Genomic DNA, 57,671 nt, shown 5'->3' with positions numbered 1-57,671 from the left:
CCGGCTGGAAAACAGCGATGGCATAACCAGTACCGGGTCGGGCATTCAGCCAGGTATTGTGTTGCCTGCCACCGTGATGAATGCTACGACAGCATCCACGGGGGACCTTACTGGTAGCCCTGCTGAAGATACGCCAGAGAGTGCAGTGAAGTGGGTTTACGTTGCGCAACCGGAACAACAGCCGAACGTGGAGGTGCTGGCAGCTATGCCCGCTCCGGTAAAAAAATGGAAATCCTTCGTTGCCGGCATGTGTACCATGCTGGTGATAAGCATAGTCTCAGCGTGGAGCTGGCATTTTCTACACCGTCCAGACCCTCTACAGACTCAGCTTGCTGCTTCACTGGCTCCGTTCCCTGCACCTCTCACGGCTGAACAGCTGGGATTGTTGCGTCAGCAAACTCCGTTATCTCAGGACCTTATCGCACAGACACAGCAGCAGCTTGCCCGACTGGATAAGTTGCCTCCTGACTGGAATATCACTTACGCCAGAAAACTTATCGAACAGGTTCAGGTATTGTGGCCGGAACAGGCTAAGACCCTGGTACAGCAGTGGCAGCAACAGATGAATATCTCAATTCTTCCTGTCGATAAAACGAACGGCTGGCATGAAGGTACGACGCAGCTTCAGGCTCTTGCCGATAAACTGAATGCACTTGATGGTCAGAAGGGAAAATACATCACCGTCAGTGAACTTAAATCGCAGGTCTTTGGCATGCTGACAAGCTTCCGGCAGACCGTGCCGGTGGAAGAACAGCTTCGGCAGTTGAAACTGCTCCCTGAAGACTCTCCGCAGCGTCAGCAGCAGATTCAGCAGGCTGAGCAGCACCTCCGGGCTCAAGTCTATATGCTGGTGCAGGAAAAACATCGTGAGTGATGTAAAAGGAACTGATGGGGTGGGTAAAACACAGCGACACCGTAATCACCGGACACAGTGGACGGCCACCGAGATCACTGACCTGCCCCTCCTGTGCCTGTGTTCTTTATGTACAGCCCGGGAAACCATGGTTCTGGCATGACCAGAGTACGATGCCTGACAGCACGCTGAAGGACTGCGTTCATTCTGATCCGGAAATTAAAGCAGAAGCCAGGCTCAGAAAGTTACGTAATTCCATTGGTGAGATGATAGTCCCCTTGCCGGTGCTGTCCTGGTACTGCGTCTGGTATGGGCAACACTACCAGGGGGAGAAGGTGCGCATTCCATGTAAGCGTCCAGCGAGAACCGTATTGACGGGGATGTGTTATTCAGTTGGCAGTGCGACGCGCCAGGGGAGTAGTTCGCTGACCCGGTTTATCGGCCAGTCAGCAATGACGTCAAGGACATAACGGAGGTAGCTTTCTGGCTCCACGCCGTTCAGTTTGCACGTTCCGATCAGGCTGTACAGCAGCGCTCCCCGCTCACCACCATGGTCAGAGCCGAAGAACAGGAAGTTTTTACGACCCAGACTGACCGTCCGCAGGGCATTTTCAGCGATGTTGTTGTCTGCTTCGGCCCAGCCATCGTCCGCATAGTACGTCAGTGCCGGCCACTGGTTAAGTGCGTACGCGAACGCTTTTGTCAGTTCTGAGTGTCGCGACAGAGTCTTCATCTTTTCACGCAACCAGCTTTCCAGGGATCTCAACAGCGGTTTCGTTTTTCGCTGACGTTCAGCAAGCCGCTGCTCTGACGGCATTCCCCTTATATCCGCCTCTATGGCGTACAACTGACCGATCTGCCTCAGGGCTTCTTCCGTCAGGGCTGACGGGGTGCGGATGTGCACATCGTGGATCTTTCGGCGGGCATGAGCCCAGCAGGCGGCTTCCGTTATCCGGCCATTGCGGTACAGCTCGTTGAACCCGGCGTACGCATCTGCCTGCAACACACCGCTGAAGCCGGCAAGATGGGTCTGCGGATGGATGCCTTTTCTGTCCGGGCTGTAAGCGAACCACGCGGCAGGTGCCAGCTCTGACCCGGCATTGCGGTCATCACGAACATACGTCCACAACCGCCCGGTCTTCGTCTTCTTATTGCCCGGCAACAGCACCGGGACGGGCGTGTCATCGGCGTGGAGCTTGCCGTCAGTCAGCACATAGTTCCGAAGTGCCTCTTCCAGCGGTGACAGCAGCCGGCAACATGCATCCACCCAGCCCGACAGCAGTGAGCGACTCAGCTCCACACCCTGGCGGCCGTATATTTCAGACTGGCGATACAGCGGGGTGTGCTCTGCATACTTAGAGGTTAGTACGCGGGCCAGCAACCCCGGTCCTGCTATACCCCGTTCGATGGGCCGCGAAGGCGCGGGGGCCTGCACAATGGCATCGCACTGAGTACAGGCGTGTTTTTCGCGTACAGTCCGGATAACCCGGAAGGCACTGCGCATCATCTCCAGCTGTTCGGCGGCATCCTCACCCAGATAACTCAGCAAGCCACCACACTCCGGGCAGCAGGGTTCTGCGGGTAATAGCCGTTTTTCATCGCGGGGAAGTGATTCGGGGAACGGTCTGCGGGTGCGGGTCTGACGCAGCGGGCGCTGCACGGCCGGATCATCCACCCGCCCCGTCAGCGTATCGCTTTCTTTCTGAAGCCGGTTCAAGTCAGCTTCCATCTGTGCGATACGGCGGGATACCTTTTCGGAACGACTGCCGAAGTTCATTCGGCGGAGTTTATCCAGCTGCGCCTGCAGATGGTCTATTTCACGCTCCCGGTTGCTCAGCTTTTCCTGAAGGGCGTGGATCAACGCTTCCTGTTCGGCCAGGCGCTGTTTTAGCAGAAGGATATCGTCAGAAGAGGTGTCATTCATAGGCCCGTATTTTACCAGGCTTATTCTGCGACAACCAGGATAAAGAGGCCTACAGCATGGTCAGGGATGTCAGCAGCCGCTTTGGCTGTCTCCAGTCGATACCTTCCATCAGCATTGCCAGCTGCGCCGGTGTCAGGAACACTTTGCCATCGCGAGCTGACGGCCAGGCGAAGCGCCCGCGCTCCAGCCGTTTGGTCAGCAGGCACAGCCCGTCACCGGTAGACCACAGCAGTTTGATCTGACTGCCGCTTCGGCCCCGGAAGATGAAGACATGCCCGGACATCGGATCGTCTTTCAGCGTCATCTGCACCTTTGCGGCGAGGCCATTGAAGCCGTTACGCATGTCGGTGATACCGGCAACCAGCCAGATTTTGGTGCCTGTTGGTAACGGGATCACCGTTTGAGCTCCTGTATCAGCACGGTCAGGAGCTTTTCGCTGACAGTACCGTTGAGGCGGAGCGTTCCGTGCCGGAACGTTACCTCACAGCTGATACTGAGGGTTTCCGGGTCCTCTGCGAGTGGCTCTGACTGTACGGCAGCTGCATCGAGAGTCACAGGAAGTAGCTGAGGACTCTCTGAAGAAGGTAATAGCAGCTTTCCCTCACGCCATTGTTGACGCCATTTGAACAACAGATTGGCGTTAATGCCATTTTGAAGCGCCAGCTTTGAGATGGATATCCCGGGTTCGCAGGAGGCAGCAACGAGCTGCTGTTTAAACTCAGGAGAATAATTAGGGCAGCCTTTACGCCTGCCGGGAGTCATATTTTTCTGCATATCTGACACTTTGGTTCCCACTACTTATTTGGTGGACACCACTTTGTCGGATGCTTCAGATTATGACCAGACGGTTCACGCTGTACGCTTACCATTCCATGTGGCACAGGGATCTACAGTATCGAAGATATGCCACTAGATACTGGGCCGCATTAAAGTGTTCACGTAAATTTAAGCCAAAACCGTGGTTGAGATTTATTGAGAGTGCCAGGTCTCAAGGCGTGTCAATCCCACCTTTTCCTCTCTCTGTGTTGATGGAAATAAGGTGAAGTAACTGCCCGATAATCTTGTCTTCATCGAGAACCAGATCCACAGTCGCCACCTGTAATTGTTCCTCGCCTGCTAGAATTCTGTAGCCTGCATTCAGAGGTTGAGTTCCCAGGCCTGCATGATGTGGATAGAGAAGCATAACTTGTGGGCAGTGATAAAGCCGGGCATAGGCCATCATCTGGTAGACATCAGCCTGCGATACGCCATGCCTGGCATCTTCGTGATGACGCCCAATACGCTTCCATTTAGTGTCTATGATCATAATAGTCTGTTGGTCCCGCTCGATAAGCAGATCCGGCCGGGTCTGGAAGCGGGGTTTGCCTTCTTTTCCGTCCTCGATCAAACAGTATAATCTGCCTGCCTGTGCACGAACCGTCCATTCCGTACCACGTACAGCGCGCTTCGCCAGTGCCGCAATATATGCCTCGAACAGGTCGTTCATCGGGAAAAGCAGTGTAATCCCGTTCTGAGCTCGTTTATCGTGGTGTGTAGCCTGCCAGTCGCGTCTAAGGAGGAGGCGCGCCAGATTGTGGAGGGCTTCCCAGCGATGATTGGTTCGGTCGATACGCACCTGTGACCACGGCAGGTGACTCAAGGGGACGTCGCTAACCCCTGCCAGTAGGATGCGCAATTCATTCAGACGGCGGAGCGTATCAGCAGCTCGGGCATAATGGTGAAGCAGAACTACACACGCCTTCATAATTCGAAGTAGAGCTGTATCAGCCGACAGTTCGTCGTAATGACAGGCGAGACGGTCGGGGCGGACAGCAAGCGTAGTGAATTGTCGTTTGATATTGAGCCTTCCGCGCAATGAGGACAAATCGTCTTCCTGTGCCAAATATGCACGCGGTAATCCCCGATGTACTTCAGATAAGAGTCGCTCGACGAACAAGCGGATAAGTATTTCTAGCAAGTTTTCAGCTTGTCTCGCCATTGTTGCAGCCTGTCCATTGCCGAGTTTAAGGCTGAGGGCGACATCAAGCATACATATCAGGCGATTGCGGATTGTGGCGTCCGGTTCTGTCGTCTCGTCGTCGAATTTGGGCAGGATCTCAAGGCTACATCCCGGAGCGGCAATGATCCCAACCATTTGCCCGGCAATAATTTTGTTATGGCGATCGATTAAGATATTTGTACCGTGCTGATTTGCCAGCGGATGCGCGCGCGCCGCCGCAAGCAACGCGTTAGCCTGAGGCCGGGTAAAAGCATGAGGAGCATTTATGCTGCTTTCCGTGCTCACACAAACAGCACCCCATTCGCGAACCGTGAGATGCGTCATTCTTTCGATTCAACAGCCACCTCGAGAGCGGTGGCATTAAACGTTCTGGCTTTGCCTACCAGTCGATCAAAGGCGTCATTTTTGAACGGTGCACGTACCGACCAGCTTGATAACGGTTCACCCTCTATTCCTGGCGGCGGTAAGATCTGCTCTTCCTGCATAAAACCATCTCCCAACACTGCCGCGATTCGGCTCCAGTCCTCAAAGAAATACTCTTGTAACAGCGGTATGACCTTATTACGCACTGCATCTTCAACTTGTGCCCTGGATTCACAATTGATAAAGAAAGCGTGTCCAATGCGATATTCCCGGCCTATAAGATATTCAATTCGCTGGTTAATGGTGGTAAGAACGGCTTTGAGATCGATCCCCTCGACTTCACTTAGCAGAGTCGAGTCGGGAGCCATTTCCCGAAAGTTGAATCGCCGCCTTAATGCAGTGTCGAGCAAGGCGATGGATCGATCGGCGGTATTCATTGTTCCTATGATATGAAGGTTGGCGGGGATGCCAAAATCTTTCTTTTTCGAATAAGGCAGAGTTACTGTGAGTGCATCAGGCATTCCCAGACGTTTATCCGGCTCAATTAACGTAATCAGTTCACCGAACACTTTCGAGATATTTGCCCGGTTGATCTCATCAATAATGAGGACGAACTGCTCTGGTTGCCCTTTAACATCAGAACTATTATCTGGGTCTTCTGTACTCGAGAGCAGTCTGCCTAGCGCCGGGATATTCACTCGATTGGTGGCAATCGAATAGAGCGTCCGCATAGTGAAGTTACCATCGATAATGGTATCGAGTGGCAGTGGTTCATCGAGAGTCAATAGCCAGCGCACAGGGCGGCGATGGGCATAGTAACCTTCGGCTTCAGGAACGAAATAGTAATCACCCGTGATCTCAGCGATAGCGCGGAACGCAGTGTTACCGTAAGGGACTATCACGATATCGCCAGGCTTCATTTCGCAACGGAAGGGATGGGTTTGCGTCCAGTTACTTGGCGTCTTGTTCTCCGGATTTTGCTTGATCCATTCATCATGAATCGCCTTGAACGATGAAAATCTATCCGCGCTCCAGTCTATGCTCCCACCCCAACCAAGAGCAATATACCCGTTGTCGCGGGCATCTTCATACACATCGTCTTCTGTGCCAATTGTCCCTTGCCCCATTTTCCAAAAGCGTTTTTGGGACAGTTGCAGTGCTGAGGCATTCGTCTGTGCACGGGGTTGTGTTCTGGCCTGATCGGCAAGGGCGCAAATTTCCCTGAAGAGCCCCGGCGTGGGCATGAGTCTGAATCCTGCAGATGACGACTCATCTTCACCGATTTCTGGACGAAGACCCTCAACGAAGGTTTCGTAGTCATAGCTCTGGTGGAATGTGACGAAAGAGATCCTCTTTTCTGCCATCAGTTCGTTATAGCGAGCCATCAGGGCTACACGCCCATCTTTTGAGTTCGGATAGGCGTCTTTGCCATCGCAGAGCGCTACAGCTTCCCTCGCCGTATGAAAGGTTTTTCCGGTACCAGGAGGACCGTAAAAAATAAGGTTAGTCGGAGTAATGTTATTCTGGGCCACCGGTTCACTTCCTTCCGTAAGTATGAACGTATATTTCCGGGTTGTGCTCTTTTTAGGTCCTTCCGTCACCGGAGGAGGAACATCCGCTAGTTCCTGAAATTTTTGACCATCAAGAGCCTGACAGATGTTCGGCCATCCCTTGTCGAGACCCATTTCAGTATTCAGAGGGCCAACTACCACTGTGACACTGGCGTCACCTCGATCTCTGGCTGGGATGATGTAGTTTTCAAGGACATAATCCCGAATTTCGTCGGCCTGAGAGTCATCACCGCTCAGGAAGCGTCCATATTGTCCGAGCCAGCTATTCCAGCTGGACAATCGGTTAAGCGGTTGCTCTGATTCCGGCATTAACAACCGATACTCATCGCCGTTGTCTTTAGCATCACAGCGAATCTCTTTGATCCGTTGTCGCAATTGCGTAAATCCGTCCGCCTTGTAGGCTGCATCCAGATCTGCATGAGGAGAACCAAGCGCTGCGAGTTTTTTTTCGATAGTTTTGACAGCATAAATACGAGAGTTGAGGCCCGCTGGTGTTTTAGCTCCTCGGCTCTCCAGCCATTCCCGAAATTCAAATTCGAGCATTCCCTATGTCCTCTCATTCAACATTATCTCGCTGATTGTTATCATCATAGATGATGGAAGAACCAGCAAAGATAACCACCATATGCCTTCCGGCTCATTGATAATCTTGATCATGTTCTGCTGTTGAAGGCTGTGGATCATTTGCATCCTGCCCCATGGGTCAGACTCTGCATTGTGCGATGGCTGAAAGCTGAGATATCATGCGGGTCCTTGAGGCTTTCTTCTTTCTCGACATTCAAATACTCCAGATGTTTTTAAGTAACATTGGGAATATATGACGTTTAGGAAGTGTTCGCCTCACACCGTAATCGGTGTTCGCCTCATACCGTAATGGGTGTTCGCCTCAGCCCGTAATATGCACATGGAGCGCCAGTGAAGAGCGTTTTCTAGGGGAACACTATGTAACAGTGTCCACCAGAATGCCGGGTTGGGAGAGGCGCTGCTCCGCTGGCTAACTTCTTCTGTGCCTACTTTCAAAAAACTTCAGTCCGCCCACATTGCAGCAATCAACATTCTTCTTAACACGGTTCAATATATCAAGGAGATACAGATAAATATAAGGTCTACATCGAAAATGTGAAACTCTGTGTCAGTAGTGGCTGTATATTTGCCTCCCGAGGTATTCGCTCCCTATTGAAAATCCTCCTCGGGTTGACAGTCACAAATCCCCAAAACTGTAAAAATCGCACAACAAACCGCAATTCAATGAGCATCACTATCTGATCCTGTGGTGAGAAATACTCACTGTGCGGAACCTGCTGTAATAAATCAGGAAAAGCTACACTTACCTCTTTAATCATTTTATCGATAGACGAATGACTTTGCAGACGCCAAAACATAAACAGCCACAAGGTTCGAAGATCGACGTTATCATCCCAACCATCCAAGTAGCCCCAGTTATACTTGGTCACCGCAGTTTCCAGCATAGGGAGAAAGAAAGCTCTGATGCCATGACTTTGATATTGCTTTAGTGCGGCCTTTTTCACATAAAATCGTCCGCTTTTTAAATACAGGATCCCAGAAAGAACAGCCAACACGCGGGTATAGTGCAGCGCTGTGAATTTTTCTTCAGTGCTTCCAGAGAAATCACTCATGCTGGTTTCTGTTTCAAACTGCGCCACTGCGAATTCGGGCAGCTTTTTGCTGGCTTTTTTCACCAGTTTGGTGGGGAGATTGCCTCTGACGGTCGCTTTGAACGAACCTTGTTGCATTATGGCTTCATCAAGTATCAACGATAAGTAGAGCATCACTGGGCTACTGGATAAGTCATCCGGCGTATTTATTTCGACTCCGGCCAATTCGCTAAACGGTGCATACAGCCAGTTGGCCATTTGTGTTGGCGTAAGACCGCAAAAGTCGGCATGAGGACGGTTGTTTCGCTCTTGCATTTTGTGCTGGACGACAAGATTCAATTCCTCAATGCTGAGGTTCCCGCTCATGGCAACTGTTTGAGCAATGTCATCGCATATTTCGGCATATTGCTTTGTTGTCGCGTCCATGCAGCACTGTTTGTACTTTTTACCGCTGCCACAAGGGCAATGATCATTTCGACCAATTTTCATTTTATCTTTCTCTGTACCATTTCAATAGTGGAGGCACACCGCAATCTCAGGATTCCGAAAGAGAAAATTGCCAGTCCAAAAAAACAACATGTTATTTGAACTCTCTGGAAACTCCAGAGAGTTCACAGATTAAGTGCCTATTTCGCCAATTAACATAGTGCAAGCCGACGATAAAGGTGGTTTCGTTCATCTATCACACTTTCCCTCCCACACCTTTGAACTTCTCGACAAACACCGCGATTTTCTGGAATACACTTTGCTTTTTAGTGAGATACTGTGGGTTTAGCGGGCTCATCTTGGGCAGGATGGAATTAAGCTCGGTGCCGTTTTCGCTTGCGAATTCACGCTTGAGCGAGGCGGTAATATAGCGCCTGGCTGCCTCATCATTCAAACTTTCAGAGCTGATCAACTCATCAGCTTCACGTTGTTGCTCAATCTGGGCAAAGGCAAAGAAGGCCTCGATCACGCTGGCTTTATCGCCTATCTGATCCAGATCGGTTTGATTGATAAAATCAACCAGCAGGCTCTCTTTAGCGCGGTTACCTAGGCTTGCACGGATCAACCGGCGCACTTCATCAACCAGCTCGGCTTTGCTTCTGGTTTTTTTGTTGTGCTCAAAGATCAGCTCCAGAATGTAATCGAGGTTGATCTCCTGGGATTTCAGCAGATCTACTTCGAACACTACATCATCCCAGTCGATGGTGGATTTGTCTTTGTCCTCTGCCGATCTTTGCCGACGCTGCCAATCGCGGATGTCATTGTAAGTCGAACGGTAATCCTGGATCGTGCGCTCGGCGGGCAGGCGTATGGCCTGCAACTCGGTCAGCTTTGCATCATCCAGATAGTGTTCGGCTTTAAACGCCTCAATCGCTTCTGGATCGTTCATATCTACGTTTTGCAGGGCTTTCAGGCTGGCAAACTCATCATAGTTTTGTAGCACATTCTCAACGCGCAAGTATTCACTAAAGAGTTTAACAAAGGCTTTTTTGTCGGCTTCTTTTTCAATGGCGGCGGGATCAGCAAAACGCTGCTCCAATTCGCTGACAACATCCATAAAACCGCGTCGTGCCTGCCCCGTCACCACATCGGTAAAGCCTTCCATGTATTCCTGGTAGCTCTTTTCCAACACCACGTTCTTGGTGTTTTTGTCACCAAACAAGGTAATGGCATCCACCGTTGCTTGTTCCAAATCACGGAAGGTAACAATATTGCCAAAGGTCTTGGTGGCGTCGTAAATACGGTTAGTGCGCGAATAGGCTTGCATCAGACCGTGATAACGCAAGTTCTTATCCACAAACAGGGTGTTCAGCGTCGGGGCATCAAAGCCGGTAAGGAACATGCCCACTACAATCAGCAGGTCAATCTCCTTGGCTTTAACCTGTTTGGCCAGATCACGGTAATAGTTTTGAAAGCCATTGCTGTCCACGCTGAAGTTAGTTTTGAACAGTGCATTGTAGTCGGCGATAGCCGCGCTTAAAAACTCTTTAGCGCTGCTATTCATCGCTGAAACATCAAAGCTCTCATCCTGAATATCACCCACGGCATCCTGTTCTTCATTAGCAGTGAACGAGAAAATGGTGGCCACTTTCAGTGGTTTACTGCTGTGCTTTTGCAACGCCTTGGACGACTCATAATAAAGCTTGGCCGCATCCACGCTGCTCACCGCAAACATGGCATTAAAACCCTTGGCGTTGGCTTGTAGGCGATGCGTCTTTTGCCGGAAGTTGTTCAGGATATACTGGGTAATTTCGCGTATACGGTCAGGGTGTAATAAGGCTTGTTGGTTTTCAGCAGCACTGATTTTTTTCTCATCCTTCTCGGTTTCGATAGCTTTGAACTGTGGGCGGACATCGTTGTAGTCCACTTTAAACTTCAGCACTTTTTCATCACGAATCGCATCAGTAATGACGTAAGAATGTAATTCACGCCCGAAGACGCTGGCGGTGGTTTCTGCTCCCAGTGCGTTTTCCGGGAAAATAGGCGTACCGGTAAAACCAAACTGATAAAAGCGTCTGAATTTCTTTTTGAGGTTTTTCTGGGCCTCACCAAACTGGCTGCGGTGACACTCATCAAAGATAAACACCACCTGCTGTTGGTAGACGGGCAGGTCAGCTTCAGATTTCATCAGGTTATTGAGTTTCTGAATGGTTGTGACGATGATTTTGTTATCGTCTTTATCCAGGTTTCTTCTGAGGCCTGCTGTATTATCCGAACCATTGACACTGTCCGGAGAGAAGCGCTGATACTCCTTCATGGTCTGGTAATCGAGGTCTTTCCTGTCGACCACGAAGAAGACTTTATCGATAAAGTCCAGCTCAGTAGCCAGACGTGCGGCCTTAAAGCTGGTCAGGGTTTTTCCTGACCCTGTGGTATGCCAGATAAACCCACCGCTTTCGGGTTTTGACCAGTTCTTCGCTTTAAAAGAGCTGTTGATTTTCCATAAGATTCGCTCGGTGGCAGCAATCTGATAGGGGCGCATCACCAGCAGCGTCTGGCTACTGTCAAACACGCTGTAGTTAAACAGCACATTGAGAAGGGTATGCTTCTGGAAAAACGTGGCGGTGAAGTCCTTCAGGTCTTTAATCAACGTGTTGTCGGACTTCGCCCAGTTCATGGAGAAATCAAAACTGTTTTTATCCCGCTTGGTGGTATTGGCAAAGTAACGAGTATCGGTGCCGTTGGATATAACAAACAGTTGCAGGTATTTAAACAGAGAATTGTCACTGTTAAAGCTTTCCTTGCTGTAACGGTGTATCTGATTGAAGGCTTCACGTATAGCGACACCGCGTTTTTTCAATTCAATTTGTACCAGCGGCAGGCCATTGACCAGAATGGTGACATCGTAGCGATTGGCGTGCGTGCCTGCTTGTTCAAACTGCTTGATGACCTGCACTTTATTGCGAAGGACGTTTTTTCTATCCAGCAGATAGATATTCTGAATACGGCCATCGTCGAAGACGAAATCATGAACATAATCATCATGAATTTTGCGGGCCTTTTCGACAACGCCATCGCTGGGCTTGTCCATCCAGGTTTCTACAAAGCGACGCCATTCAGCCTCCAGGAACTCCACATTGTTAAGGCTTTGCAACTGTTCCCTGACATTGGCGAGCATAGCCTTGGTGTTGTTCAGGGTTGGCAGGTATTCATAGCCCTGGTTAACTAAATCCTGAATCAGCTCACGCTCCAGATCACCTTCGCTCTGGTAGCTCTCGGTAATCTTCCAGTCCGGGTTGTATTTGTCCAAAATGATAAAATTATTGGACTCAGCAATTGGCTTGGTGCAATCAACCATTTTTTTGTTCCTGCTGCCAGAAGTTATAGTTATCTTTCAAGTGTTCGAGCAACAGTTTGACCGTTGCTTTCTCCGCTGGCGTTGGTTCTGCAACGGCTTCATTCGATAGCGTACAGTGGCTTGTGAACTGCATAATTCTATTCAAATAGAGTTCTTTGTCGTCAGGTAAAAGTAGGGACCATCTAGGGTAGCCCAAAAAACTGGCCGTTTTCTCATACAGATTGCGCAGTAACGTGAAGTGATATCTTTCCACGTTGTTGTTAACAATAGCCTGTTCGATGGTTTGCTTTAGGTGGAGATGATAGGAAAAACTCTTGTTAGAGTCGCCATGTTTTTCTGTGAGGGCAAATGTACCATCCTCAAAACTCTCCAACATGTAACAAGCTTTTCCGTTCAGCTCATTGAAAAGCACATTATAAAATAGTGGATTATGAGTCGTGATAATGAACTTCAAATCGGATTCACTGGATTTGATCAGCCCTGCAAGATTGACTGCTAATTCAATCAAATGGTTATCATCAAGGGAGCTAACGGGATCATCAATGAATACATATTCCAGTTGATCAAATTCTCGGTTCTCACGTACATCCGGATCGGCGACATTGAGAAGTGTGACGACTTGATCCAGCAAGGTGTAAAAAACACTCCAGATGAAGTTGCTCTCTTCGCCTTTAGATAACTTGATATGGGCGGAACGTTCATCGTTGCCGCGCTCCATGGAAAAAGTAACTTCGGTAAAATCTGGATTGAAGTGTGGCGTTAGCTTGTCGTTCGCATAGCGCTGGAAATAACGGACGATATTGCCATCCTGCCCCAAATCTTTTAGCAATGTCAGCAACCAGTTTGTATAGGAATTAGGCTGCACCTTCAGCTTCGGCTCGGCGTCTTCTTGCAGATCGTTATCCCAATAGAACAAGTCTTCAGTGAAAGCATTGTAATAAAGCATTTTTTTGCGCGACAACTCCGACTGTTCAGCTTCGTCATCACCTTCTCCGTCAATGACTTTGGACGCAATCCATTGCTTGAAATCCCGGGAAAGACGTGTCTTGCCTGTGCCATTGAAAGCGTAGATTAACTGCACCTTTGGCACGGGCCTGGTCTCTTCAACTTCCTTCGTTTTTTCAGAGACAGTTTTCCTGACTTTCTTAGGCGTACTCAGCTGTTGGGCTATTTCCAGGAGTGTCTTGCTCATGTCACGCCTCTGCCACTTCCGGCTTCGGGAAACTAAATAGCATGTCCCGATAATATTCGTACTGCTTCTGGCGCAACTCTATTTCGCGGGGCAGACCTTCGGTGATGGAAGTGCTTAGGGTATAGAATTTATCGAGAATTCGAACTATTTTAGCTTGTTCGGCAAGCGATTTTTCAGGGTTTCCTGAAAATGGTACAGGTATCTCAAGTTTTCTAAGGTTCTCGTTGTATAGTCTTTGGATGGTCCCACCTTCAGATACCCCCCATTTGGCAATTTGATAAAAATAGTACAAGTATTTGTTCAAAATAATTTTCTCGTCATTTTCAATCCAGACAATATTACTATCCTGAAAATATGATTCTTTACCATTAAATATAACTGCCCGACCAATGGTTCCACTTGCTGAAATTAATACCTCACCAGCTTTAGGATAACTGTATTTTCCTTTAAATTCATTAAATAAATCTCTGGAAATAAAGGCGTCAGGTCTTTTTCCAAACGTTCCTATTTTATAGAATGGAATATCACCTTCAGAAGTGGTTTGTGATTTTAATATACGTTTACACATACGTACTTCACCTATTTTTCCCAGTGCCTTCCATTCAAATTCTCCCTCTTTAAAACTCAGCAACTGGTCGCGATAGTAGTTGTACTGCTTTTTACGCATGGTAAGCTCAGCGGTAAGCTCAGCGGTAAGCTCAGTAAATTTATCAAGAATCCGGACGATTTCAGACTGGATGGCCAGAGATTTTTCTGTATTATCCGGGCATGGGATGGGGACTGATATTTCAATTAATTGTCCTTTAGTTAATTTGGCCCTTACTCCACCAGTAAGAAATGGAATGAAGTTAACAATGTGCAAATAGTGAAACAGGAATCTGGAATTAACTCTAGTTTTACCTCGTACTACATGAACGTGGTTGTTTGCCCAGAATTTACCCGTTACATATTGTATTGAGTAGCGCTCTAAGCTGGCAGAACCATCTTCTGCAATTAGTACATACTCACCATCATGGGTATGCCCATCAACATAGTCCTGAATGTTGTTTGCACCATAATAGGGCGTTTTGCCAGCAATGCGCAAAGAAGACTTTACTGGTTTTCTTCCGTTGTTTGCTATTTCGAAAAACGAAGCATCGCCAAGAAGTTTCCACTCAACATCAACCCCATCCAGCAGTTTTTCCAGATAATTCAACTCACTCATCCCTGAACCTCGTCACCTTCAATCTCTGCCACAATTGAGTCGATGTCCTTGCGTAACCGATCGATTTTGCCGACAGTGATTTGCAGTTCGGCGTTAAGTTCTGTGATATCTATAATTTCGCGGGTATCCATGGCTTCGACATAGCTGCTGACTGACAGGTTATAGTCATTGGCGGATACTGTTTCATAAGGGATTGTTTTCGCGAGGTGGTCAATATCTGCTTTGCTGGCAAAGGCCTGCATAATCTTTTCGATATGACCATCAGTCAGGATATTGTTATTGGTTTCTTTCTTAAACAACCCGCTGGCGTCAATAAACTGAACGCGGGTATCTGTTTTGTGCTTTGATATTACCAGAATGTTAACGGCAATAGTGGTGCCGAAGAACAGGTTTGGCGCGAGTGAAATCACCGTTTCAACATAGTTGTTGTCGACCAGGTACTGGCGAATTTTCTGCTCCGCACCGCCACGGTAGAAAATTCCGGGGAAGCAAACTATTGCTGCACGCCCTTTAGCAGACAGGTAGTTCAGCGCATGTAGGACAAATGCAAAGTCAGCTTTTGATTTCGGGGCCAGTACGCCAGCAGGAGCAAAACGCTCATCGTTAATCAGGGTCGGGTCATCACTACCAATCCACTTAACCGAGTACGGTGGGTTAGAGACAATAGCATCAAACGGTTTTTCATCGCCAAAGTGAGGCTCAGTCAGGGTATTCCCCAGTCTGATATCAAATTTGTCGTAGTTGATGTTGTGCAGGAACATGTTCATACGCGCCAGGTTAAAGGTTGTATGATTTATCTCCTGACCATAAAAACCGTTTTCAATGATATGGTTATCAAAGTGCTTCTTCGCCTGAAGCAGCAGTGAGCCAGAGCCTGCAGCAGGGTCATAGATTTTGTTGACATGAGTCTGACCGTGCATCGCAAGCTGAGCAATCAGCTTAGAGATGTGCTGAGGTGTGAAGAACTCCCCTCCAGACTTACCGGCATTCGCCGCATAGTTTGAAATCAGGAACTCGTAGGCATCACCGAAAAGGTCAATCTGGTGCTCGTTAAAATTCCCCAGCTTAAGCCCTTCAACGCCTTTCAGAACGGCGGCAAGACGGCTGTTTTTGTCTTTAACTGTGTTACCCAGTCGATTGCTGGTCGTATCGAAATCGGCAAACAGGCCTTTGATGTCGGCCTCGGACGGATAGCCGTAGGCAGAGCTTTCTATAGCGACGAAGATACTGTTTAAATCAGCATTCAGCCTGTCGTTGGTGTTCGCTTTAGCGGCAACGTTGCAGAACAACTGGCTCGGGTAGATGAAATAGCCTTTAGTCCTGATGGCATCGTCTTTGATGTCATCGGTAATGATGCTGTCATCAAGTGCTGCATAATGTATGCTCTCATCCCCTGCTTCCATGTAGCTTGAAAAATTCTCACTGATGAAGCGGTAGAAAAGGGCACCGAGTACATACTGTTTAAAATCCCATCCATCTACTGAGCCCCTGACATCATTGGCAATGGCCCAGATTTGACGGTGTAGCTCTGCACGCTGCTGAAGGCTTGTCATTTTGTATCCTGTTGTATGATTCTTAAGTACTGTTATTGGTCCGATTTTATCGCAATTTCATATTGATGACAGGCTTTGTATGTCTGTAACGAACTACACGCCATTGCCCTGAAGCCGTGGCCGCAAACCTCAACCTTAGTATCATACCCACAACCCGTAGCGCACTGTTTACGGTGTTCTCGCCCATGGGTTTGAAGGGTAAATGATCGCCAGTAAATATCAGTTTATGCCCTCCGTTGATCACCTGTATTTCTTTGAGAAGTTCGACAGGCTATCGGTAAGAGGGATAATATACGGTGTGTGAATTTTTGAGCTCTTCAGTGAAATGTTTCCCCCTGGATCGCTTCACGCTAAAGTCCATGCAGCGCGGTAAATATGCCAGAAGGCAATAGAACAAACAAAAAATTAAAGAATGGCGTTCTCCACACCTTCAGGTGCGGAGAACAACAACTAACTGTTTGTCGATGAACTGAGGAGCTTGTCAATATAATCAGCGTACCACTGCATCATTTCCCGTCTGCCATCAAGGTACTGCGCATGGTTGTAGGTACCCCGCACCGCGTTCTTGTCCACATGTGCGAGCTGAAGCTCAATCCATGCCGAACTGAAATCATGGTCGTGGGTGAGGGTGCTGAACGCATGGCGAAAGCCGTGGGCGGTAGTGAAGGTATGCCAGCCAGCCTGCTGAAGAAACTCATTGATGCACTTCCGGCTGCGCGGCTGGTCACTGCGGCGCGCGCCCGGCAGAACGAAAGGAGACTGACGTGCAGCGGTACGTAATTTTATCTCTGCCAGCAATGCCAGCGTCTGTTGTGAAAGGGGCACGATATGCGGCCGGCGCATTTTCATTCTCTCCTTCGGAATTTCCCACAGGGCACGGGTGAAATCAAATTCGTCCCAGGTGGCCAGCCGAAGCTCCCCCGTGCGCACGGCCGTCAGCGCCAGAAGCCGCGTTGCCAGCGCCATCAGGTTTTCTGAGGCTTCCATCTCGCGCATGCAGTCTCCCAGCTGTTCCCCGGTCAGCGTCCGGTGGTGCTGGCGTTCCGGAGGAAGCAGCACGCTGCTGAGTGCCGAGGCCGGATTAACGGTGGCCCGGCCTGTTGCGATGGCATAATCAAATACCTGAACACAGGCCTGACGGGTTTTGCGCAGGGCTTCCAGCTTGCCCTGCGTTTCAATAACCCGCAGGGCGTTCAGTATCTCCAGAGGACGGATGTCCGTCACCGGGCGCTCACCTATTGCAGGAAAAAGATGGTTTTCGATTCTTGCCCGCTGGTCTTCCAGATAGCGTGGCGTCCATCGGCGTGCCATATGCGTGAACCATTCTCCAGCAAGCGTGCGGAAGGTACTGGCAACGCTTTCCCGGAACGCCTGCTTACGGGCCTGTTTTTCATATGAAGGATCTTTACCTCCGGCCAGGAGTCTGCGGGCCTCATCACGTTGCTGACGGGCCTGAGCCAGGGTAACGGTGGGGTAGACGCCAATGGTCAGTTTCTTTTCCTTACCAGCAAAACGGTACTTAAGATTCCAGTAACGGGCCCCGGATGTTTTGACAAGCAGGTAGAGTCCCTGAGCGTCGAAAAGCTTATAGTCTTTATCAGTAGGTTTTGCCGATTCGATTTGCCTGACGGTAAGTGCCATGATGAATAACCTGAAAAGTAGCCCCTAAAATAGCCCCCAAAAGTAAACCGATGTCGGTAGAGTTGAATTGACTTTCAGAGAGATGAAAAATGCGATGGTGCCTTATGATAAAGGCATTACGAAAATAAAGGGAGAGGTCTGTTGATTCTGGTTGAATTCGACAGACCTGATTGGATCCTCCCTGTGGGAGAGGGCCGGGGTGAGGGCACCAGACCGCTCTGCGTTTATTCCGGCAGCGTCCAGTCACCATCGTTGAGCGGACGCTGCATAATCACCGTATCCCGCCAGTCACCTTTCTTATAGCCTACGCTGCGCAGCTGACCGACAATCTCGAAGCCGTGCTTTTTATGCAGCCGCAACGAGCCGGCATTATTATTGCCATCTCCCACCACGGCAATCATTTGCCGCCACGGCCCTTGCTCGCAGCGTTCAATCAGCGCATCCATCAGTGCCGAGCCAAAACCGCGCCCGGTGATGCTGGCATCAACGTAAATCGACTCTTCCAGGGTATAGCGGTAGGCGTGCCGTGGACGGTAAGGCGTCGCGTAGCAGTAGCCCACCACGATGCCGCGATACAGCGCGATAAGCCACGGTAAACCGTTCTCAGCCACGCTTTTCATGCGATGTCGCATTTCGTCGATGGTGGGGGGGACTTCTTCAAACGACGCGCGCCCGTGAAGCACATGCCATGCATAGATCGCGGCAATAGCATGCACATCATCGGGAAGGGCGTCGCGCACTTCCAGTTCGGTCTCGGATAAAACATCAACAGCCGACATGATGTGCCTGCTCCTCGTTATAGAAAGCCGGAGAAACGTTTCTCCGGCGATAAGCAGTTACTCTATTACGATTAAGGAGCGCTTAACAATCTCTCAAATTTGGCTGTAGGAATTAATCAGACGTTTGCGTTATGCGCTGCTCCGCGTCTGCGCTCTCTTTCCAGTATTTCTTCCGCGTTGTTTTACCAATGCCGGGATTCATGCTGTTTGTAGGGTCATTCTCGCGATAAAACTGCTTAAGTGCGTCAGGGGCTTCATAAAGATGTCCGACGTTATGTTCCGCAGGATATTGTGCGCCGCGTTCACTCAGAAGGGCGAGCATCTGCTCCTTCAGTTCGTGTGCGTCGACCCCTTTTTTGACAATGTAATCCTGATGGAAGACATAACACATAAAGTGGCCGTAATAGAGCTTGTGCACCAGCTTGCTGTCGATTTCCGGCGGGAGATGCTCGAACCAGTCGGTGTCGTTACGTCGCAGGGCGATATCCAGCGCCAGAATATCTTCCACTTCTTCGGAATGCACCGCCTGGTAACGGATGGCTGCGCCTGCGGCGGCAAAACGGTGCAGGAAGGCTTTGCTGCCCTCTTCAGGCGTACAGGCAAAGAAATCCCCTTCGGCGGTTTTGAAGTATTCGGTCAGCCAGGACTGCGCTTCGGCAATCCCGTCCCCGGCCATTTTCAGCAGCAGGTGATGTTCGTACTTGTCGCGCCAGGTTTTCATTCTCTCCGGTAAATGCGCCGGGAAAACGTTGCCCAGCTTCTGCATAAAGCGGTCGGTGAAGTGGGGTTTAAACAGCGACACTTTCTCCAGCATCGCATCGGTGCGGCCCTTCATGGTGAAGAAGAACGGCATTTTGTCGGTGCCGAGCTTGTCGATCATCAGGAAGGTATCTTTGCCGTAACGTTCGGCGATGTCGTAAATGTCCCGGTGCATGTACTCGCCCGCCACCGGAAGATTGCTGAATTCGCCCAGAATATGACGGCGGATTTCCGTCAGAACCTCAGGCTGATTGGTACCGATGTAAAATACCTGCTGCTTTTTCTCTGCCGGGAAGGTATCCAGACGCACAGCAAAAACGGCAAGCTTTCCGGCGCACCCGGAGGATTCAAACAGGCGGTCCGGATCGGCGTTGTAGCGCGCCGGCGTATCGGCGTCGATATCCCGGACGCGGGTCACGTAGTCGTGATCGTGCGCATGACGACCGTCGTGCTGCACGTCTTCGTCCTTCACGCGATCGTCGTCAAGCTTGCTGAGGATCTGTTCTGGCGTCACGCCGAGATCGATTCCCAGATGGTTCACCAGCGTCAGCTTGCCGTTTTCGTCAATACGGGCAAACAGCGACATCTCGGTATACGCCGGGCCGCGCTGCACCAGCGAGCCGCCGGAGTTATTGCAGATCCCGCCGACCACCGAGGCGCCAATGCAGGAGGAGCCAATCACCGAGTGCGGTTCGCGGCCCAGCGGCTTAAGCGCTTTTTCGAGGGAGTAAAGCGTGGTTCCGGGAAACGCGAGCACCTGCTCGCCCTTGTCCAGCAGGTGCAGCTTGTCGAGACGCAGGGTACTGATAATCACGATGTCACGATCGTAATCGTTGCCGTTCGGCGTGGAGCCTTCGGTCAGGCCGGTGTTGGCCGCCTGCATTAAAATAATCTTGTCGGCCGCGACGCAGGCGCTCAGCACGCGCCACAGTTCCAGCAGCGTGCCGGGGAAAACCACCGCCAGCGCCTCGCCCTGACCGGAGCGGAAGCCCTTGCGGTAGCGGGCGGTTTTAGCCGGGTCGGTAAGCAGGTGAGAGGAGCCAACCAGGCGCGACAGTTCGTTAATAAATGCTTTGTTATCGTCAGTTCGAACAGAAGACATCTTCCACTCCTTGTGGTGGGGCAAATTTCTCGCTGTAAAGCATAGCGCGATTAACTGTTAAGCGGTCGAGTATTCACGAGAAAAATCAGAGAATAACCCTGCAACGTTCAGAGGGTTTGTGGCACACTGCGCTTTTCGCACGGTATGGCCGAGATCGTCCGGCGGTTATTGATGAGAGAGTAAAACGACATGAAATGGCTATGTTCTGTAGGTGTCGCCGTCAGCCTGGCGCTGCAACCTGCGCTGGCAGAGGATTTGTTTGGCAATCACCCGCTCACGCCTGAAGCGCGGGATGCGTTTGTCACGGAATTGCTCAAGAAAATGACGGTCGATGAGAAAATCGGCCAGCTGCGTCTGATCAGCGTCGGCCCGGATAACCCGAAAGAGGCCATCCGCGAGATGATCAAAGACGGGCAGGTAGGGGCCATCTTTAATACCGTCACCCGCCAGGATATCCGCAAGATGCAGGACCAGGTGATGGATCTCAGCCGCCTGAAGATTCCGCTGTTCTTTGCCTATGACGTTGTGCACGGCCAGCGTACCGTCTTCCCGATTAGCCTCGGCTTAGCGTCTTCCTTTAACCTCGACGCGGTGAAAACCGTCGGGCGCGTGTCGGCGTATGAAGCGGCGGACGACGGCCTGAACATGACCTGGGCGCCTATGGTGGACGTCTCGCGCGATCCGCGCTGGGGCCGCGGCTCGGAAGGCTTTGGTGAAGATACGTACTTAACCTCCACGATGGGTAAAACCATGGTGGAAGCGATGCAGGGTAAAAGCCCGGCGGACCGCTACTCGGTGATGACCAGCGTCAAACACTTTGCGGCCTATGGCGCGGTTGAAGGCGGTAAAGAGTACAACACCGTCGACATGAGCCCGCAGCGCCTGTTCAACGACTACATGCCGCCGTACAAGGCAGGGCTTGATGCGGGCAGCGGCGCGGTGATGGTAGCGTTGAACTCGCTGAACGGCACGCCTGCGACGTCCGATTCCTGGCTGCTGAAAGACGTGCTGCGCGACCAGTGGGGCTTTAAGGGCATCACCGTTTCCGACCACGGCGCGATTAAAGAGCTGATCAAACACGGTACCGCCTCCGATCCGGAAGACGCGGTGCGCGTCGCGCTCAAGTCCGGCATCAACATGAGCATGAGCGACGAGTACTACAGCAAATACCTGCCTGGGCTTGTGAAGAGCGGCAAGGTAACGATGGCGGAGCTGGACGATGCGGCGCGCCACGTGCTGAACGTGAAATACGACATGGGGCTGTTTAACGATCCGTACAGCCACCTGGGCCCGAAAGACTCTGACCCGGCAGATACCAACGCTGAAAGCCGCCTGCATCGCAAAGAAGCGCGTGACGTGGCGCGCGAAAGCCTGGTGCTGCTGAAAAACCGCCTCGACACGTTGCCGTTGAAAAAATCCGGCACCATTGCCGTTGTGGGGCCGCTGGCCGACAGCAAGCGCGACGTGATGGGCAGCTGGTCTGCCGCGGGCGTGGCTGACCAGTCCGTGACCGTGCTGACCGGTATCAAGAGTGCCGTCGGTGAAAACGCCAAAGTGGTCTATGCCAAAGGGGCGAACGTCACCAACGATAAAGACATCGTGACCTTCCTCAACCAGTACGAGGAAGCGGTGAAGGTCGATCCGCGCACGCCGAAGGAGATGATTGACGAGGCGGTGAACGCCGCGAAGCAGTCTGACGTCGTGGTCGCGGTCGTGGGAGAAGCGCAGGGTATGGCGCACGAAGCCTCCAGCCGTACCGATATCACGATTCCACAGAGCCAGCGCGATCTGATCGCAGCCCTGAAAGCGACCGGCAAGCCGCTGGTGCTGGTGCTGATGAACGGTCGCCCGCTGGCGCTGGTGAATGAAGACCAGCAGGCTGACGCCATTCTGGAAACGTGGTTCGCCGGTACCGAAGGCGGTAACGCCATCGCCGACGTGCTGTTTGGGGATTACAACCCGTCGGGCAAGCTGCCGATGTCCTTCCCGCGCTCCGTCGGGCAGATCCCGGTTTACTACAGCCACCTGAACACCGGTCGTCCGTACAATGCTGACAAGCCGAACAAGTACACGTCTCGTTACTTCGACGAAGCTAACGGCCCGCTGTATCCGTTTGGTTACGGCCTGAGCTACACCACCTTCAAAGTCTCTGACGTGAAAATGTCGGCGCCGACCCTGAAGCGTGACGGCAACGTTACCGCCAGCGTCGAGGTAACCAACACCGGCAAGCGCGAGGGGGCTACGGTGATTCAGATGTACGTTCAGGATGTTACCGCGTCGATGAGCCGTCCGGTGAAGCAGCTGCGCGGCTTCGAGAAGGTCAACCTCAAGCCAGGGGAAACCAAAACCATCAGCTTCCCGATCGACGTGGATGCGCTGAAGTTCTGGAACCAGCAGATGAAATATGATGCGGAACCGGGCAAATTTAACGTCTTTATCGGCGTGGACTCCGCCCGCGTGAATAAAGGCGAGTTCGAGCTGCTGTAACCTTTTCCTCCTTTGCCTCCCCCCGTCCTGCGGGGGAGGCGTCTTACCTTATGCTAAAAAGGCATTTTGACGGTTAATTCCGCCGTTTTAAGCTACGCTTTTCTCTCAAGCCTCTGAAAAAGGCAGCAAAAAAATGAGGATAGCGGAATGACGATTGCAAAGGGGATGTTGGGATCTGCGGTGTTACTGGCGGCGCTGAGCCTGCCGTTACAGGCGGCGGAGCCGGTAAAAGTGGGCTCAAAGATCGATACCGAAGGCGCGCTGCTCGGCAATATTATTTTGCAGGTGCTGGAAAGTCACGGCGTGAAAACGGTCAATAAAGTCCAGCTCGGCACCACGCCCGTCGTGCGCGGCGCGATTACATCCGGCGAGCTGGATATCTACCCGGAATACACCGGCAACGGCGCATTCTTCTTCAAAGATGAAAACGATCCGGCATGGAAAAACGCCAAAGCCGGGTATGAGAAAGTCAAAAAACTCGACGCGGAACAGAACAAGCTGGTCTGGCTGACCCCGGCACCGGCCAACAATACCTGGACTATCGCCGTGCGCAAGGACGTGGCGGAGAAAGGGAAGCTGACTTCTCTGGCGGATCTCAGCCGCTACCTGAAAGAGAAGGGCGACTTTAAGCTGGCTGCGTCCGCGGAGTTTATCGAGCGTCCCGACGCGCTTCCTGCGTTCGAAAAAGCCTACGACTTCAAGCTCGACCAGGCTCAGCTGCTCTCGCTGGCGGGCGGGGACACGGCGGTAACCATCAAAGCGGCGGCGCAGCAAACCTCCGGCGTTAACGCGGCAATGGCCTACGGCACCGACGGCCCGGTGGCGGCGCTCGGCCTGCAAACCCTGACCGATCCTAAAGGCGTACAGCCGATTTACGCTCCGACCCCGGTCGTGCGTGAGGCGGTACTGAAAGCCTATCCGGAGATTGCCGAATGGCTCAAACCGGTTTTCGAAAAGCTTGATGAAAAAACGCTGCAGCAGCTGAATGCCAGCATTGCCGTCGAGGGGCTGGATGCCAAAAAAGTGGCCGCCGACTTCCTGAAACAACAAGGGCTTGTGAAGTAACGGGAAAGGGCTGTGCCAATAAAATGTCATAACCGCGTCCTGCTGCTGCTGGCCTGCGTGGCTATCGCGGCGGTCGCGTTACCGTTTGTCAACGTTGCCCCAAACCGCCTGATGTCGGGGGAGGGCAAAGCGCTCTGGCAGGTCTGGTCGTTTACGCCGGCGTGGCTTGTGGCGTCGCTGAGCGCGTGGGTGATCCTGTCGCTCTGGCAGGGACGCCCGGCGCAGTGGCTGACGCTGCTCCTCTCTGAAGGGCTGTTTATCCTCCTGTTCTGGAGCGCCGGGCTGGCGGCGACGCATATGGCATCGGCGGAAAGTCCGCTGGCGAGAACCACTATCGGCAGCGGCCTGTGGCTGTGGCTGGCGCTGTGTCTGCTGGCCTGCAGCGATGCCATTCGTCGACTCATCGCCAGCGCGGTCTGGCGCTGGGTGCTCAATGCGCAGATATGGTGTATTCCTTTACTCCTGCTGTTCAGCGGTGAGCTGAACAACCTCTCGCTGCTAAAAGAGTACGCTAACCGTCAGGAGGTGTTTGATGATGCGCTCGCGCAGCACCTTACGATCCTCTTCGGTACGCTCGTTCCGGCGCTTCTGGTTGGGATCCCCCTTGGCATGTGGTGCTATCGCCATCCTTCACGCCAGGGTGGGGTTTTTGCCGTGCTCAACGTTATCCAGACCATTCCATCCGTTGCGCTGTTTGGCCTGCTGATTGCCCCGCTGGCGGGGCTGGTGAAGTCATTCCCGGTGCTCGGAACGCTCGGTGTCGCCGGGACGGGGTTAACGCCCGCGCTTATCGCGCTGGTGCTGTATGCGCTGCTTCCGCTGGTGCGCGGCGTGGTCGCGGGCTTAGGTCAGGTCGCACCTGACGTGCTGGAAAGCGCCCATGCGATGGGAATGAGCGCGCGGCAGTGTTTCTGGAAGATTCAGCTCCCGCTGGCGCTGCCCCTGCTGCTGCGCAGCCTGCGGGTGGTGGCGGTCCAGACCGTCGGCATGGCTGTGATTGCGGCGCTGATTGGCGCGGGTGGTTTTGGCGCACTGGTGTTCCAGGGGCTGCTGAGCAGTGCCCTGGATCTGGTGCTATTGGGCGTGGTGCCCACGATTGCGCTGGCGGTTGTCGTCGACGCGCTGTTTGCCTTATGGCTCGCGCTGCTCGGGAGAAGAGCCAATGATTGAATTTCATGATGTCAGTAAAACCTTTGCCGGTCGCCCGGCGGCGAGCCATCTGAACCTGAACTTTGCCGAGGGGGCGTTTTCCGTGCTGATTGGCACCTCGGGCTCGGGAAAATCCACCACGCTGAAGATGATCAACCGTCTGGTTGAGCATGACAGCGGGCTGATTCGCTTTGCCGGAGAAGAGATCCGCAGCCTGCCGGTGCTGGAGCTGCGCCGTCGGATGGGCTATGCCATTCAGTCTATCGGCCTGTTTCCCCACTGGACGGTGGCGCAGAACATCGCCACCGTGCTGCAGCTGGAGAAGTGGTCGCGGGCGAAAATCGCTGACCGGGTGGATGAACTGATGTCCCTGCTGGGGTTAGAGCCTGCGCTGCGCGATCGCTATCCGCACCAGCTTTCCGGCGGGCAGCAGCAGCGCGTGGGCGTGGCGCGCGCGCTGGCGGCCAACCCGCAGGTACTGCTGATGGATGAACCCTTCGGCGCGCTGGATCCGGTCACGCGCGGGGCGCTGCAGGCGGAGATGACCCGCATTCACCGCATTCTCGGACGCACGATCGTTCTCGTGACGCACGATATTGATGAAGCCCTGCGCCTGGCCGACCATCTGGTGCTGATGGATCATGGCGAAGTGGTGCAGCAGGGCTCGCCGCTTGAGCTGTTAACCTGGCCGAAGAACGACTTTGTGCGCGAGTTTTTTGGCCGCAGCGAGCTGGGCGTCAGGCTTCTCTCCCTGCGGACGGTCAGCGACTATATGCGCCGGGAAGAGGTGCCGGTGAGCGGCGAACCGCTGCAGGCGCAGATGAGCCTGCGGGATGCCCTCTCCGCGTTTGTCGCGCGCCAGTGCGAGGTATTGCCCGTCTCGGACTCCGGCGGGACGCCGTGCGGAACCTTACATTTTCGCGATCTGCTGGCCGGGGAGGTGACGCGTGAAGGGACTGCGTGATCCGCTCCTCTGGCTGATAGCGCTCTTTGTCGCCTTGCTGTTTCTGATGCCCCACAGCGCGGCGCTGTTTAACAGCCTTTTTCCCGGGCTGCCGCGGCCGGTGTATCAGCAGGAGAGCTTTATTAATCTCGCCCTGGCGCATCTCTGGCTGGTTGCGCTCTCAAGCGCTGTCGCGATCGTGCTGGGCGTGGGGGCGGGCATCGCGGTCACGCGGCCTGCGGGCCGGGAGTTTCGCCCGCTGGTGGAGACGATTGCGGCCATTGGTCAGACGTTTCCCCCGGTGGCGGTGCTGGCGATAGCGGTTCCGGTTATGGGCTTTGGTCAGCAGCCGGCGATCATTGCGCTGATTCTATACGGCGTATTGCCGGTGCTGCAGGGCACGCTGGCGGGCCTCGCGGCGGTACCGGCGTCAGTGTTGAGCGTGGCAGAAGGGATGGGGATGAGTCGCGGCCAGCGGCTGCGCAAGGTTGAACTGCCGCTTGCGGCGCCGGTTATTATTGCCGGGATCCGCACGTCGGTCATCATTAACATCGGGACGGCGACCATTGCGTCGACGGTCGGTGCCAATACGCTGGGGACGCCGATCATTATCGGCTTAAGCGGGTTTAATACGGCTTATATTGTGCAGGGGGCGGTGCTGGTCGCGCTGGCGGCAATCGTCGTCGATCGCCTTTTTGAGCGGCTGGCGCTGTACCTCAGCCGACACCGCCGCGAACAATAAACGAGTACCCTGCCAGCATCACGCCGCCGATACCGCTCACGGCCATCAGGACAAAAAGGGTAATAATGGCCAGTTTGGTTGCCTTCATCATGTGCTCCTGTTGTTAACGGAACAATTATACGGTGAAGCGCAGCTGTTAATGAACCATTAAATGCCGTTATGGCTCATCCGGCCCAAGGGAATAAACCGGGTAACCATTTTCTCGCCATTCCATCAGCAGCTGCTGCTGCGTGGCGGACGGCACTTCGCCACACCAGACCAGCAGGGTCTGGCCGTCGAAAAACTCAGGCTTAAGCTGAGCCAGCGAGTGCGCCAGAACATCCACGCGCCAGCCCTTCTGGGTAGCAATCCACGCTTCCAGCCACAGGCGGGTGGTATCGTGCACGTTCCAGCCGACTACCAGCGCATCTTTTCCGGCTTTGTTCTTCGCTGAGGCAAGGCAGACGGCAATATAGTTGATCAGCACCCCGTCGAGCATGCTGAGCAGCGCCTGCAGGGTGGACTGCTGGCACTGCAGGCGTCGACGGAGCGGAATGAAAAGATGGGAGATCAGCGTCTGTGCCGGATAGTCGCGGCCCTGCTCTTTTATCCATGCGCGCAGGCGCTGAAGATTGCCTGCCTGCAGGAGCCGCAGCAGGGTTTCCTGTTGTTCGCGCCAGAGGTGCTGCGTGTCCGGGTCGTCGTGGCTCAGCAGAGACTTCACTTTGCCGACCTGCACCCCGTTGTCGATCCAGCTCTTAATCTCGCGGATGCGGTCAATATCGGCCTCATTGAAAAGGCGATGCCCGCCGTCGGTCCTTTGCGGTTTGAGCAATCCATACCGTCGCTGCCACGCCCGTAGGGTAACGGGATTGATATCACAAAGGAGTGCCACTTCACCTATCGTGTAAAACGCCATATTCGCCCCCTGGCTTACGCGTTCCCAGCTTAACTGTAGACCCACTTTTGCGAACCAGGAAGGGTTGATTGATTTTTGAACAAACAATGCGAAGCATGCACGATATTCAGAAAAAGGTGTGATAACGGACACGATTTTGTGCTTTTTTGGAATGTTTCAAAGAAAGTAACCCCGCATCAGTGTATGTTACGCGTTTTTAGCGTGTGCGGTTTTGAGTATGTACGAGTTTAATCTGGTGCTGCTGTTGCTTCAGCAGATGTGCGTGTTTCTTGTCATTGCCTGGCTGATGAGCAAAACGCGCCTGTTTATCCCGCTGATGCAGGTCACCGTTCGTCTGCCGCATAAGTTGCTCTGCTACGTCACCTTCTCTATTTTCTGCATCATGGGGACTTATTTTGGTCTCCATATCGAAGACTCTATTGCCAACACGCGCGCGATTGGCGCGGTGATGGGGGGGCTGCTGGGCGGTCCCGTCGTCGGTGGCCTTGTCGGTTTAACCGGGGGGCTGCATCGCTATTCCATGGGCGGGATGACGGCGCTGAGCTGCATGATCTCCACGATCGTGGAAGGGCTGCTCGGCGGCCTGGTGCACAGCTATATGATTAAGCGCGGCCGTCCGGATAAAGTCTTCAGCCCGCTCACCGCCGGAGCCATTACCTTTGTGGCCGAAATGGCGCAGATGGCGATCATTCTGCTCATTGCCCGTCCGTTTGAAGATGCGCTTCACCTGGTCAGCAGCATTGCCGCCCCGATGATGGTGACTAACACCGTGGGTGCGGCGCTGTTTATGCGCATTCTGCTCGACAAGCGCGCTATGTTTGAGAAGTACACCTCGGCGTTTTCCGCCACGGCGCTGAAGGTCGCCGCCTCGACCGAAGGGATCCTGCGCCAGGGGTTTAACGAAGAAAACAGCATGAAGGTCGCGCAGGTGCTCTACAAGGAGCTGGATATCGGCGCGGTGGCCATAACCGACCGCGAGCGGCTGCTGGCTTTTACCGGCACCGGGGACGATCACCATCTGCCGGGTAAACCGATCTCCTCAGCCTATACGCTGCGCGCCATCGAAACCGGCGAAGTGGTGTATGCCGACGGTAACGAAGTGCCTTATCGCTGTTCGCTGCATCCGCAGTGCAAGCTGGGCTCCACGCTGGTGATTCCGCTGCGCGGGGAAAATCAGCGGGTGATGGGGACTATCAAGCTGTATGAGGCAAAAAACCGTCTTTTCAGCTCGATCAACCGCACGCTGGGGGAGGGGATCGCCCAGCTGCTGTCCGCACAAATCCTCGCCGGACAGTATGAGCGGCAGAAAGCCCTGCTGACGCAGTCTGAAATTAAGCTGCTGCATGCCCAGGTCAACCCGCATTTCCTGTTTAATGCCCTCAACACGCTCAAAGCGGTGATCCGCCGCGACAGCGATCAGGCCGCGCAGCTGGTGCAGTTTCTGTCGACCTTTTTCCGCAAGAACCTGAAGCGGCCGTCTGAGATCGTGACCCTCGCCGACGAGATTGAGCACGTGAACGCCTATCTGCAGATTGAGCAGGCGCGTTTCCAGTCGCGCCTGCAGGTGACGCTCTCCGTGCCGGACGAGCTGGCGTATCAGCACCTCCCGGCTTTTACCCTGCAGCCTATTGTCGAAAACGCCATTAAGCACGGCACGTCACAGCTCCTGGGTACAGGGGAGATAACCATTGCCGCCAGCCGTTTTAACCACCATCTGGTGCTGGATATTGAAGATAATGCCGGGCTTTACCAGCCTTCCGCCTCCGGCGGTTTAGGGATGAGCCTGGTGGATAAACGCCTGCGCGCCCATTTTGGCGATGACTGTGGCATTACCGTCGCCTGCGAGCCCGACCGATTTATCCGTATTACCGTACGACTGCCGCTGGAGGAAAACGCATGTTAAGAGTGCTGATTGTGGATGACGAGCCGCTGGCACGGGAAAACCTGCGCGTTCTGCTGCAGGAGCAGCCGGATATTGAGATTGTGGGGGAGTGCGCCAACGCCATTGAGGCCATCGGCGCGGTGCACAAGCTGCGCCCGGACGTGCTGTTCCTTGATATTCAGATGCCCCGCATCAGCGGGCTGGAGATGGTCGGCATGCTCGACCCGGAACATCGTCCCTACATCGTGTTTCTGACGGCGTTCGACGAATATGCCGTTAAGGCCTTTGAGGAGCACGCGTTTGACTATCTGCTCAAGCCGATCGAAGAGAAGCGCCTTGAAAAAACGCTCACCCGTTTACGCCAGGAGAGGACCGCACAGGACGTCACGCTGCTGCCGGAGAACCAGCAGCCGCTGAAGTTTATCCCCTGCACCGGGCACAGCCGGATCTATCTTCTGCAGATGGATGATGTGGCGTTCGTCAGCAGCCGCCTGAGCGGGGTGTTTGTCACCAGCGCGGAAGGGAACGAAGGATTTACCGAGCTGACACTGCGCACGCTCGAGAGCCGCACGCCGCTGATCCGCTGCCACCGCCAGTATCTGGTGAACATGGCGCACCTGAAGGAGATCCGCCTGGAAGATAACGGCCAGGCCGAACTGGTGCTGCGTGCCGGGCAAACGGTACCCGTCAGCCGCCGCTACCTGAAGAGTTTGAAAGAGGCGATTGGGCTGTAAAGCTGGTACACTGCGCGCCATTGCATCATCGACATTCGAAGGCTCTATGCTAAGTAACGATATTCTTCGTAGCCTGCGCTACACCCTGAAAGCGAACAATAACGACATGGTGCGCATTCTTGCGCTGTCCGACATGGAATCCACGTCTGCGGGTTTTGACACGTGGATGACCAAAGAAGACGAAGAGGGCTTTGTCCGCTGCCCTGATATCATTCTGTCGGGTTTCCTGAACGGCCTGATTTACGATAAGCGTGGCAAAGATCCTGCCGCGCCAGAGCTGGCGCTGGAGCGTCGCGTGAACAATAACACGGTGCTGAAAAAGCTGCGTATCGCGTTCTCGCTGAAAACGGACGATATCGTGGCGATCATGACCGAGCAAAAATTCCGCGTATCCGTGCCGGAAGTCACCGCCATGATGCGCGCGCCGGATCATAAAAACTACCGCGAGTGCGGCGACCAGTTCCTGCGTAATTTCCTGCGCGGGCTGACCCATCGGGTGCATCACCCGAAGGCGTAAAGGCGGTAGGGGCGGCCTGATGACCTCACCCCGACCCTCTCCCTCGGGGAGAGGGAGAAAACAAAATGCCATAAAAAAAGCCGGAGAGAATCTCCGGCTTTTTTGTTATTTCACCTGCTGACCCGGCTTCGCGCCTTCGTCAGGGCTTAACAGGAAGATATCTTTCCCGCCAGGGCCTGCGGCCATCACCATCCCTTCAGAGATGCCGAAGCGCATTTTACGCGGCGCCAGGTTCGCCACCATCACGGTCTGACGACCGATCAGCACCTGCGGGTCCGGGTAGGCTGAACGGATGCCGGAGAAGACGTTACGCTTCTCGCCGCCCAGATCCAGCGTCAGGCGCAGCAGTTTGTCAGAACCTTCCACGAATTCCGCGTTTTCGATCAGCGCCACGCGCAGGTCGACTTTAGCGAAATCGTCGAAGGTAATGGTTTCCTGAATCGGATCGTCTGCCAGCGGGCCGGTGACCGGTGCCGCAGCCGCTTTAACCTCTTCTTTAGACGCTTCTACCAGGGCTTCAACCTGCTTCATCTCGATGCGGTTGTACAGCGCTTTAAAGGTGTTCACCTTGTGGCCGAGCAGCGGCTGCTGGATGGCATCCCAGGTCAGTTCGGTGTTCAGGAACGCTTCGGCACGGGCCGCCAGCTGTGGCAGAACCGGCTTCAGGTACGTCATCAGCACGCGGAACAGGTTGATGCCCATAGAGCAGATCGCCTGCAGATCGGCATCGCGACCTTCCTGTTTAGCGACAACCCACGGTGCCTGCTCGTCCACGTAGCGGTTTGCCAGGTCGGCCAGCGCCATGATTTCGCGCACGGCTTTACCGAACTCACGAGTTTCCCACGCGTCGCCAATGGTAGCTGCCGCGTCGGTAAAGGTTTTGTACAGGGCAGGGTCAGCCAGTTCAGCGGCCATCACGCCGTCAAAGCGTTTGGCGATAAAGCCCGCGTTACGGGAGGCCAGGTTCACCACCTTGTTGACGATGTCCGCGTTCACGCGCTGCACGAAATCTTCCAGGTTCAGGTCGATATCGTCGATGCGGGAAGAGAGCTTCGCGGTGTAGTAGTAGCGCAGGCTGTCCGCATCGAAGTGGTTCAGCCAGGTGCTGGCCTTGATGAACGTCCCGCGGGACTTGGACATCTTGGCGCCGTTCACCGTCACGTAGCCGTGAACAAACAGGTTGGTTGGCTTGCGGAAGTTGCTGCCTTCCAGCATGGCCGGCCAGAACAGGCTGTGGAAGTAAACGATGTCTTTACCGATGAAGTGGTATAGCTCTACCGTGGAATCTTTCTTCCAGTATTCGTCGAAGCTCACGGTGTCGCCACGCTTGTCGCACAGGTTCTTGAAGGAGCCCATGTAGCCGATTGGCGCGTCCAGCCAGACGTAGAAGTATTTGCCCGGCGCGTTCGGGATTTCAAAGCCGAAGTACGGCGCATCGCGGGAGATATCCCACTGCTGCAGGCCGGATTCGAACCACTCCTGCATTTTGTTCGCCACCTGCTCCTGCAGCGCGCCGCTGCGGGTCCACGCCTGCAGCATTTCGCTGAAGGACGGCAGGTCGAAGAAGAAATGCTCGGAGTCACGCATGACAGGCGTGGTGCCTGAAACCACGGATTTCGGCTCGATAAGCTCGGTCGGGCTGTAGGTTGCGCCGCACACTTCGCAGTTATCGCCGTACTGGTCCGGGGATTTACATTTCGGACAGGTGCCTTTGACGAAACGGTCCGGCAGGAACATGCCTTTTTCCGGATCGTACAGCTGAGAGATGGTGCGGTTTTTGATAAAACCATTCTCTTTCAGACGGGTGTAGATCAGCTCCGACAGCTCGCGGTTTTCGTCGCTGTGCGTGGAGTGATAGTTGTCATAGCTGATGTCAAAGCCAGCAAAATCAGTCTGATGCTCCTGACTCATTTCGGCAATCATCTGCTCCGGGGAGATCCCCAGCTGCTGCGCTTTCAGCATGATCGGCGTGCCGTGGGCATCGTCCGCACAGATGAAATTAACCTCGTGGCCGCGCATTCGCTGGTAACGGACCCAGACATCAGCCTGGATATGCTCCAGCATGTGGCCGAGGTGGATTGAGCCGTTGGCGTACGGCAGTGCGCACGTTACCAGAATTTTCTTCGCGACTTGAGTCATAGTAGGCATTACTTCTTTTAACTGTGAAAAGGGTTTTCGATCTTACCAAAAGGGGCATTATTAAGTAAGCACAAACCACGGCCTTTCAGGTAAACTTGTTCATCTAAGGTCTTATTCACAAGAACAAAGGAGTCGGGATGAGTTCTCAATCCCAGGCCAAATCACCGGAAGCCTTACGAGCAATGGTCGCCGGGACGCTGGCTAACTTTCAGCATCCAACCCTGAAGCACAATCTCACTACGCTGAAAGCGTTACACCACGTTGCCTGGCTGGACGATACCCTGCACATTGAACTGCAGATGCCGTTCGTCTGGACCAGCGCCTTTGACGCACTGAAAGAGCAGACCAGCTCTGAGCTGCTGCGCATTACCGGCGCGAAGGCGATTGACTGGAAGCTGAGCCACAGCATTGCCACGCTGAAGCGTGTTAAAAACCAGCCGGGCATTAACGGCGTGAAAAACATTATCGCCGTCAGTTCGGGCAAGGGTGGGGTAGGTAAATCCTCCACGGCCGTCAACCTGGCGCTGGCGCTGGCGGCGGAAGGGGCAAAGGTCGGTATTCTTGATGCCGATATCTACGGCCCGTCTATTCCGAACATGCTGGGCGCGGAAAACCAGCGTCCAACCTCACCGGACGGCACCCACATGGCGCCAATCATGGCGCACGGTCTGGCGACCAACTCCATCGGTTATCTGGTGACTGACGATAACGCCATGGTCTGGCGCGGCCCGATGGCCAGCAAAGCGCTGCTGCAGATGCTGCAGGAGACGATGTGGCCGGATCTGGATTATCTGGTACTGGATATGCCGCCGGGCACCGGTGACATTCAGCTGACGCTGGCGCAAAACATTCCGGTCACGGGGACCGTTGTGGTGACCACGCCGCAGGATATCGCGCTGATCGACGCCAAAAAAGGCATCGTAATGTTCGAGAAGGTGGAAGTGCCGGTGCTCGGTATCGTTGAGAACATGAGCATGCACATCTGCAGCAACTGCGGTCACCACGAACCTATCTTCGGTACCGGTGGCGCAGAAAAACTGGCCGCGAAGTATCACACCCAACTGCTTGGGCAGATGCCGCTGCACATTACCCTGCGTGAAGATTTGGACAGCGGAAAACCGACGGTCGTCAGCCGTCCGGACAGCGAATTTGCAGATATGTATCGCCAGCTGGCGGGACGCGTTGCGGCGCAGCTCTACTGGCAGGGCGAAGTGATCCCGGGCGAAATCGCGTTCCGCGCGGTGTAATTCCCCAGCGCTGGATTGCCGGGTGGCGGCTTCGCCTTACCCGGCCTACGAAATACGGTTTTGTAGGTCAGGTAAGCGAAGCGCCACCTGACTTTACCCAAGCCGATAATGCATCAGATAGTACTCTCCGTCCGGAGAATCACCCGTCGCCTCAATGTGCCAGCCGTGCCGCTGGTAAAACGCAATAGCCCGCGCATTCTTCACCAGACACTTAAGCGAACCCGTACTGGTAAACGTTTTTTGCACGTGTTCAAGCAACTCATGCCCGACGCCCATGCTCTGATACTGCGGATCTACAAACAGGTTGTGCAGGAAATTATCGTTCGTCCAGACGGAAGCAAAACCCAGGCGATGGCCGTTCTGCGTGGCAACCCAAATCACTTCGTCACGCGTTACCGCGTCAAAGTCTTCAAGCTGCCAGTCTGAACTGTCCAGCCATGGCCAGGCTTCACGCCGGGCGTGGAGGAAAAGCGTGCGCAGGAAAGGGCGATCGCTTTCCTGCCAGGGGCGAATCAGGATGGTATTAGCGGTGATAGAAAATATCTCCATTGTAGGCTTTGTAGATTTTGCCATCCGCATCGCCGATCAGCACATAGTTCTCGCCCATGTAGGTCCAGTGGGTTCCGGCATACGGAGCCGGCAGGTTACGCAGCTGGTACTGTTTGATGGTGTACTCCGGCGTTTGATACTGCGCCGGCGCCGTGTCGCCAATTTTGAATTTCGTGAAGTCAGCGATGAACTCTTGTTCTTCATAGGCCTTGATGCCGGATGCCGCTTGTGGTGCTGCATTCGCCGCGCTTGCCAGAGACATCACGACACCCAGAAGCAGCCATTTACACTTAGCCATTTTTTCTCCAGTTGAACGGTTTTTAAGTTTGATTTTGCCTGTCAACAATACGGCAACCTGCCTATTTTAAATATCAGACTATGGCTTGTTCGAAAAAAAATGTAACAAAAATGAACCTACCTGATAACCGTTTTCCGTTTGGTAAGCCTCATCGATGAAATGATCTTCACCAGCAAACAGACGCGACACTTCTTTACAGCATAGTGGTGTAATGCCCGCTAAGATGACCTCCGTTAAAACACGAGGTCACAATGGACAACCGCAAAATCAATCGACTGCGCCGCTGGGCGCGGGAAGGGATAATACTCGTTCTGCTGACGCTGGCCGTAGTGTGGGGTGTGGATCAATACCGAAAACCGATGCTCCCCGCCAGTTTTAGCGCAACACCGATGCAGAGCATCGAAGGCAACATTCACGATATCGCGGCGCTCAGCCAGGAGCGCCCGCTGCTGATTTACGTCTGGGCGACCTGGTGCAGCATATGCCGTTATACGACGCCCTCGGTTAATCAACTGGCAGAAGAGGGAGGGAACGTGGTGAGTATCGCCATGCGTTCTGGTGACAATGCAAAGCTTGCGCGCTGGGTTGAAAAGAAACAGCTGAAAATGCCGGTGATTAACGATGCAAACGGTGCGCTGTCGCAGGCGTGGCAGGTGAGCGTGACGCCAACGCTGGTGGTTGTGTCGAAGGGGAACGTGGTGAGTACCACAACGGGCTGGACGAGCTACTGGGGATTGAAATTTAGGATGTGGTGGGCAGGGCTGTAAAAATAACCCCTCTCCCGGCGGAAGAGGGGTGTTGTATTACTTAGCCAGAACTTCCTGCGCAGTGCGCTCAACCAGAGACAGCAGGATTTTGATATCTTCCAGCGTCACGGTTGGGTTCAGCAGCGTCAGCTTCAGGCAGGTCACGCCGTTATGCTCGGTCACACCGACGTTCGCACGGCCGGATTCCAGCAGCGCGTCACCAATTTTCTGGTTCAGCAGGGCGATGCCCGCGTCATCCATCTGCACCTGTCCACGGAAGCGGAACAGAACGCTTGCCAGCTGCGGCTGCATAACCAGTTCCAGCGCAGGCTGCGCTTTCACGTAGGCCGCAACCTGCTGCGCCAGGGTCACGCCGTGATCGATGATCGCCGCGTATTGCTCCTGACCCAGCGCTTCCAGGCTCATCCACAGCTTCAGCGCGTCAAAACGACGGGTGGTCTGCAGAGACTTGGACACCAGGTTAGGCACGCCCGCTTCTTCATCGAACTCAGAGTTCAGGTAAGCCGCCTGATAGCGCATCAGCTCATAGTGACGCGCTTCTTTCAGCAGGAACGCGCCGCAGCTGATGGTCTGGAAGAACTGTTTGTGGAAGTCCAGGGTCACAGAATCCACCAGCTCAATGCCGTCAAGGTACTGACGATACTGCTCAGACATCAGCAGCGCGCCGCCCCAGGCTGCATCAACGTGTACCCAGATGTTCTGCTTCGCGGCCAGTTCTGCAATCGCGCGCAGCGGGTCGATAGCACCGGCATCGGTGGTACCTGCCGTCGCGACGATCGCCAGAATCTGCTCGCCGTTCGCATTGCACTGTTCAATTTTCGCCGCCAGATCGGTCAGATCCATGCGGGAGAATTCGTCCGTTTTCACCTGCACCACGGACTGGTAGCCCAGGCCCATCAGCGCCATGTTTTTCTGCACGGAGAAGTGCGCGTTCTCGGAGCACAGTACGCGGATCTTACGCAGATCGCCTACCAGGCCGTCCTGCTGAACGGAATGACCCTGACGCGCAAAGAACGCATCGCGCGCCAGCATCAGGCCCATCAGGTTGCTCTGGGTACCGCCGCTGGTGAAGACACCCGCGTCGCCAGCCTGATAACCCACGCGGGTACGCAGCCACTCGATCAGTTTGATCTCAATGATGGTTGCGGACGGGCTTTGATCCCAGGAGTCCATACTCTGGTTAGTGGCGTTGATCAGCACTTCCGCCGCCTGGCTTACGACCAGGCTTGGGCAGTGCAGGTGCGCCACACACTGCGGGTGATGAACGGACAGGCTGTCTTTCAGGAAGAACTCCACGGCGCGTTCAATCGCCGCTTCGTTGCCCAGCCCTTTCGGGTTGAAATCCAGCTTAATACGGTCGCGCAGTTCCGCGACCGTTTTGCCCTGGTACATCTCAGGCTGTTTCAGCCACTGCATCACAGCCTGAGTGCTTTGTTCAATCGCCTGCTGGTAAGCTTCAATGCTCTGCGCAGAGGAGAACAAAATTGGGTTTGAATCAGACATCGTAATCAACAACTCCGGTTACGCCGGGCGAACGCCCGCAGCAAGCAGTGCCTGCTCAAATTTATCCAGGAAGATCTTCAGCTCTTCATCGCTGATCAGCAGAGACGGCAGCAGACGCAGAACGATACCGTTACGACCACCGCGCTCCAGAATCAGACCGGCTTCGAAGCACTTCTTCTGAATCAGTGCAGACAGCTCGCCGTCGCCCGGGAAGCAGCCCATGTGGTCTGCGGCTTCGTGTGGCTTAACGATCTCGATACCGATCATCATGCCCAGACCGCGAACGTGGCCGATAACCGGGTAACGTTTCGCCATCTCTTTCAGCTGGCTTTTCAGCCATTCGCCTTGCGCAGCCACTTTGCCTGCGATGTTCTGGTCTTTCAGGATTTTCAGCGTCGTCAGACCGGTTGCCATCGCCAGCTGGTTGCCGCGGAAGGTACCGGTGTGGTGACCTGGGGCCCATGCGTCGAACTGCTTTTTGATGCCGAGCACGGCCAGCGGCAGACCGCCACCGACTGCTTTAGACATCACGATGATGTCTGGCTCGATGCCCGCGTGTTCGAAGGCGAAGAATTTACCGGTACGGGCAAAGCCAGCCTGAACTTCGTCGAGGATCAGCAGAATTCCGTGTTCCTGAGTCACTTTACGGATGCGCTGCAGCCACTCAGCCGGAGCCGGGTTCACGCCGCCTTCGCCCTGAACCGCTTCCAGGATCACAGCTGCAGGCTTACGCACGCCGCTTTCAACGTCGTTGATCAGGTTATCGAAGTAGTAAGTCAGCGCCTTCACGCCCGCTTCACCACCGATACCCAGCGGGCAACGGTATTCGTGCGGGTAAGGCATGAACTGGACTTCTGGCATCATACCGTCAACCGCTTCTTTCGGAGACAGGTTGCCGGTCACGGACAGTGCGCCGTGAGTCATGCCGTGGTAACCACCAGAGAAGCTGATGATACCGCTACGACCGGTCACTTTTTTCGCCAGCTTCAGCGCCGCTTCAACGGCGTCAGCACCGGATGGACCGGTGAACTGCAGGCAGTACTCTTTGCCCTGACCAGGCAGCAGAGAGAGCAGGTATTCAGAAAACGCGTCTTTCAGAGGCGTAGTCAGATCCAGGGTATGTAACGGCAAGCCGCTGGTAATGACATTTTGGATGCTTTTCAGCACATCAGGATGGTTATGGCCAAGCGCAAGGGTCCCCGCGCCTGCTAAACAGTCAAGGTATTCTTTATTATCTGCATCGGTGATCCACACGCCTTCTGCTTTAGTGATGGCTAAAGGCAGTTTGCGCGGATAACTCCTGACGTTAGATTCAAACTCGGCCTGACGGGCCAGATAGGTTTCGTTGCTTTTGTGGGCATCTACGGTGTCAATACGGACTTTATCCGTCATCATATCACTCCTACAACCGCCGCTTCGTTATGAGCCACGATTGAATAAAAAGTTAAAAAACAGATGGGGGCCTGAAAAAAACGCCGCCAATATAGAGCCTTTTGCCACGGGGCTCAATGGTTAATTTGTTTACTGTTTTGTGACACGCGGCTGTAGCGAGGAAATATCCCCATTTTTAAAAAGAAAATTGCATTTTATGCCAAATAAAAACAGCGGGTTATGGCCCGTTTACCCGGTGTGTAAAGACACGGAAAAGAGTGTGACAAAACGTGCCATCGAACGGCAAAAAAGAGGGGAACGCTCCCTGTTTTTGGGTCATGGGCAAAAAAGCAGGCTTACGTTACATGCGCAACGGAATCACGCAGTAAAAATGGACTTTCTACGCGCGTGGTTTCCAGATGCTCTTCACCGTTAATAATATGCAAGGCGCTCAGGCGACCAATTTCATAGTGCGGCAGTTGAACCGTCGTGAGTGGCGGCAGGAACAACTCTCCAATACCCACCATATTGTCATAGCCGATAACGGCGACATCTTCCGGTATGCGAAGCCCTTGCCCCAGCAGCGTCTGATACACCATAAACGCGATACGATCGTTGCCGCAGATAACCGCGTCAAACCGGGGAATGCCATTCTGGATGTGAGCCAGCAACACTGACGGAATGTCGCGGTAGTGCTCATCGCCGGGTGCCATATAGCTGTGCGCCAGGCCGTCCGGATCGAGCCCCGCTTCACGGCATGCACGCTCCAGCCCCTGACGACGACGGGTTGTGGCCAGATGCCCCTCAGGCAAATGCAGGCAGAGAGGTCGTCGATAACCCTCCGCGAGTAACGCCCGCACGGCGGTATATTGCCCCTGTTCATCATCGGGAATATAGCTGGCAACCTTTTCGCCGTCACTTTCGCAGTTGGCCAGCACGCAGGGAAGGGTGAGGAGTTTAGCCGGGAGAGGAACCTGACGTAGCCCCATGGTGGTGTAGATAATTCCGTCAGGCCGATGAGAGAGAAGAAGGTCGACAATGGCGTCCGGGTTGTCATCGGTAAACATATTCATCACGAAGCTGTTCCAGCCGTGCATTCTGGCCGTCTCTTCAATCGACAGCGTGATCTCCACCGAAAAAGGTGTCGTCACCGTATCGAGCGCCAGTACGCCTATGGTTTTAGGCGAGGCATGCGCGCCGCGTATTTTCTTGGCGGACAGGTCAGGAACGTAGCTGGTCTGCTCGATAGCCAGCTGAACGCGCGCCAGCGTTTCAGGTTTAAGGCGCTCCGGGCTATTCAGCGCGCGGGAGACCGTCATCAGCGATACGTTAGCCAGCTTTGCGACGTCCTTCAGGGAAGCCATTTTCTTACTCCGTTAATGCTCTGTGGGAAAGGGTATACAACTAAGTCGCTGATGTAAAAGGAAGGCTGATGCACAGGCCAGGCCATATTTAATTCAGTGATGAATATTTGATCGCGATCTCACTCTATCAATGTTAACGTTAACTTTCGTGATTAACATCTTAAATTTCCGCCAAACCGTATGAGAAAGCATAAATGTTAACGTTACCATAATGTCATTACTCCAACATGAGAATGTCATGATGAAAACGCATCACTCTCACAGCTACCCTTTATTAAGCGCATTACTGTTTTTCTTTTTTGTCACATGGTCATCTTCCGGCTCGTTGCTCTCTATCTGGCTCCATCAGGAGGTGGGGTTAAAGGCAGGGGATACGGGAGTCATCTATGCCGTGCTGTCCGTCTCCGCGCTGTGCGCGCAAATCTGCTACGGCTTCATTCAGGACAAACTTGGCCTGCGCAAAAACCTGCTCTGGTTTCTGACCAGCCTGCTCATTCTTTCTGGCCCGGCCTTCCTGCTGTTTGGTTATCTGCTGCAAATTAACGTGTTACTCGGCAGTATTTTCGGTGGGATTTATATCGGGCTGACGTTTAACGGCGGAATAGGGGTACTGGAGTCCTATACCGAGCGCGTGGCCCGCCAGAGTCAGTTTGAGTTTGGCAAGGCGAGGATGTGGGGATCGCTGGGCTGGGCGGCAGCAACCTTTTTTGCCGGGCTCCTGTTTAACATTAACCCGAAGCTGAACTTCGCGGTGGCGAGCTGCGCCGGGCTGGTGTTTTTTGTTTTGCTGGCGCGCCTAAGAGTCTCTTCGGCCCCGCACGCCATGCAGGAGGCGGTATCCGGCGGTAAGGTCACGCTGGAAGATGCCTTGCGCCTGCTGACGCTACCGCGGTTCTGGGCGCTGGTGTTTTTTGTTATCGGCACCTGTATTTATGGCGTCTACGACCAGCAGTTCCCGGTCTATTTCTCCTCACAGTTCCCGACGCTGCAGGAAGGAAACGCCATGTACGGCTATCTCAACTCCTTCCAGGTTTTCCTTGAGGCGGCGGGCATGTTTTGCGCCCCGTGGCTGGTGAATCGCCTCGGTGCGAAAAACGGCCTGATTTTCGCCGGAATGGTGATGGCGATGCGTATGGTGGCATCGGGTCTGGTTGAGGGACCGGTGTTGATCTCCATTACCAAGCTATTGCACGCGGTTGAGCTGCCCGTTTTGCTGGTCTCCATCTTTAAATACAACAGCCTGCATTTTGATAAGCGACTCTCTTCCACCCTCTATCTGGTGGGCTTTGCCTGTACAAGCTCGGTGATTGCCTCGGTGCTGTCGCCGCTGGCAGGTTACAGCTATGAGAAATACGGCTTTGCCCAGTCCTATCTCATCATGGGGCTACTGGTCTTCAGCACCACGTTTATCTCCATCTTCCTGTTGCGCTCGGGTAAGTCCTCTTCTGACCCGCTCATGCCGCAACCTTCCACCATCTGATCAAAGAGTAGAGAAATGACGTATTCCATTACGAAAGCAGAACAGGAACTTCAGTCCAGACGCGAAGGGCTTAACCTGCGCTGGTATCCCCGTTACCACCTCGCTGCGCGAGCTGGCTGGATGAACGACCCTAATGGCCTGGTGTGGTTTGACGGCTGGTATCACGCGTTTTACCAGCATCATCCGTATTCGACCCAGTGGGGGCCGATGCACTGGGGCCATGCGCGCAGCAAGGATTTAGTTCACTGGGAGCACCTCCCTGTTGCGCTGGCACCGGAAGGACCAGACGACAAGGACGGCTGTTTTTCTGGCTCGGCGGTGGTGGATGGCGACACGCTGGCGCTGATCTACACCGGCCACAAATTCCACGGCGATCCTGGCGATGAGGCTAATCTCTACCAGGTTCAGTGCCTGGCAACCAGCCGTGACGGCATCCAGTTTGTGCGGCACGGGACAGTCATTAATACACCGCCCGGGCTGCATCACTTCCGCGACCCGAAAGTGTGGCGTGAAGGGGAGAGCTGGTACATGGTTGTCGGCGCGCGCGACGGTGAGACGGGCCAGGTGCGCGTATACCGTTCTGCCGATCTGCGCGAGTGGCTGGATACGGGCGTGCTTGCGGTGGCTGAAAAAGAGATGGGCTATATGTGGGAATGCCCGGACTTTTTTACCCTCAACGGTAAACGCGTGCTGATGTTTTCGCCTCAGGGGCTGGCGGCAGAGGGATTCAAAAATCGTAATCTTTTCCAGAGCGGCTACCTGTTGGGCGAGTGGCAGCCCGGCCAACCTTTTGTGCGTGAAGGGGAATTTGTGGAGATGGATCGCGGGCATGATTTCTATGCGCCGCAAAGTTTCCTGACTCCTGACGGCCGCCGCATTGTTATCGGCTGGCTGGACATGTGGGAATCGCCCCTGCCGGAACAGCAGGATGGCTGGGCGGGTATGCTTTCTTTACCGCGCGAGCTGACGCTGAGTGCGGATAACCATCTGCAAATGCGGCCAGCCAGAGAAGTTGAAGCCCTGCGCGGGGCGTGGTTCCCCTGGCCGATAAGTACACTTAATAACCAGCAGATGACGCTGGTGGAACACTGCGATGCGATGGAGGTCATTCTGCAATGGGATTGCACGAATAGCAGCGCGGAGCAATACGGCATTCGTCTCGGCGACGGCTTACGCCTCTATGTTGATGCCCAGATGCAGCGCCTGGTGCTGGAGCGACACTATCCACAGTATGGCCTGTGCGGTACCCGAAGCGTCGCGCTTAACCTGAACGACGCGCTCAGCCTGCGCCTGTTTTTTGACTGCTCTTCGGTGGAAGTGTTTGTTAACGAAGGTGAGGCGTGCCTCAGCAGCCGTATTTATCCTGATGCCGAATGCCGCGAGCTGGCGTTATTTGCCTGGACGGGAGGAGCATCGCTTATTCATGGCGGGGCGTGGCAGTTAGAGTAAATGTGTATTTAGTCATGTGCTAAAATAAAGCCCCATACAAATGGGGCTATGTAAATCTTATCAGGAGGGAGCGTAGTGCTAAGATCACATTTTTGATAATTGTGCGTTTACAACTCTCTCTTTCTCGACAACCAGCTGCATAATATAGTTACCCTTGTGCCATAAACCCTTATTTGGCTTCCAGCCTTTCGAAAGCAGATATTCAGCAGCATCAGATATTGGCTTATTCATAACGTGATCCGCTTCACCTGAAAACTGTTTAACATCGCCGCTTGCTTTGGCAGGCCTGCTGTCACAACGACCCGCAGCATCCATAACCTGAGTGCAGCCTTCAGGAAAAGGCTTATGTGCTGATTGTGCAAGTTGAGCAGCATTCTCCAAAGCCTGTTTTTCTGCAGCAGCGTTAATGGCTGATGTGCGGTTTTGCTCTGCAATATAACAAGCGTCTTTACTCACCCCCTTGCTTTGACAATCCGCCATCCGTTGCGCTGGTGAGGAACACGCAGCAAGAGATAATACTGCCGCTATCATCATTAACTTTTTCATTATTGCCTCAGTAATTACAATTATAAATATAGGTGCCTAACATCAAGCCGATCCATATCCCTAATAAAATAAAAATGAGATACAAAACAGCGGAGATAAAAATGTACTTTGTCATTTTCTTTGCGGGCAGCAATGTATTGAGTTATAGCCAGCTGATTAAAACTCATGGGCGATTTTTTTAGCTCACTGGCATTTTGTTTTAATACTGTAACATCACCATCCGTAAGATGCGGACGCCGCAACAATTTCATTGCCGTTAGATGTACCTGATGTAGAGAGGGTAGCAGCTACATTCTCAGCGAACTTATGACGGTAGCCGATTGCATAACCTTGCGCATCTTTGAAGTTGGCAGCACCGACGGCAACCGCGTTATCTGTATCAACGTAATGCAAACCAGCAAGAGAAGCAGCGCCAGCGATACCAGCACGATATTCCTTGCGATCCTCATTCTGCTGATTCTCCAGAGAAGAGAACTTAGCGTTATTTTGACTCTCTAACGCAATAATACGTGATTCATGATTCGCTAATTGTGCGCTGTGATTCTGAATCGTCGCTTCCTGTGTTTGCTGGCGTGACTGAACGGTAGCAACAGCAGCTTTATTCGCTGCGGCTACCGTTTGTGCATCGACAGCTAAAGATTGCGCATAAGCGCCCGTATTAAATGCCTGAGTCGCTTTGCCAGAGGCATCCTGAAGTGCTTGATCTTGTCTATCCTGATCGGCGTTGAAAATGCTTTTATCTACCTTACTTGCTAGCGCTTGATTGTTGGCGTCTGCTTTGTTGTTCGCATTGGTCGCGGTGATGTCAGTTTTATCTATTCTCGTGTTTGTATCAATAATTGCTTGACCGTTAGTAATAACGCCTTGTAAAGCCGCGTCTGCTTTATTATTAGTGTTATCAATCAATATATTCTGTTTGTTATCAGTGATTGTCTGATCTGCTTTGTAATCGTCGACTTTCTGGTTAAGGATAGCGTTAGCTTGAGTGTTAGCATTTACGCCATCTTTAGCGGTGTTAGCTGTATCTTGTGCTTTATTAATAGCTGTATTTGCTCTGTCAATATCGCCCTGAAGGTTATAGATTTGCCCGTCTTGCTTAATGTTACTCCCCTCAATGTTATCAAGGTTATAGGCGGTTTTATCGGTACCCTGAATTTGAATGTGAGCACCTGGATTGTTGACGTTATCGTCAAGGTTTATGTTTGCTTCCGCAGCATTTGCAGTATTCATTGAACCAGCAAACACAAAACCAAAAACAGCGATAGCTGTTGTATTTAAATAGTTCATTTTAAAGCTCTCATCATCACTACAAGAAAAAATAAAGTAAGGGCGCTATCCTGGCGGGAAGATACAACGCCTTGTTATATCTGAAATAATTCACTATTAACGTTGAAAATTTTGGTTTGATAACTTATTTCGTAACGTGCAGTAACTATCTATGAATGTGTAATTTTGATTATTGATCTAAATCATAAATAGCAGGAATAGCAAAACGAACCGTTCCATAAAAGCTCGGCTTAATAATCTTATAATACAATAAGATAGCGATTCATAATGGATGAGAGTCAAATTAGATATAAAACACTAATACATTAAATATATTTAAGTGTTTTGATTTGAATGGGTTAATAATACACATAACAGTTTATGTAAATTTATGGTTTTTTGCCGATTATTTATTATCGAACCTTTCGTCAGCTTCGAATGAAAATAAATTCAGCTCATTTTTGTTCCGGGATATACCAGGAAAAAATATTTATGTTGAAGATGCTAGCGAAAAAGTGTTTAGGGAGATTCATAACGCGATCGCTGCCGTGATAAATCAAAACCCCTTGCGCCTGGCCTGTGGCCACGGTTACACTGAATGAGAACATTGATTTCAATAAATCATTGTTTTAAAAGTATTTTGACTCGGGGTGCCCTTCTTCGTTGAAGGCTGAGAAATACCCGTATTACCTGATCTGGATAATGCCAGCGTAGTCCTGGCGATTATCCAAGATAAGAATCAAAGACTTATCTGCGATTTTCGAACCGTTTTGTTTAGCCGATCACATTGAGGCTCACGAAATGGGACACCATACCATACGCCACACCATTAAACGTAACGGGGTTTATTACGTTCGTTTTCGCCTGCCTGATAATAAGTTTTTCCGTAAGTCGTTAGAGACTGACAGCCACACCCAGGCGCAGTTGCTCATGTCTTTTGCTTCTCCTGTAATTCCTCTGGTTCAACGTGGAACTATCCAACCGGATCACTTCAGTAAGCGTCTTTCTGAGTATGGCAATATTCTGAAGCAGCAGAATGAACAATGGCTGGCGCACCAATTTCTGAATGATGTGCGGCGCAATATTCCGCCGATGGTTGCACAGGAATACCGCGAGGTTGGTACTCCTTCCGGAGAAGAGGAAGAACAAACGGAAGCACAACCAAAAGAAGTGCTAACGCTGGCTGGCGCGTGGAATATATACAAAAAGGAGAAGGCTCAGAACTGGACGAAGGCAATTTCACAGGCTAATGAGCGCTTTATGGAAGTCATGTTCATTGTCCTCGGTGCATCAACAGACGTAACGACGATAACCAAGCAGGACATCAAGCAGGTGATGGAAGTTGTTGAAAACTTGCCAAAGCGTGTTGTGCAACCTTATCGGTCAATGACGGTTCAGCAACTGATCGAGTGTGATGATGTTCCGCCAGAAGATTTGGTTGGCGCTGAGTCTATCCACAAGCATTTGAAGATTTACAAATCGCTGTTCAAAACCTTCCTGACTGACAATAAAGATATTCTGGAGAAGTCTCCGACTGATGGAGTGGTCGCCTCACCATCTAAAGCAAGGTTTGGTGCATATAGCGCAGCAGAAATGAGAAAGTTTGTGGGGTGGGCGCTCAAGCAGCCTGACGGGTGGCAGAAGTGGATCACTTTGCTATTGGCGTACACGGGAGCCAGAAGAAGCGAGATCGCCAAGCTGGAGAAATCACAGATCAAATTTGATGAAGATAGCCAGCGGCACTATCTCCTGATCGCAGAAGGGGGGCAAGGCAAAACTGAGAACGCTACAAGGCAGGTAGTGATTCATCCCAAACTGATCGAGTGGGGTTTTCTTGATTTCGTTAATCGACAGTGGAAAGAGAAAATCTTCTCCCCTGTATCTGGCAAAAACATGCCGAAGATCGGCAAGGTCTTAGCAGATGTTCGAGATCAGCTTGGCATTCCTTATCTTGATGATTATGGGCAGCGGCGATTGGTGCATAGCTTTCGGCATACGATGATTTCTGGCTGTTTAGCTGGTTGGGTTGGCAACCTGGCACACCTGCAACAGGTAGTTGGTCATGAGAAGAGTGGCTCAGGTATTACTAGACGCTATTTGCACACCTTCCCGCTTTCCACGGTTTGTTATGTGATTGATGGCTTGGAATGGGGATGATTTAAAATTTGGAGAAGTAAAGCCTTGCTTACAGTCTTATCACCTGCGGGCTTACAATGTACTATCAATAAAATGTGTAAAAAGGGTAAGGGATCGCAAGAGATGGATATTGCAAGGGCAAAAGCTATTGAAAACAGCATGATGTGTTTAACCATATTCTCACGATCTATTCACACTTTTTTCGCTCTGGCTGATGCTTTAGAACACTTGGATCGTGGTACTGGTGATTTATTCCCTTTCAGGGGCGTTTGTAATGCCTTAATTGGTGATGCGGCGATACATTGGTGCAAAGTTTTTGGATCTGATGCTGAGGGGACTCACTGGAAGTGTGTAGTGGATGATCACGACAGATTTCGAAAGGTCTTATTCGATGAACTGCGAACGACGCCAACCGAATTTCATGCTTACTGGAAGAAAATGACGGAGTTCAGAAGCAATGTAATCGCGCATTTCAACGCTGAACATTTTTCGAACGGTTCTACACCTGAGTTCAACACCGCGATTGCAGCAGCGGCAACGGCTTATAAATACATGTACCAAACCTTCCCCTCAAATGTGCATCACCTTGGGCCGAGGGATTTAATCAGTTATGGTAAAATTGCTTCAGAAGCTGTAATGAATCGAATTTTGGTTTAAGGAAAAAATATGTCTGGAGTGTTAGCGAGTACAGCAGCGGCTGTAGGGATTATTGATAAAGCTGTTGGCATTGCAAAGAAACTTGCGGATGATAGCGGTGAACTTGATAAAGCGACGCTTAAACTTGAGCTTGCAAACCTCATGACAGAGCTTGCTAGCGTTAAGATGGAGGTTATCACCACCCAGGCGCTACTTTTTGATGCAGAACAGAAGAACAAGCAATTAGAGGAACAATTAAAGGATAAGCAAACCTTCATTTTCCAAAACGGTGTTTGGTGGAAAGAGGGTGATGAAATAGCATTTTGCCCTAAATGCTATGAAAGTGAGAACATTAAATTCCACATGGAAGCAAGGGAGAAGGTCATCGGTATGATGGGATCATACGACTATAAGCATTGGCATTGCCGCCGCTGTAATTCTGATTTTGACAGAATTTAACCTTACTTGTCCTCTGTAGAGAACGTTTTCACATTTGGACAATGCTTGCTTTTCGTTTTGTACATAAAATCGTAGATTGAATTGGAATAGCGACACAGCGTCCCGTTGGCAGTCTGGGTCTGTTCTGTCAGTTGCATGGTGATTTTGCCTGCCATTGCATAAAAAGTCACCAGAGTACCGCAAATCAATAGAATTCCTCTCATATCTCCCCCTAGAATGATCTGCCCTCTACAATGCCAAATGGCAATCCGAGTAAACATCCTTGGAAGATTATAGTAACTAAATTGATCAATTTTAACGATCGATTTTGTAATTTCGATCGATTAAAGTAATTGATGGCGTTGAGACACTTGCCGATGGTGTACTTAATCTATTCAGCTATGGAGGCTGTTTTGAAAAAAATTCTTGCATTACCTCTTGTGTTCTTTTCCTTCTCATCTTTCGCTGATGGTGTTCCCCCTGCGGAAGTACAGCCTTACCCTGAGTACCTGGCGACCTATGTCAAAACGCTGATTAATGTCAGTTGTGAGCAGACGCTGAAAGGCGGTTCTGAAGATGTATTGATAAAGCAGGCAACGCAGGGTATGAAGAAAGATACGCCTAGCTATTACGCTATCTACAATTCTGTCGTTGAGGGCGCTGGTGCTGGTGCTGCGCTTAAAGCTAAAGGGAGGTTGATAACGAAAGATAAGATCGCCCTTGATAGCTGCGATGGGGTCGCTGCCTATATCTCGATGCAAAAAGATTTTATGAAAATGGTGGTTGACGAGATGACAACATCAGCACAATCGCAATCTGGCACCGTAAAACAAAAGGCTGCATATTCTGACGAAAGCATGTATCGGACCACAGCGAAAGATCTAGCTGAACTTTATAAAGCTAACGAGGTTGCAGCCGATGACAAAATTGGTGGTCGTAAGGTGGAAGTAACCGGAACTGTTCAGGATATAACAAAAAATTTCACGGATGATGTAGTTCTTAAACTTGAAAGCGGTAATCGCTTCATGCCAGTCAGTCTGAGTATGTTTGATTCAGAAAAGGCGAAGGCGTCGAAATTGAAAAAGGGCCAGAAGATCACCGTGACTTGCGAAAAGATGCAGTTTTTCATCGGTGCACCGTCTGGCGGAAACTGCACCTTTAACTAATCTGTCATACGGTCTGCCGGGTAAAATTCCCGGCAACTCATCCACCCCACCTCATGGATGTCCCTGCTATTTGACGATCCAGCTTACATGCTCTTGCTGAAAATATCCTACGGCTCTCTGGGCCATGTGCCTGACGTGACAGACGATCCCTCAATAATTTCTTATCTTCTTGCTGAAATATCGCAGAGCCGACAGGCCCAGTAACGTACGTTACCACTTCATCCCGTAGAACATCACAACAGGGAAAACTTGCCACAATAGGGCATTCTGCTGTTCATTTTCCGGTCTATTTAACATAATGGTTCTTATAAGTACTTGACTGGAATTGTCAGGTATTGCTTTTCGGAGCGTTGATGCGAAGCGGGGTAGACAACAGCGATTTCATCAACAGAAGGAAAGCATTCGGGAGGATTTGAGGTAAGTTCTCTTGTTCAAGGATTTTGGATGAGTTTATCTGGTCACCACACAATTTCAGGTTTCAGGCCTTTGAAGTTGCCAGTGCATCAAATGCCATAAAAGCACATTTTTCTATTCGCAGCAGACACAAAGCCACTACAGCGACGTTACCACAACGGGTTGAAGGTTTGCCATCACCTAGCGAAATTCTCTCGTCCCAGCGGCCACAGATGCGTACCTTTTTCCACACCAGCGTATGCATTCTCACCAATCCCTTCTACGCTTCACCAAAAGCGCTACAGCGCGTCATCTCCACACAATTGTAAACTGACAGACCCATATCACAGCGCCACGCTGAGAGGCTCTCACAGGCCCAGAAATGGACGATTTTTCGTTGATTTTGCACGAGAAATTATTATTTTTCGGTTTGAAATGAGGAGGGATCGGTGATTGTGTTTAGCCACACCACGAGTGACAGATCTGCCGAGGCAGCGCCATTACTGGCTTCGTTGTATACCTTACACTATAACGGTTACCACATCCCACAGGTGAGACAGTGACAACACGACGCATTTACGGCGATATACCAGCGATTAAATTTGAATTTTCAGCGGTTTATTTGCAGCTTGGTGAGGCGCACATCCCAAAGGATGAGGTGATTGAGAAGTAACCAACCCCGGTCACTGGTGTCCGGACACCCCGGTCATGGATGACCTACGATATAATAAAGAACTAGATAATAAAGATAAAAAACCTAAAACATGATCTTTATAAAAAAAGCTAACGGCAAGGCCGCATAGCGGTGAGCGTTATCGTTCATCACTTCGTGACCGGATCACCAGGTGTCTTCTGTCAGAGGGGAGGGTGTCTTCTATTGGAAGATACGTGTCTTCCACCAGAGGGGAGGTGTCTTCTGAGAGACGTAGCATAAGAGCATTTATAAAAACACTTATAAAACACTTATAAGATCTTAAAGACCTGAAGGTCAAAGACAGATTGAACATGCGTTCAATTGTTGGAGTTGTTAGGTGTTATGTAGACAGGCTTCGCCTGTTTACACTATGTGTGGAAGACAAGCGCAAGCGCGTCAGTCCAATGTGAACGACTGCGATGCAGTCAGGAGCTTTAAACGCGACGTAACTCCCCCCTTGGAGGGGCGGCGCTCCCCCCTCAGACTTCACAAAGACGCTATGCGGTGAATCCCCGATTCATCTTGATTGTTGTGACCGTTGATTGACAAAGGACAATCAAGGCTAGATAACAGGAGGCTCACAGAGCGCATCAGACACGCTACACGGCATTTAAACGGTAGAGGTAACCCATAGGCACTGCCTACGGCTTGGAATCGCTTAGAGCGCGTCAGAGGCGATTTGTGTAACCCTGAATTATTTCCCACCTAAAATAAGAATGCAATACATATAATTAAATTCAGCACGAATTGCTAATGACATTGTATGTTGCTTTATGGAATTATGCGGCCCAGCCCAAAAGGTTGCTAGCACACTTTTATCTATGATACAACAAGAAACTTGACAAAAAGTGTGATTTATGACATAATATATTCATACCTTGAGAAAAGGAAACATTAAAACAACATAGGAGATTAGATGACAAAACCAGTCCTGTTCGACTTTTCGAACGCTACCGCCTCAGAGATTGTTTCTGCAATCGACAACAAAATCACTTCTTTAGTAAATCTTCGCAGTTTCAGAACCCGCGTTGGCGGCTCCAAGAAAGCAGACAAACTATACCCGGCAACTCGTGAAGCCATGAATATCATCAAAGGTCTGCGCCAGCAGGCTAAGAATGCAAAAATCATCCGGGATATTCTGAAGCCTTACAGCCATGAGTTGGCAAAAGGCCGTGATGTTATGGAAATCATTGAACCTGTGCTTTCTGGCTGGCGTGTCTATTACGCCTCTCATGGCATCGGCCTGATGAATGAGCAGATCCTTCTGCTTAAGATGATTGAGTCTGGCGGTGAACTTGAAGGCATTATCGGAAAAACTATTCCAGACTTAACAACACCAGCTTAATCCCGCCTTAGCATCACCCGCTGGCGCAAGCCATCAAACTAAACCGCCGTAAAAACGGCTCCTCACCCTTGGTCAATTCCATGATCGCAGGGGTGTGTTCCCACATCTCACAGACAGGAGACAGGATGTATGAATATTTCATTTCCGGATGAAACGTACCGCACATTGCTAAGGGAGGCCAACCGCCGAGACATGCCAATGGCAAAATTATGTAGTGAATTGCTGCAAATGGCAGCCAAAATCATCGAAAACAATAAAACAGATAACCAGCGAGGATATTATGACGACCGAGAAAGCAGAAAGTAAACTTTACGAATCCCTACCGCAGCCGAACGAAGACAAACCGATCACGGTTGATACTTTTTCCCCTTGGGTGATCCAGATTGCCCGTATCAAATATTTCAACGGAGTGAAAAACAGCCCAGAAATCATGGCGGTCTACAGTCATCTGCTTGGATGGAAGAAGACGACAGGTGAGATCCGTCCGTCTCAACAATATATTGCGGATTGCTGTTGTATGGGACTCTCAACTGTTCAGAAAAAAGTGAAACTGCTAATGATAATGGGGTGGATTACAGCGATACCAGCTCGTAAACCAGGAAGTAAAGAGATCTCCCATACTGACTACACAGTCAAAGATCCTGAGGAAATTTTAGCAGAACTTAACGCTGGGTTATCACAGCAAGGTGACGCAGTAGTAACCATCGCAAATAATCAGAAAGTTAAAACCGGGGAGAGCGGCAAAGATGAGCAGAAACAACAGGATGACGAACAACCCGTTACTACAACCTCTGCGGCTGCTGCTGGAGTCGGAAAATCTGTATCTCCTGTGGATGTTGGCGGCAATGCTCCTTTATCCTCTGATGCTGATGCGTTGAACGAACGGCACTATGCCGATCTTAATACCCTCAACTACTGGCAGAATCAGGGTGAGGAAGGTTTAGAGGAATATCTCACAATGTGGGGCAAGACTTCGAAAGAGGCGCAGACTCTGATCAAGAGCCATATCACCATTCTCCATAGCCAGGGAAGTAAAGGATCGAGGTCTGCCGCTAACGACGAATCGTCAGGCGCTGATGCAATTTACAAACAGCAGCAGGCGCGAAGAGCAGCCGAATCGAAACAGGCTATTAATGCCCCGCAGCAGCAAGAGGATGAGCAGCTTGAATTTAATGATAACGAACCGTTTTAGCAATTGGAGGAATAATTGTGTGAGAACGTAACTGGCAACAGCCACTCTCTGGCTGACCAGAAAAAAACAGATTTAGAGCGTCTTTTTAAAAAGCGCCGCCGTGATGAGGATATTGTTAAAACCGCTAAGGCACTCCTTGTGCATGGCATGACTCCCGGCAAAGTTGCCTTGTTATTACGTCTTGATCCTGAGTTTGTAGCTGAACTGGCTAAGACATGGAATCCCAAGTTTCGAAAGGTGAAGTACACCAGTCAGTACGCAACTAAGCGAACTGTACGCCAATATTTCGACTCGGGTGCAATGCTCGAAAAAATCTGTGCTGACCTCCAGTTACCTCTATTTTCTGTGATCACGTTTCTTCAACGTGACGGAGTGAGCGATCAGGAAATGGCATCCCGAATGCCTGTTAGTGACGATCCGTTGTTCATTGAGTTCCGGAAGACTATTTCACGCAAGCAGGCAGCGCCCCAACGCCGATCACCACGCCTGCATTATTAATACCCCAGCCGGGGAAACTTGACCCTATTTGAATATTTATCATTTCTGCCGATCTGCGTAGCCGTACTTCTATGGCTTCGTGACGGCCTGGACCTCTACAGGAAACATAATAATGAAAAACGTAAACGACATCCGCGCCGATATTCTCGCCGCAATGCAGGCAGCTGCCGAACCGGAGAGCGGAGATCTGAATAAAAGCGCCGATCAGGTGTTGGCTGATGCTATCGAGGGATATCTGACCGCTTCGACTGCAACAGCCAGCGAGCCAGCCCTAAAAAGTGGCAAAACCATCAAGGAAAAAGGGATCGCTCTGTGCCACCAGGCCCAAGGTTATAGCGCTAACCTCCGTCCAGTCAGCCTCATGATGAAGGCAAGCCTTGATGAGCTAACGCCTGAACAACGCGCCGCGCTTAAGCGTCTGGGCTACGTTATCAATCAGGGGGTGTGATGTCTGGCACAAATAAGATCGTCTCCAGCTTGGTTAATACAGTCTCCTGGCAGGTCGATCAAAACTCCTTCAACCGCGCCCGCAACAAAATCAAGAGCCTGAAAAAATATGCGGAGTCAGCGGGAAAGTCTTTCGATCAGGCGACACGAAAGCTACAACAAGCCAACGGCAAGACCCAGCTACAGCAGGCGCGAGCAGAAACGCAGAGATTGAAGCTCAATCAGCGATTAACCGCTGAAGCTCAGAAACAAAGTGCTATAAATGCACGTATGGCGACCAACGAACAGCGTCACGCCCAACGTATGGCTGCGATTGCAGCACGTAACCCAGCGGCGGGCGGTCTGGTTCCTAAAAGTGTCCGTGGTCTCAGTGAGGCAATCAGAGCACAGCGTGAACAGGCCGACCTAGAGAAACGCACTCAGCAGATCCGCACCAAAGGTATTCGCTTTAGCACTGCCGCCAACGGTTACAACCTGACACCACGCCAGCGAGCGCAAGCAATTCAGGATTTTAGCCAACTAACGAAACAATATCATGCTGGTTCAATGGCGCTTGGAGAGTACAACGCCAGAGTAAGTAAGCTACAACAGCGGTTGAGACAGCAGGGTGGGTTAATCAAAAAGCCGGTAACCATCCCAGTTAAAGCTAAAGTGACGGGCCTTGATACATCCCTTCTTGATCATGCTGGCACAGCGATCACCATTGGGGCCACTATTGGGATCGGCAAAACCATCATGCAGACCGGGCAAGACTTCGAATCAATGGCCTCTGGTCTCCAGGCGGTGACAGGCGACAGTAAGAAAGCCACTCAGGAAATGGCGTATCTCCAGAAACAGGCGCTTTCCCTTGGTCTTGACCTTCAACAGACCAGCAAAGACTACGTGAAGTTTTACGCTTCAGCCGCTGGCAAGGCCACAGACAGCCAAATCAAAAACCTCTTTGAAGGTGTCAGCCAGTACGGAACCGTATTAGGGGCCACTGGTGAGGAGCAGAGCCGCGCCTTGCTTGCGCTTAATCAGATATACGCTAAAGGCACGGTGCAGGCTGAAGAGTTGAAGGGGCAGCTCGGGGACGCTTTACCAAACGCAGTCGGGATCTTCGTCAAGGCATTGAATAAGCTAAAAGGCCGGACAGACCTTACCGAAAAAGACCTCATGGCAATGATGAAAAACGGTGAACTGCTTGCGAAGGATATCCTTCCCCTTGTTGGTGACGAGTTTAAAGCAGCAGCACAGAAAGGTGGTGCTTTCGAGAAGTCACTGAAATCTAACCGTGTTGCTATGATGCGCTTGCGCACAACGATGCAACTTGCACAGAAGAATTTCTTTGAATCGGGCTTCGGCAGTCAGCTTACCGATACGTTTAACGGTCTGACAGATGCAATTGACAGCAACCAAGATGCATTTAAGACGCTGGGAGCCATTGCAGGCAATGTGATTAAAGGTTTCACTGATGCGGGGTACACGGTCTATAACAGCTTCATTCTCATTGAAGCGCTGATCAAGAAGTATGCTCCTCAATTGTCCAAGACATTCGAGGGATTCGGTAATACAGCAGCATATGCGGCAGGAATTGCGATCTTCACTGGGGCGATCTTCAAGTTAGCTGGCGCGTTGCGGTGGCTTGTCAGCTTCGCGAATCCGTTGAAAGGTCTGCTTGGTACTCTTGCCGGAATCGGCGCTCTTGGTGGCATTGCCACCCCAGGAACCGACAACACCAAACCAGGGAAAGACGGCAAACCAGCTAAAGGCGGTAAAGGTGGGGGCTTTTATATGGGTCTTCCTGCGATCATGGCTGGTGTAAGTCTCAATAATCGTCTTAGCGAGATTCAGGCTGATCCTGATGCCTTCATGAAGAAGGTGCAGGCAAACAACGACAGGCCTACCCTTTGGACTGACATCAAAAACTTCTTTGCCGATCATGCTCAAGGTTTCACTAATGCATTTGCGGGGATGAATACCTTACCTGGAATTCAACCAGCTACCGCAGGCATGGCACAACTACCGGGCATTGATAATCTTGCTTATGGTATGAACCTTGGCAAGCCATTCAGTATTGAAGGTAAGGCCGATCTGACGGTGACCAACGAGGTTAAACTCAGCATTGACGATAGCAAATTCAGCGATGCAATTAAGGCCGAAGTACAAGAGCAGGATAGGAAAAATACCAATCTCATTTTGGGTATTTCTGGCTAATTAATATACTGGCGGCGAATTCGTCGCCCCTATCTCAATACCGCAATGCGCATGTATCAAATTTAGCGACAAATCAAAGATCTCTCGTGAAATTTGTTGTAAATGATAATTATTCGTGTTAAAATAATATACAAGGTGAATTACAGCAGCCATTGTCATTCCGAAATATAAAGCAGGCTCTGTGACACCGTGGAGCCTCTTTTGTGATGTGTCGCTTCCAGCCTCTCACTGGACGTTTGCCAACGGGCGGTACATCACAAAAGATTCGCCTTAGGGCGTACAAAGTCTGGGCCTCTGGTCTGGATTTGCCATTAAATCCGGCTCTCCTCCGGTCATCAGCCATGATGCAAACTGGCATTGAGTGCGGCAACGAAGATATGAGGTCTCCCGCTGTCGTGCTCCTTCATTTTTTAAGCGTGAACCACACTCATGCTTTCCAAATCTCTCCATCAGAAAACTACTGACCTACACCAGGCGGGATATTCTCGCCTTGGTCTTTTTCTGTTGGAACACGAATAGAAGAATGCCGTCCGATGGACGGTATTTTTTCAACTCAACCCGGCATATTCGCCGGATTATAAAAACTGCCTGCTGCACAGGTTAACGGAAATCCGTTAATCGCTCTGGCGACTTACTGTATGGAGATACAAAATATGGCATTCGAATACGAAAGCAAAACCCCACAAGATGTATTGGTTTATACCGATTCACCGATCTTTCATAAGCGCACCGTGATCCTTGATCTGGCTGCTGATGTGACTTGTGGTGATGTGATTAACCCGACCACTGGCGCGGCATACGTTGCAGCCGATGCTGATAACTGTGCTGTAGCTCTGCAAAACCAAATTGCAGGTGATGCCCGTAGCCTGGTCATTTCAGACCGTGGCTGTGTGTTCAATCCATCTGGTCTGGTTGTGGCGGGGGCTGCAAAAGATGCTGCTTACGCCGCCCTTGTTAAGCAAGGCAACCGCATTGCTGATGCAAACACCGCAATCTAATCAAGGAGAGATAACAATATGAAATTAAGTGATTTTACTAACCTTTCCGGTCAGTTCGTGAAGCCAAGCGGCGAGGGGTTCCTTCTGTCCAGCCTGGGGATCTTTACCAGCCGTCCAAGTGACACACAAATCATCGCGCTCGACACACTGGAAGATGTGCAGCGTGAAGTGACTAAATCAGTTGCCCGTTATGGTTCTGAAATGTCGGGTCTAAACTTCCCTAAAGCGGCTAACGTGACCGTTCAGGCTCCACTGCATGTCTACAGCTCAACCATCACTAGCCAGGATTGGCAGGGGAAACGTCAGCCGGGAACAAATCGCCAGATGACCGCTGAAGATGTAGTTGCTAGTCATACCCTGAAGCACTACCTGCAAACCCGCCGTGACGTAGAATTCCAGATGGCGCAGAGTCTTTTGCATAACGTGACTGAAGCAACGCATTTACGCGAAGGCCCAACCATTCACTGGGACCAGTTCTGGGGTATTAACCAGCCGTCTGCTGTGGTGAAAACTGGCATCAGTGCCAACGTCATTACTGAGATGCAGAATGCTGTCACGCTACTGAAGAAAAATCTGGGTGGCTGGTCTTCCAGCATCAAGCAGGTTTATCTGCTGGCGAGTCCGAGTCTTTTCACCGCCATTCAAGGCAACCCAACCGCATATCAGGCGGCTCTGTTTGGTGCTACGTCCCGTGACATCATTTTCCCTGACACTTTGGGCGCATATGATCGATACAACATTGGGCGCGTAACTGTAGTGCAGGTTGACGATCCGCTATACAGCATTGCAGATGGTG

At 51.8% G+C, this 57,671-nt stretch carries 48 protein-coding genes, 1 pseudogene and 1 riboswitch (2 of these 50 cut by a window edge); of the genes and pseudogenes, 25 read left to right on the top strand and 24 right to left on the bottom strand.

Annotated features, from left to right (window positions below):
- On the top strand, nucleotides 1-874 hold the 3' portion of the coding sequence (locus KGP22_RS14740) for a VasL domain-containing protein (protein ID WP_223579787.1). The gene continues 506 nt to the left of window position 1, outside the view; 874 of the gene's 1,380 nt are visible here — the last part of the coding sequence; its start codon lies off the left edge, out of view; its stop codon occupies nucleotides 872-874.
- Nucleotides 875-1,238: 364 nt separating this feature from the next.
- On the opposite strand, the gene KGP22_RS14730 is transcribed toward KGP22_RS14740, so the two are convergent.
- The 14 genes and pseudogenes from KGP22_RS14730 to dld all read right to left on the bottom strand — a co-directional run bounded on the left by KGP22_RS14730 (nucleotide 1,239) and on the right by dld (nucleotide 20,340).
- Nucleotides 1,239-2,777: an IS66 family transposase gene (locus tag KGP22_RS14730; protein ID WP_223579781.1), complete on the bottom strand. Its 1,539-nt coding sequence runs from the start codon at nucleotides 2,775-2,777 to the stop codon at nucleotides 1,239-1,241.
- Nucleotides 2,778-2,826: 49 nt separating this feature from the next.
- Nucleotides 2,827-3,174: an IS66 family insertion sequence element accessory protein TnpB gene (gene tnpB / locus KGP22_RS14725; RefSeq protein WP_073001021.1), complete on the bottom strand. Its 348-nt coding sequence runs from the start codon at nucleotides 3,172-3,174 to the stop codon at nucleotides 2,827-2,829.
- Nucleotides 3,171-3,551, bottom strand: coding sequence for a transposase (locus tag KGP22_RS14720; RefSeq protein ID WP_073001090.1), 381 nt, complete (start codon nucleotides 3,549-3,551; stop codon nucleotides 3,171-3,173). The genes tnpB and KGP22_RS14720 overlap by 4 nt, the downstream gene beginning before the upstream one ends.
- 214 nt (nucleotides 3,552-3,765) lie before the next feature.
- Entirely contained in the window at nucleotides 3,766-5,100 is a 1,335-nt protein-coding gene (locus tag KGP22_RS14715; protein WP_223579777.1) for an McrC family protein, read from the bottom strand.
- Nucleotides 5,097-7,253 carry an AAA family ATPase gene (locus KGP22_RS14710; protein WP_223579774.1) on the bottom strand — a complete coding sequence of 719 codons (2,157 nt, stop codon included), beginning with the start codon at nucleotides 7,251-7,253 and terminating at the stop codon, nucleotides 5,097-5,099. The genes KGP22_RS14715 and KGP22_RS14710 overlap by 4 nt, the downstream gene beginning before the upstream one ends.
- A 563-nt stretch (nucleotides 7,254-7,816) precedes the next feature.
- Nucleotides 7,817-8,815: an SEC-C metal-binding domain-containing protein gene (locus KGP22_RS14705; protein WP_223579771.1), complete on the bottom strand. Its 999-nt coding sequence runs from the start codon at nucleotides 8,813-8,815 to the stop codon at nucleotides 7,817-7,819.
- 193 nt (nucleotides 8,816-9,008) lie between these two features.
- Nucleotides 9,009-12,110 carry a type I restriction endonuclease subunit R gene (locus KGP22_RS14700; RefSeq protein ID WP_223579768.1) on the bottom strand — a complete coding sequence of 1,034 codons (3,102 nt, stop codon included), beginning with the start codon at nucleotides 12,108-12,110 and terminating at the stop codon, nucleotides 9,009-9,011.
- Nucleotides 12,103-13,302, bottom strand: a complete 1,200-nt coding sequence (locus KGP22_RS14695) for an anticodon nuclease (RefSeq protein ID WP_223579753.1) — start codon at nucleotides 13,300-13,302, stop codon at nucleotides 12,103-12,105. Before KGP22_RS14695 ends, KGP22_RS14700 begins: the two co-directional genes overlap by 8 nt.
- A gap of 1 nt (nucleotide 13,303) precedes the next feature.
- The gene (locus tag KGP22_RS14690) at nucleotides 13,304-14,506 is read right to left on the bottom strand and encodes a restriction endonuclease subunit S (protein WP_223579750.1); all 1,203 of its coding nucleotides are present in this window, start codon (nucleotides 14,504-14,506) and stop codon (nucleotides 13,304-13,306) included.
- Nucleotides 14,503-16,059 carry a type I restriction-modification system subunit M gene (locus KGP22_RS14685; protein ID WP_223579748.1) on the bottom strand — a complete coding sequence of 519 codons (1,557 nt, stop codon included), beginning with the start codon at nucleotides 16,057-16,059 and terminating at the stop codon, nucleotides 14,503-14,505. The genes KGP22_RS14690 and KGP22_RS14685 overlap by 4 nt, the downstream gene beginning before the upstream one ends.
- A gap of 86 nt (nucleotides 16,060-16,145) precedes the next feature.
- Nucleotides 16,146-16,383 (bottom strand): annotated as a pseudogene (locus tag KGP22_RS14680) (integrase); the annotation flags it as partial.
- Between the two features lie 126 nt (nucleotides 16,384-16,509).
- Entirely contained in the window at nucleotides 16,510-17,700 is a 1,191-nt protein-coding gene (locus KGP22_RS14675) for an integrase arm-type DNA-binding domain-containing protein (RefSeq protein WP_223579746.1), read from the bottom strand.
- Between the two features lie 224 nt (nucleotides 17,701-17,924).
- The gene (locus tag KGP22_RS14670; protein WP_111965978.1) at nucleotides 17,925-18,479 is read right to left on the bottom strand and encodes a GNAT family N-acetyltransferase; all 555 of its coding nucleotides are present in this window, start codon (nucleotides 18,477-18,479) and stop codon (nucleotides 17,925-17,927) included.
- 112 nt (nucleotides 18,480-18,591) lie between these two features.
- Complete coding sequence (gene dld, locus KGP22_RS14665) at nucleotides 18,592-20,340, bottom strand: D-lactate dehydrogenase (RefSeq protein ID WP_223579744.1); 1,749 nt, start codon at nucleotides 20,338-20,340, stop codon at nucleotides 18,592-18,594.
- A 189-nt stretch (nucleotides 20,341-20,529) separates the two neighbouring features.
- Here dld and bglX point away from each other — a divergent pair, with 189 nt between their 5' ends.
- The 5 genes from bglX (at nucleotide 20,530) to KGP22_RS14640 (ending at nucleotide 26,726) form a co-directional block, all read left to right on the top strand.
- Nucleotides 20,530-22,827, top strand: a complete 2,298-nt coding sequence (gene bglX, locus KGP22_RS14660) for a beta-glucosidase BglX (RefSeq protein WP_223579742.1) — start codon at nucleotides 20,530-20,532, stop codon at nucleotides 22,825-22,827.
- A gap of 147 nt (nucleotides 22,828-22,974) precedes the next feature.
- A complete protein-coding gene (locus tag KGP22_RS14655) occupies nucleotides 22,975-23,892 on the top strand; it encodes an ABC transporter substrate-binding protein (RefSeq protein ID WP_115875831.1) in 918 nt (305 codons plus the stop codon).
- Nucleotides 23,893-23,904: 12 nt separating this feature from the next.
- Nucleotides 23,905-25,062 carry an ABC transporter permease gene (locus KGP22_RS14650; RefSeq protein WP_223579740.1) on the top strand — a complete coding sequence of 386 codons (1,158 nt, stop codon included), beginning with the start codon at nucleotides 23,905-23,907 and terminating at the stop codon, nucleotides 25,060-25,062.
- On the top strand, nucleotides 25,055-26,005 hold the full coding sequence (locus KGP22_RS14645; protein WP_111965983.1) for an ABC transporter ATP-binding protein: 951 nt from the start codon (nucleotides 25,055-25,057) through the stop codon (nucleotides 26,003-26,005). Before KGP22_RS14650 ends, KGP22_RS14645 begins: the two co-directional genes overlap by 8 nt.
- Entirely contained in the window at nucleotides 25,989-26,726 is a 738-nt protein-coding gene (locus KGP22_RS14640) for an ABC transporter permease (protein ID WP_223579725.1), read from the top strand. Before KGP22_RS14645 ends, KGP22_RS14640 begins: the two co-directional genes overlap by 17 nt.
- Here the strand turns inward: KGP22_RS14640 and KGP22_RS14635 are convergent.
- A complete protein-coding gene (locus tag KGP22_RS14635; RefSeq protein ID WP_008500895.1) occupies nucleotides 26,701-26,814 on the bottom strand; it encodes a protein YohO in 114 nt (37 codons plus the stop codon). The two genes, KGP22_RS14640 and KGP22_RS14635, sit on opposite strands and share 26 nt — an antisense overlap.
- Nucleotides 26,815-26,883: 69 nt before the next feature.
- Complete coding sequence (gene mlrA, locus KGP22_RS14630; RefSeq protein ID WP_115875827.1) at nucleotides 26,884-27,624, bottom strand: HTH-type transcriptional regulator MlrA; 741 nt, start codon at nucleotides 27,622-27,624, stop codon at nucleotides 26,884-26,886.
- Between the two features lie 217 nt (nucleotides 27,625-27,841).
- Here mlrA and KGP22_RS14625 point away from each other — a divergent pair, with 217 nt between their 5' ends.
- The 3 genes from KGP22_RS14625 to KGP22_RS14615 are packed head-to-tail and all read left to right on the top strand — an operon-like array spanning nucleotide 27,842 to nucleotide 30,757.
- Entirely contained in the window at nucleotides 27,842-29,527 is a 1,686-nt protein-coding gene (locus KGP22_RS14625) for a sensor histidine kinase (RefSeq protein ID WP_223579723.1), read from the top strand.
- Complete coding sequence (btsR, locus tag KGP22_RS14620; protein WP_045908659.1) at nucleotides 29,521-30,240, top strand: two-component system response regulator BtsR; 720 nt, start codon at nucleotides 29,521-29,523, stop codon at nucleotides 30,238-30,240. Before KGP22_RS14625 ends, btsR begins: the two co-directional genes overlap by 7 nt.
- Before the next feature lie 46 nt (nucleotides 30,241-30,286).
- Complete coding sequence (locus KGP22_RS14615) at nucleotides 30,287-30,757, top strand: DUF1456 family protein (protein WP_149366490.1); 471 nt, start codon at nucleotides 30,287-30,289, stop codon at nucleotides 30,755-30,757.
- A gap of 105 nt (nucleotides 30,758-30,862) precedes the next feature.
- Here the strand turns inward: KGP22_RS14615 and metG are convergent, their stop codons facing one another.
- Complete coding sequence (gene metG / locus KGP22_RS14610; RefSeq protein ID WP_223579721.1) at nucleotides 30,863-32,896, bottom strand: methionine--tRNA ligase; 2,034 nt, start codon at nucleotides 32,894-32,896, stop codon at nucleotides 30,863-30,865.
- 137 nt (nucleotides 32,897-33,033) lie between these two features.
- On the opposite strand from metG, the gene apbC reads away from it, so the two are divergent.
- A complete protein-coding gene (apbC, locus tag KGP22_RS14605) occupies nucleotides 33,034-34,143 on the top strand; it encodes an iron-sulfur cluster carrier protein ApbC (protein WP_223579695.1) in 1,110 nt (369 codons plus the stop codon).
- A gap of 93 nt (nucleotides 34,144-34,236) precedes the next feature.
- On the opposite strand, the gene KGP22_RS14600 is transcribed toward apbC, so the two are convergent.
- Both KGP22_RS14600 and KGP22_RS14595 read right to left on the bottom strand, forming a co-directional pair.
- On the bottom strand, nucleotides 34,237-34,716 hold the full coding sequence (locus KGP22_RS14600) for a GNAT family N-acetyltransferase (RefSeq protein WP_223579692.1): 480 nt from the start codon (nucleotides 34,714-34,716) through the stop codon (nucleotides 34,237-34,239).
- Nucleotides 34,667-34,990: an RcnB family protein gene (locus tag KGP22_RS14595; RefSeq protein ID WP_223579689.1), complete on the bottom strand. Its 324-nt coding sequence runs from the start codon at nucleotides 34,988-34,990 to the stop codon at nucleotides 34,667-34,669. Before KGP22_RS14595 ends, KGP22_RS14600 begins: the two co-directional genes overlap by 50 nt.
- Before the next feature lie 251 nt (nucleotides 34,991-35,241).
- Here KGP22_RS14595 and KGP22_RS14590 point away from each other — a divergent pair, with 251 nt between their 5' ends.
- Entirely contained in the window at nucleotides 35,242-35,757 is a 516-nt protein-coding gene (locus KGP22_RS14590) for a protein disulfide oxidoreductase (protein ID WP_111965989.1), read from the top strand.
- A 36-nt stretch (nucleotides 35,758-35,793) separates the two neighbouring features.
- Here KGP22_RS14590 and KGP22_RS14585 read toward each other — a convergent pair whose 3' ends face one another.
- The 3 genes from KGP22_RS14585 to KGP22_RS14575 form a co-directional block, all read right to left on the bottom strand.
- Complete coding sequence (locus KGP22_RS14585; protein WP_223579686.1) at nucleotides 35,794-37,260, bottom strand: aspartate aminotransferase family protein; 1,467 nt, start codon at nucleotides 37,258-37,260, stop codon at nucleotides 35,794-35,796.
- 18 nt (nucleotides 37,261-37,278) lie between these two features.
- On the bottom strand, nucleotides 37,279-38,655 hold the full coding sequence (locus KGP22_RS14580; RefSeq protein ID WP_047624397.1) for a diaminobutyrate--2-oxoglutarate transaminase: 1,377 nt from the start codon (nucleotides 38,653-38,655) through the stop codon (nucleotides 37,279-37,281).
- Nucleotides 38,656-38,987: 332 nt separating this feature from the next.
- Complete coding sequence (locus KGP22_RS14575; protein ID WP_223579683.1) at nucleotides 38,988-39,995, bottom strand: LacI family DNA-binding transcriptional regulator; 1,008 nt, start codon at nucleotides 39,993-39,995, stop codon at nucleotides 38,988-38,990.
- A 238-nt stretch (nucleotides 39,996-40,233) separates the two neighbouring features.
- Here KGP22_RS14575 and KGP22_RS14570 point away from each other — a divergent pair, with 238 nt between their 5' ends.
- Together KGP22_RS14570 and KGP22_RS14565 are read left to right on the top strand one after the other, a co-directional pair.
- Nucleotides 40,234-41,475, top strand: coding sequence for an MFS transporter (locus tag KGP22_RS14570; protein ID WP_119312181.1), 1,242 nt, complete (start codon nucleotides 40,234-40,236; stop codon nucleotides 41,473-41,475).
- A 15-nt stretch (nucleotides 41,476-41,490) separates the two neighbouring features.
- Nucleotides 41,491-42,924 carry a glycoside hydrolase family 32 protein gene (locus KGP22_RS14565; RefSeq protein WP_149366499.1) on the top strand — a complete coding sequence of 478 codons (1,434 nt, stop codon included), beginning with the start codon at nucleotides 41,491-41,493 and terminating at the stop codon, nucleotides 42,922-42,924.
- A gap of 84 nt (nucleotides 42,925-43,008) precedes the next feature.
- Here the strand turns inward: KGP22_RS14565 and KGP22_RS14560 are convergent, their stop codons facing one another.
- Both KGP22_RS14560 and KGP22_RS14555 read right to left on the bottom strand, forming a co-directional pair.
- Nucleotides 43,009-43,470 carry a hypothetical protein gene (locus KGP22_RS14560; protein ID WP_149366500.1) on the bottom strand — a complete coding sequence of 154 codons (462 nt, stop codon included), beginning with the start codon at nucleotides 43,468-43,470 and terminating at the stop codon, nucleotides 43,009-43,011.
- A 213-nt stretch (nucleotides 43,471-43,683) separates the two neighbouring features.
- Entirely contained in the window at nucleotides 43,684-44,757 is a 1,074-nt protein-coding gene (locus tag KGP22_RS14555; protein ID WP_223579681.1) for a YadA C-terminal domain-containing protein, read from the bottom strand.
- A 615-nt stretch (nucleotides 44,758-45,372) separates the two neighbouring features.
- Nucleotides 45,373-45,470: riboswitch (TPP riboswitch) on the top strand.
- A gap of 67 nt (nucleotides 45,471-45,537) precedes the next feature.
- Between KGP22_RS14555 and KGP22_RS14550 the strand changes: the two genes are divergently transcribed.
- From KGP22_RS14550 to KGP22_RS14490, 12 genes are all read left to right on the top strand, one after another.
- Nucleotides 45,538-46,893, top strand: coding sequence for an integrase (locus KGP22_RS14550; RefSeq protein ID WP_223579679.1), 1,356 nt, complete (start codon nucleotides 45,538-45,540; stop codon nucleotides 46,891-46,893).
- Between the two features lie 102 nt (nucleotides 46,894-46,995).
- Entirely contained in the window at nucleotides 46,996-47,529 is a 534-nt protein-coding gene (locus KGP22_RS14545) for a hypothetical protein (protein ID WP_187509879.1), read from the top strand.
- A 9-nt stretch (nucleotides 47,530-47,538) separates the two neighbouring features.
- Nucleotides 47,539-47,967: a hypothetical protein gene (locus tag KGP22_RS14540; protein WP_187509880.1), complete on the top strand. Its 429-nt coding sequence runs from the start codon at nucleotides 47,539-47,541 to the stop codon at nucleotides 47,965-47,967.
- A 392-nt stretch (nucleotides 47,968-48,359) separates the two neighbouring features.
- Complete coding sequence (locus tag KGP22_RS14530) at nucleotides 48,360-49,112, top strand: OB-fold putative lipoprotein (protein ID WP_223579675.1); 753 nt, start codon at nucleotides 48,360-48,362, stop codon at nucleotides 49,110-49,112.
- 2,003 nt (nucleotides 49,113-51,115) lie between these two features.
- On the top strand, nucleotides 51,116-51,544 hold the full coding sequence (locus KGP22_RS14525) for a hypothetical protein (protein ID WP_182272022.1): 429 nt from the start codon (nucleotides 51,116-51,118) through the stop codon (nucleotides 51,542-51,544).
- A gap of 129 nt (nucleotides 51,545-51,673) precedes the next feature.
- Nucleotides 51,674-51,850 (top strand): hypothetical protein, encoded by a 177-nt coding sequence (locus tag KGP22_RS14520; RefSeq protein ID WP_182272021.1) that lies wholly within the window; start codon nucleotides 51,674-51,676, stop codon nucleotides 51,848-51,850.
- Entirely contained in the window at nucleotides 51,825-52,736 is a 912-nt protein-coding gene (locus KGP22_RS14515) for a hypothetical protein (protein ID WP_182272020.1), read from the top strand. The genes KGP22_RS14520 and KGP22_RS14515 overlap by 26 nt, the downstream gene beginning before the upstream one ends.
- A gap of 15 nt (nucleotides 52,737-52,751) precedes the next feature.
- Nucleotides 52,752-53,234: a hypothetical protein gene (locus tag KGP22_RS14510; RefSeq protein WP_182272019.1), complete on the top strand. Its 483-nt coding sequence runs from the start codon at nucleotides 52,752-52,754 to the stop codon at nucleotides 53,232-53,234.
- A gap of 112 nt (nucleotides 53,235-53,346) precedes the next feature.
- Nucleotides 53,347-53,682 (top strand): hypothetical protein, encoded by a 336-nt coding sequence (locus tag KGP22_RS14505; RefSeq protein WP_182272018.1) that lies wholly within the window; start codon nucleotides 53,347-53,349, stop codon nucleotides 53,680-53,682.
- On the top strand, nucleotides 53,682-55,877 hold the full coding sequence (locus KGP22_RS14500; protein ID WP_182272017.1) for a tape measure protein: 2,196 nt from the start codon (nucleotides 53,682-53,684) through the stop codon (nucleotides 55,875-55,877). Before KGP22_RS14505 ends, KGP22_RS14500 begins: the two co-directional genes overlap by 1 nt.
- Before the next feature lie 653 nt (nucleotides 55,878-56,530).
- The gene (locus KGP22_RS14495; protein ID WP_182272016.1) at nucleotides 56,531-56,875 is read left to right on the top strand and encodes a hypothetical protein; all 345 of its coding nucleotides are present in this window, start codon (nucleotides 56,531-56,533) and stop codon (nucleotides 56,873-56,875) included.
- A gap of 18 nt (nucleotides 56,876-56,893) precedes the next feature.
- Nucleotides 56,894-57,671 carry the 5' portion of a major capsid protein gene (locus KGP22_RS14490; protein WP_182272015.1) on the top strand. 239 nt of this gene lie beyond the right edge of the window, so the window shows 778 of its 1,017 coding nt (coding positions 1-778); the start codon lies at nucleotides 56,894-56,896; its stop codon lies off the right edge, out of view.

This window comes from Enterobacter sp. JBIWA005 (assembly GCF_019968805.1).
Taxonomy (GTDB): Bacteria; Pseudomonadota; Gammaproteobacteria; order Enterobacterales; family Enterobacteriaceae; genus Enterobacter; species Enterobacter vonholyi.
Note: the sequence above shows the minus strand (reverse complement) of the source record. Positions and strands in the feature narration are given on the sequence as shown.

Excerpts from the sequence above, each read along its gene's own strand:
- KGP22_RS14730 (WP_223579781.1), bottom strand. The coding sequence starts at position 2,777 with ATGAATGACACCTCTTCTGACGATATCCTTCTGCTAAAACAGCGCCTG.
- KGP22_RS14720 (WP_073001090.1), bottom strand. The coding sequence starts at position 3,551 with ATGCAGAAAAATATGACTCCCGGCAGGCGTAAAGGCTGCCCTAATTAT.
- KGP22_RS14715 (WP_223579777.1), bottom strand. The coding sequence starts at position 5,100 with ATGACGCATCTCACGGTTCGCGAATGGGGTGCTGTTTGTGTGAGCACG.
- KGP22_RS14710 (WP_223579774.1), bottom strand. The coding sequence starts at position 7,253 with ATGCTCGAATTTGAATTTCGGGAATGGCTGGAGAGCCGAGGAGCTAAA.
- KGP22_RS14705 (WP_223579771.1), bottom strand. The coding sequence starts at position 8,815 with ATGAAAATTGGTCGAAATGATCATTGCCCTTGTGGCAGCGGTAAAAAG.
- KGP22_RS14700 (WP_223579768.1), bottom strand. The coding sequence starts at position 12,110 with ATGGTTGATTGCACCAAGCCAATTGCTGAGTCCAATAATTTTATCATT.
- KGP22_RS14695 (WP_223579753.1), bottom strand. The coding sequence starts at position 13,302 with ATGAGCAAGACACTCCTGGAAATAGCCCAACAGCTGAGTACGCCTAAG.
- KGP22_RS14690 (WP_223579750.1), bottom strand. The coding sequence starts at position 14,506 with ATGAGTGAGTTGAATTATCTGGAAAAACTGCTGGATGGGGTTGATGTT.
- KGP22_RS14685 (WP_223579748.1), bottom strand. The coding sequence starts at position 16,059 with ATGACAAGCCTTCAGCAGCGTGCAGAGCTACACCGTCAAATCTGGGCC.
- KGP22_RS14675 (WP_223579746.1), bottom strand. The coding sequence starts at position 17,700 with ATGGCACTTACCGTCAGGCAAATCGAATCGGCAAAACCTACTGATAAA.
- KGP22_RS14670 (WP_111965978.1), bottom strand. The coding sequence starts at position 18,479 with ATGTCGGCTGTTGATGTTTTATCCGAGACCGAACTGGAAGTGCGCGAC.
- dld (WP_223579744.1), bottom strand. The coding sequence starts at position 20,340 with ATGTCTTCTGTTCGAACTGACGATAACAAAGCATTTATTAACGAACTG.
- bglX (WP_223579742.1), top strand. The coding sequence starts at position 20,530 with ATGAAATGGCTATGTTCTGTAGGTGTCGCCGTCAGCCTGGCGCTGCAA.
- KGP22_RS14655 (WP_115875831.1), top strand. The coding sequence starts at position 22,975 with ATGACGATTGCAAAGGGGATGTTGGGATCTGCGGTGTTACTGGCGGCG.
- KGP22_RS14645 (WP_111965983.1), top strand. The coding sequence starts at position 25,055 with ATGATTGAATTTCATGATGTCAGTAAAACCTTTGCCGGTCGCCCGGCG.
- KGP22_RS14635 (WP_008500895.1), bottom strand. The coding sequence starts at position 26,814 with ATGAAGGCAACCAAACTGGCCATTATTACCCTTTTTGTCCTGATGGCC.
- mlrA (WP_115875827.1), bottom strand. The coding sequence starts at position 27,624 with ATGGCGTTTTACACGATAGGTGAAGTGGCACTCCTTTGTGATATCAAT.
- KGP22_RS14625 (WP_223579723.1), top strand. The coding sequence starts at position 27,842 with ATGTACGAGTTTAATCTGGTGCTGCTGTTGCTTCAGCAGATGTGCGTG.
- btsR (WP_045908659.1), top strand. The coding sequence starts at position 29,521 with ATGTTAAGAGTGCTGATTGTGGATGACGAGCCGCTGGCACGGGAAAAC.
- KGP22_RS14615 (WP_149366490.1), top strand. The coding sequence starts at position 30,287 with ATGCTAAGTAACGATATTCTTCGTAGCCTGCGCTACACCCTGAAAGCG.
- metG (WP_223579721.1), bottom strand. The coding sequence starts at position 32,896 with ATGACTCAAGTCGCGAAGAAAATTCTGGTAACGTGCGCACTGCCGTAC.
- apbC (WP_223579695.1), top strand. The coding sequence starts at position 33,034 with ATGAGTTCTCAATCCCAGGCCAAATCACCGGAAGCCTTACGAGCAATG.
- KGP22_RS14600 (WP_223579692.1), bottom strand. The coding sequence starts at position 34,716 with ATGGCAAAATCTACAAAGCCTACAATGGAGATATTTTCTATCACCGCT.
- KGP22_RS14595 (WP_223579689.1), bottom strand. The coding sequence starts at position 34,990 with ATGGCTAAGTGTAAATGGCTGCTTCTGGGTGTCGTGATGTCTCTGGCA.
- KGP22_RS14590 (WP_111965989.1), top strand. The coding sequence starts at position 35,242 with ATGGACAACCGCAAAATCAATCGACTGCGCCGCTGGGCGCGGGAAGGG.
- KGP22_RS14585 (WP_223579686.1), bottom strand. The coding sequence starts at position 37,260 with ATGTCTGATTCAAACCCAATTTTGTTCTCCTCTGCGCAGAGCATTGAA.
- KGP22_RS14580 (WP_047624397.1), bottom strand. The coding sequence starts at position 38,655 with ATGATGACGGATAAAGTCCGTATTGACACCGTAGATGCCCACAAAAGC.
- KGP22_RS14575 (WP_223579683.1), bottom strand. The coding sequence starts at position 39,995 with ATGGCTTCCCTGAAGGACGTCGCAAAGCTGGCTAACGTATCGCTGATG.
- KGP22_RS14570 (WP_119312181.1), top strand. The coding sequence starts at position 40,234 with ATGATGAAAACGCATCACTCTCACAGCTACCCTTTATTAAGCGCATTA.
- KGP22_RS14565 (WP_149366499.1), top strand. The coding sequence starts at position 41,491 with ATGACGTATTCCATTACGAAAGCAGAACAGGAACTTCAGTCCAGACGC.
- KGP22_RS14560 (WP_149366500.1), bottom strand. The coding sequence starts at position 43,470 with ATGAAAAAGTTAATGATGATAGCGGCAGTATTATCTCTTGCTGCGTGT.
- KGP22_RS14555 (WP_223579681.1), bottom strand. The coding sequence starts at position 44,757 with ATGAACTATTTAAATACAACAGCTATCGCTGTTTTTGGTTTTGTGTTT.
- KGP22_RS14550 (WP_223579679.1), top strand. The coding sequence starts at position 45,538 with ATGGGACACCATACCATACGCCACACCATTAAACGTAACGGGGTTTAT.
- KGP22_RS14545 (WP_187509879.1), top strand. The coding sequence starts at position 46,996 with ATGGATATTGCAAGGGCAAAAGCTATTGAAAACAGCATGATGTGTTTA.
- KGP22_RS14540 (WP_187509880.1), top strand. The coding sequence starts at position 47,539 with ATGTCTGGAGTGTTAGCGAGTACAGCAGCGGCTGTAGGGATTATTGAT.
- KGP22_RS14525 (WP_182272022.1), top strand. The coding sequence starts at position 51,116 with ATGACAAAACCAGTCCTGTTCGACTTTTCGAACGCTACCGCCTCAGAG.
- KGP22_RS14520 (WP_182272021.1), top strand. The coding sequence starts at position 51,674 with ATGAATATTTCATTTCCGGATGAAACGTACCGCACATTGCTAAGGGAG.
- KGP22_RS14515 (WP_182272020.1), top strand. The coding sequence starts at position 51,825 with ATGACGACCGAGAAAGCAGAAAGTAAACTTTACGAATCCCTACCGCAG.
- KGP22_RS14505 (WP_182272018.1), top strand. The coding sequence starts at position 53,347 with ATGAAAAACGTAAACGACATCCGCGCCGATATTCTCGCCGCAATGCAG.
- KGP22_RS14500 (WP_182272017.1), top strand. The coding sequence starts at position 53,682 with ATGTCTGGCACAAATAAGATCGTCTCCAGCTTGGTTAATACAGTCTCC.
- KGP22_RS14495 (WP_182272016.1), top strand. The coding sequence starts at position 56,531 with ATGGCATTCGAATACGAAAGCAAAACCCCACAAGATGTATTGGTTTAT.